The 57671-nt window shown below is 69.0% G+C and carries 50 protein-coding genes and 4 pseudogenes (1 of these 54 running past the window's edge); 34 read left to right on the forward strand and 20 right to left on the reverse strand.

What is annotated here, in order from left to right; translation table 11 throughout:
- From ACXMYJ_RS14250 to ACXMYJ_RS14260, 3 genes and pseudogenes are all read left to right on the forward strand, one after another.
- Positions 1–215: pseudogene (locus tag ACXMYJ_RS14250) on the forward strand (IS630 family transposase); the annotation flags it as partial.
- A 67-nt stretch (positions 216–282) separates the two neighbouring features.
- Entirely contained in the window at positions 283–972 is a 690-nt protein-coding gene (locus tag ACXMYJ_RS14255; RefSeq protein ID WP_460357022.1) for a TetR/AcrR family transcriptional regulator, read from the forward strand.
- A gap of 5 nt (positions 973–977) precedes the next feature.
- Complete coding sequence (locus ACXMYJ_RS14260; RefSeq protein ID WP_460357128.1) at positions 978–1916, forward strand: R2-like ligand-binding oxidase; 939 nt, start codon at positions 978–980, stop codon at positions 1914–1916.
- An 11-nt stretch (positions 1917–1927) separates the two neighbouring features.
- On the opposite strand, the gene ACXMYJ_RS14265 is transcribed toward ACXMYJ_RS14260, so the two are convergent.
- The 3 genes from ACXMYJ_RS14265 to ACXMYJ_RS14275 are packed head-to-tail and all read right to left on the reverse strand — an operon-like array spanning position 1928 to position 4137.
- On the reverse strand, positions 1928–2440 hold the full coding sequence (locus tag ACXMYJ_RS14265) for a DinB family protein (protein WP_460357024.1): 513 nt from the start codon (positions 2438–2440) through the stop codon (positions 1928–1930).
- 6 nt (positions 2441–2446) lie between these two features.
- A complete protein-coding gene (locus ACXMYJ_RS14270) occupies positions 2447–3256 on the reverse strand; it encodes a thioesterase family protein (protein ID WP_460357027.1) in 810 nt (269 codons plus the stop codon).
- Positions 3253–4137 (reverse strand): RecB family exonuclease, encoded by an 885-nt coding sequence (locus ACXMYJ_RS14275; RefSeq protein WP_260753397.1) that lies wholly within the window; start codon positions 4135–4137, stop codon positions 3253–3255. The genes ACXMYJ_RS14270 and ACXMYJ_RS14275 overlap by 4 nt, the downstream gene beginning before the upstream one ends.
- A gap of 84 nt (positions 4138–4221) precedes the next feature.
- Here ACXMYJ_RS14275 and ACXMYJ_RS14280 point away from each other — a divergent pair, with 84 nt between their 5' ends.
- A complete protein-coding gene (locus ACXMYJ_RS14280; RefSeq protein WP_460357029.1) occupies positions 4222–5049 on the forward strand; it encodes a tRNA (adenine-N1)-methyltransferase in 828 nt (275 codons plus the stop codon).
- Positions 5050–5072: 23 nt separating this feature from the next.
- Here ACXMYJ_RS14280 and ACXMYJ_RS14285 read toward each other — a convergent pair whose 3' ends face one another.
- The 3 genes from ACXMYJ_RS14285 to ACXMYJ_RS14295 are packed head-to-tail and all read right to left on the reverse strand — an operon-like array spanning position 5073 to position 6403.
- Positions 5073–5369, reverse strand: a complete 297-nt coding sequence (locus ACXMYJ_RS14285; RefSeq protein WP_260753394.1) for a DUF503 domain-containing protein — start codon at positions 5367–5369, stop codon at positions 5073–5075.
- A gap of 3 nt (positions 5370–5372) precedes the next feature.
- Positions 5373–5906: a hypothetical protein gene (locus tag ACXMYJ_RS14290; RefSeq protein ID WP_460357032.1), complete on the reverse strand. Its 534-nt coding sequence runs from the start codon at positions 5904–5906 to the stop codon at positions 5373–5375.
- Complete coding sequence (locus ACXMYJ_RS14295) at positions 5903–6403, reverse strand: MTB12 family secreted protein (protein ID WP_260753390.1); 501 nt, start codon at positions 6401–6403, stop codon at positions 5903–5905. Before ACXMYJ_RS14295 ends, ACXMYJ_RS14290 begins: the two co-directional genes overlap by 4 nt.
- A gap of 146 nt (positions 6404–6549) precedes the next feature.
- Between ACXMYJ_RS14295 and arc the strand changes: the two genes are divergently transcribed.
- Positions 6550–8388 carry a proteasome ATPase gene (gene arc, locus ACXMYJ_RS14300; RefSeq protein WP_460357034.1) on the forward strand — a complete coding sequence of 613 codons (1839 nt, stop codon included), beginning with the start codon at positions 6550–6552 and terminating at the stop codon, positions 8386–8388.
- A 37-nt stretch (positions 8389–8425) separates the two neighbouring features.
- Here the strand turns inward: arc and ACXMYJ_RS14305 are convergent, their stop codons facing one another.
- The 3 genes from ACXMYJ_RS14305 to ACXMYJ_RS14315 all read right to left on the reverse strand — a co-directional run bounded on the left by ACXMYJ_RS14305 (position 8426) and on the right by ACXMYJ_RS14315 (position 11435).
- A complete protein-coding gene (locus ACXMYJ_RS14305; protein WP_460357038.1) occupies positions 8426–9034 on the reverse strand; it encodes a hypothetical protein in 609 nt (202 codons plus the stop codon).
- 3 nt (positions 9035–9037) lie between these two features.
- Positions 9038–10180 (reverse strand): hypothetical protein, encoded by a 1143-nt coding sequence (locus ACXMYJ_RS14310; RefSeq protein ID WP_460357131.1) that lies wholly within the window; start codon positions 10178–10180, stop codon positions 9038–9040.
- Between the two features lie 109 nt (positions 10181–10289).
- Positions 10290–11435: a hypothetical protein gene (locus tag ACXMYJ_RS14315; protein WP_460357040.1), complete on the reverse strand. Its 1146-nt coding sequence runs from the start codon at positions 11433–11435 to the stop codon at positions 10290–10292.
- 93 nt (positions 11436–11528) lie between these two features.
- Here ACXMYJ_RS14315 and dop point away from each other — a divergent pair, with 93 nt between their 5' ends.
- The 4 genes from dop (at position 11529) to prcA (ending at position 15007) form a co-directional block, all read left to right on the forward strand.
- Positions 11529–13037, forward strand: a complete 1509-nt coding sequence (gene dop, locus ACXMYJ_RS14320) for a depupylase/deamidase Dop (RefSeq protein ID WP_260753386.1) — start codon at positions 11529–11531, stop codon at positions 13035–13037.
- Positions 13038–13131: 94 nt separating this feature from the next.
- On the forward strand, positions 13132–13326 hold the full coding sequence (locus ACXMYJ_RS14325; RefSeq protein ID WP_260753385.1) for a ubiquitin-like protein Pup: 195 nt from the start codon (positions 13132–13134) through the stop codon (positions 13324–13326).
- A complete protein-coding gene (gene prcB / locus ACXMYJ_RS14330; RefSeq protein WP_460357043.1) occupies positions 13323–14255 on the forward strand; it encodes a proteasome subunit beta in 933 nt (310 codons plus the stop codon). Before ACXMYJ_RS14325 ends, prcB begins: the two co-directional genes overlap by 4 nt.
- Positions 14252–15007 (forward strand): proteasome subunit alpha, encoded by a 756-nt coding sequence (prcA, locus tag ACXMYJ_RS14335; RefSeq protein ID WP_460357047.1) that lies wholly within the window; start codon positions 14252–14254, stop codon positions 15005–15007. The genes prcB and prcA overlap by 4 nt, the downstream gene beginning before the upstream one ends.
- Here the strand turns inward: prcA and ACXMYJ_RS14340 are convergent.
- The gene (locus ACXMYJ_RS14340) at positions 15004–15570 is read right to left on the reverse strand and encodes a hypothetical protein (RefSeq protein ID WP_460357050.1); all 567 of its coding nucleotides are present in this window, start codon (positions 15568–15570) and stop codon (positions 15004–15006) included. The two genes, prcA and ACXMYJ_RS14340, sit on opposite strands and share 4 nt — an antisense overlap.
- A gap of 187 nt (positions 15571–15757) precedes the next feature.
- On the opposite strand from ACXMYJ_RS14340, the gene ACXMYJ_RS14345 reads away from it, so the two are divergent.
- The 8 genes and pseudogenes from ACXMYJ_RS14345 (at position 15758) to ACXMYJ_RS14380 (ending at position 27648) form a co-directional block, all read left to right on the forward strand.
- On the forward strand, positions 15758–18202 hold the full coding sequence (locus ACXMYJ_RS14345) for a GcvT family protein (protein WP_460357052.1): 2445 nt from the start codon (positions 15758–15760) through the stop codon (positions 18200–18202).
- Between the two features lie 4 nt (positions 18203–18206).
- Positions 18207–19340, forward strand: coding sequence for an N-methyl-L-tryptophan oxidase (gene solA, locus ACXMYJ_RS14350; protein WP_460357055.1), 1134 nt, complete (start codon positions 18207–18209; stop codon positions 19338–19340).
- Positions 19337–20473, forward strand: a complete 1137-nt coding sequence (locus tag ACXMYJ_RS14355) for an aromatic ring-hydroxylating oxygenase subunit alpha (protein ID WP_260753374.1) — start codon at positions 19337–19339, stop codon at positions 20471–20473. The genes solA and ACXMYJ_RS14355 overlap by 4 nt, the downstream gene beginning before the upstream one ends.
- A 26-nt stretch (positions 20474–20499) precedes the next feature.
- A complete protein-coding gene (locus tag ACXMYJ_RS14360) occupies positions 20500–21960 on the forward strand; it encodes an aldehyde dehydrogenase family protein (protein ID WP_460357059.1) in 1461 nt (486 codons plus the stop codon).
- A gap of 29 nt (positions 21961–21989) precedes the next feature.
- Positions 21990–23519: pseudogene (locus ACXMYJ_RS14365) on the forward strand (APC family permease).
- On the forward strand, positions 23512–25035 hold the full coding sequence (locus ACXMYJ_RS14370) for a GMC family oxidoreductase (protein ID WP_460357133.1): 1524 nt from the start codon (positions 23512–23514) through the stop codon (positions 25033–25035). Before ACXMYJ_RS14365 ends, ACXMYJ_RS14370 begins: the two are co-directional and overlap by 8 nt.
- Positions 25010–26856, forward strand: a pseudogene (locus ACXMYJ_RS14375) (putative nucleotidyltransferase substrate binding domain-containing protein). Before ACXMYJ_RS14370 ends, ACXMYJ_RS14375 begins: the two are co-directional and overlap by 26 nt.
- 12 nt (positions 26857–26868) lie before the next feature.
- Positions 26869–27648, forward strand: coding sequence for an IclR family transcriptional regulator (locus ACXMYJ_RS14380; RefSeq protein ID WP_460357061.1), 780 nt, complete (start codon positions 26869–26871; stop codon positions 27646–27648).
- On the opposite strand, the gene ACXMYJ_RS14385 is transcribed toward ACXMYJ_RS14380, so the two are convergent.
- Positions 27614–29245, reverse strand: a complete 1632-nt coding sequence (locus ACXMYJ_RS14385) for an alpha/beta hydrolase (protein WP_460357064.1) — start codon at positions 29243–29245, stop codon at positions 27614–27616. The two genes, ACXMYJ_RS14380 and ACXMYJ_RS14385, sit on opposite strands and share 35 nt — an antisense overlap.
- Positions 29242–29514, reverse strand: a complete 273-nt coding sequence (locus tag ACXMYJ_RS14390; protein WP_260753357.1) for a DUF7162 family protein — start codon at positions 29512–29514, stop codon at positions 29242–29244. The genes ACXMYJ_RS14385 and ACXMYJ_RS14390 overlap by 4 nt, the downstream gene beginning before the upstream one ends.
- A gap of 104 nt (positions 29515–29618) precedes the next feature.
- On the opposite strand from ACXMYJ_RS14390, the gene pafA reads away from it, so the two are divergent.
- The 7 genes from pafA (at position 29619) to ACXMYJ_RS14425 (ending at position 37939) form a co-directional block, all read left to right on the forward strand.
- Positions 29619–30977, forward strand: coding sequence for a Pup--protein ligase (gene pafA / locus ACXMYJ_RS14395; protein ID WP_260753356.1), 1359 nt, complete (start codon positions 29619–29621; stop codon positions 30975–30977).
- 61 nt (positions 30978–31038) lie between these two features.
- Entirely contained in the window at positions 31039–32070 is a 1032-nt protein-coding gene (locus ACXMYJ_RS14400) for a helix-turn-helix transcriptional regulator (protein WP_460357065.1), read from the forward strand.
- Positions 32067–33062, forward strand: coding sequence for a helix-turn-helix transcriptional regulator (locus tag ACXMYJ_RS14405; protein WP_260753353.1), 996 nt, complete (start codon positions 32067–32069; stop codon positions 33060–33062). Before ACXMYJ_RS14400 ends, ACXMYJ_RS14405 begins: the two co-directional genes overlap by 4 nt.
- Positions 33063–33092: 30 nt before the next feature.
- Positions 33093–33338 (forward strand): Sec-independent protein translocase subunit TatA, encoded by a 246-nt coding sequence (gene tatA, locus ACXMYJ_RS14410; RefSeq protein WP_260753351.1) that lies wholly within the window; start codon positions 33093–33095, stop codon positions 33336–33338.
- 75 nt (positions 33339–33413) lie between these two features.
- Positions 33414–34364 carry a twin-arginine translocase subunit TatC gene (tatC, locus tag ACXMYJ_RS14415; protein ID WP_260753349.1) on the forward strand — a complete coding sequence of 317 codons (951 nt, stop codon included), beginning with the start codon at positions 33414–33416 and terminating at the stop codon, positions 34362–34364.
- Positions 34348–37122 (forward strand): DEAD/DEAH box helicase, encoded by a 2775-nt coding sequence (locus tag ACXMYJ_RS14420; protein ID WP_460357069.1) that lies wholly within the window; start codon positions 34348–34350, stop codon positions 37120–37122. Before tatC ends, ACXMYJ_RS14420 begins: the two co-directional genes overlap by 17 nt.
- 55 nt (positions 37123–37177) lie before the next feature.
- Complete coding sequence (locus ACXMYJ_RS14425; RefSeq protein WP_260753340.1) at positions 37178–37939, forward strand: DUF4333 domain-containing protein; 762 nt, start codon at positions 37178–37180, stop codon at positions 37937–37939.
- A 12-nt stretch (positions 37940–37951) separates the two neighbouring features.
- Here ACXMYJ_RS14425 and ACXMYJ_RS14430 read toward each other — a convergent pair whose 3' ends face one another.
- Positions 37952–38938, reverse strand: a complete 987-nt coding sequence (locus ACXMYJ_RS14430) for a 5'-3' exonuclease (protein ID WP_260753339.1) — start codon at positions 38936–38938, stop codon at positions 37952–37954.
- A 114-nt stretch (positions 38939–39052) separates the two neighbouring features.
- On the opposite strand from ACXMYJ_RS14430, the gene ACXMYJ_RS14435 reads away from it, so the two are divergent.
- Positions 39053–40183, forward strand: a complete 1131-nt coding sequence (locus ACXMYJ_RS14435; protein ID WP_460357071.1) for a M24 family metallopeptidase — start codon at positions 39053–39055, stop codon at positions 40181–40183.
- A 4-nt stretch (positions 40184–40187) separates the two neighbouring features.
- Here ACXMYJ_RS14435 and ACXMYJ_RS14440 read toward each other — a convergent pair whose 3' ends face one another.
- Positions 40188–40601 (reverse strand): F420-dependent biliverdin reductase, encoded by a 414-nt coding sequence (locus ACXMYJ_RS14440; RefSeq protein ID WP_260753336.1) that lies wholly within the window; start codon positions 40599–40601, stop codon positions 40188–40190.
- A 34-nt stretch (positions 40602–40635) separates the two neighbouring features.
- Here ACXMYJ_RS14440 and ACXMYJ_RS14445 point away from each other — a divergent pair, with 34 nt between their 5' ends.
- Positions 40636–41385, forward strand: coding sequence for an SDR family NAD(P)-dependent oxidoreductase (locus ACXMYJ_RS14445; protein WP_460357073.1), 750 nt, complete (start codon positions 40636–40638; stop codon positions 41383–41385).
- Positions 41382–42569: a precorrin-6y C5,15-methyltransferase (decarboxylating) subunit CbiE gene (gene cbiE / locus ACXMYJ_RS14450; RefSeq protein ID WP_443188567.1), complete on the forward strand. Its 1188-nt coding sequence runs from the start codon at positions 41382–41384 to the stop codon at positions 42567–42569. The genes ACXMYJ_RS14445 and cbiE overlap by 4 nt, the downstream gene beginning before the upstream one ends.
- Here cbiE and ACXMYJ_RS14455 read toward each other — a convergent pair.
- The 5 genes from ACXMYJ_RS14455 to cobG form a co-directional block, all read right to left on the reverse strand.
- Positions 42532–43620: a phosphotransferase family protein gene (locus tag ACXMYJ_RS14455; protein WP_460357076.1), complete on the reverse strand. Its 1089-nt coding sequence runs from the start codon at positions 43618–43620 to the stop codon at positions 42532–42534. The genes cbiE and ACXMYJ_RS14455 overlap by 38 nt on opposite strands.
- A 15-nt stretch (positions 43621–43635) precedes the next feature.
- Positions 43636–44250 (reverse strand): TetR/AcrR family transcriptional regulator, encoded by a 615-nt coding sequence (locus tag ACXMYJ_RS14460; protein WP_260758146.1) that lies wholly within the window; start codon positions 44248–44250, stop codon positions 43636–43638.
- A gap of 78 nt (positions 44251–44328) precedes the next feature.
- On the reverse strand, positions 44329–45813 hold the full coding sequence (locus ACXMYJ_RS14465; protein ID WP_460357080.1) for a precorrin-2 C(20)-methyltransferase: 1485 nt from the start codon (positions 45811–45813) through the stop codon (positions 44329–44331).
- The gene (locus ACXMYJ_RS14470; protein ID WP_260753323.1) at positions 45810–46436 is read right to left on the reverse strand and encodes a precorrin-8X methylmutase; all 627 of its coding nucleotides are present in this window, start codon (positions 46434–46436) and stop codon (positions 45810–45812) included. Before ACXMYJ_RS14470 ends, ACXMYJ_RS14465 begins: the two co-directional genes overlap by 4 nt.
- Positions 46437–46445: 9 nt before the next feature.
- Positions 46446–47570, reverse strand: a complete 1125-nt coding sequence (gene cobG / locus ACXMYJ_RS14475) for a precorrin-3B synthase (protein ID WP_443188564.1) — start codon at positions 47568–47570, stop codon at positions 46446–46448.
- 135 nt (positions 47571–47705) lie between these two features.
- Here cobG and ACXMYJ_RS14480 point away from each other — a divergent pair, with 135 nt between their 5' ends.
- The gene (locus ACXMYJ_RS14480) at positions 47706–47867 is read left to right on the forward strand and encodes a hypothetical protein (RefSeq protein WP_260753314.1); all 162 of its coding nucleotides are present in this window, start codon (positions 47706–47708) and stop codon (positions 47865–47867) included.
- Between the two features lie 3 nt (positions 47868–47870).
- Here ACXMYJ_RS14480 and ACXMYJ_RS14485 read toward each other — a convergent pair whose 3' ends face one another.
- Positions 47871–48797 carry a TauD/TfdA dioxygenase family protein gene (locus tag ACXMYJ_RS14485; protein WP_443188563.1) on the reverse strand — a complete coding sequence of 309 codons (927 nt, stop codon included), beginning with the start codon at positions 48795–48797 and terminating at the stop codon, positions 47871–47873.
- Between the two features lie 140 nt (positions 48798–48937).
- Here ACXMYJ_RS14485 and ACXMYJ_RS14490 point away from each other — a divergent pair.
- The 6 genes and pseudogenes from ACXMYJ_RS14490 to cobN form a co-directional block, all read left to right on the forward strand.
- Positions 48938–49585, forward strand: a pseudogene (locus ACXMYJ_RS14490) (ABC transporter permease).
- On the forward strand, positions 49582–50754 hold the full coding sequence (locus ACXMYJ_RS14495) for an ABC transporter ATP-binding protein (protein ID WP_460357085.1): 1173 nt from the start codon (positions 49582–49584) through the stop codon (positions 50752–50754). Before ACXMYJ_RS14490 ends, ACXMYJ_RS14495 begins: the two are co-directional and overlap by 4 nt.
- The gene (locus tag ACXMYJ_RS14500; protein WP_443188561.1) at positions 50751–51533 is read left to right on the forward strand and encodes an ABC transporter permease; all 783 of its coding nucleotides are present in this window, start codon (positions 50751–50753) and stop codon (positions 51531–51533) included. Before ACXMYJ_RS14495 ends, ACXMYJ_RS14500 begins: the two co-directional genes overlap by 4 nt.
- Entirely contained in the window at positions 51530–52504 is a 975-nt protein-coding gene (locus ACXMYJ_RS14505; protein ID WP_460357089.1) for a glycine betaine ABC transporter substrate-binding protein, read from the forward strand. The genes ACXMYJ_RS14500 and ACXMYJ_RS14505 overlap by 4 nt, the downstream gene beginning before the upstream one ends.
- 66 nt (positions 52505–52570) lie before the next feature.
- Positions 52571–54019, forward strand: a complete 1449-nt coding sequence (locus ACXMYJ_RS14510) for a flavin-containing monooxygenase (RefSeq protein ID WP_460357092.1) — start codon at positions 52571–52573, stop codon at positions 54017–54019.
- Between the two features lie 260 nt (positions 54020–54279).
- On the forward strand, positions 54280–57671 hold the 5' portion of the coding sequence (gene cobN / locus ACXMYJ_RS14515) for a cobaltochelatase subunit CobN (protein ID WP_460357095.1). The gene runs 229 nt beyond the window's last position; the window shows 3392 of its 3621 coding nt (coding positions 1–3392); the start codon lies at positions 54280–54282; its stop codon lies beyond the right edge, outside the window.

Here is a 57671-nt window from a genome sequence, read left to right on the forward strand (position 1 = left end):
GGCTCAATCTCGTCGAGCGCTGGTTTGCCGAGCTGACCACCAAGAAACTGCGCCGCTCCACTCACACCTCGGTGCGGCAACTCAACGCCGATATCCGTGCCTGGATCGACACCTGGAACGACAACCCCAAGCCTTACGTCTGGACTAAGACCGCCGACCAGATCCTGGCAAGCATCGCCAACTACTGCAACCGAATTAATGACTCAGGACACTAGCCCCACTTGACTGTGGCATGGGTCACAGTAATATGACCACTGGTCACATCTAGCCTTGGAGGGCGCGATGCCGACGGTGACGTGGTCTCGTCTGAATGCGGATCGCCGCGCAGCGGTGGTCGCCGCCGCGGAGGCGGAGTTCGCCGCGCACGGATTCTCCGGCGGCAGCCTGAATGTGATCGCGCGCCGAGCCGGGGTCGCCAAAGGCAGTCTCTTCCAATACTTCGCGGACAAGCGCGACCTCTACGCGCACATCACCGACGTGGGCAGCCAGCGGGTACGCCGCCACATGGAAGAGCAGATCCGCCTTCTGGACCCCGCCCGCCCGTTCTTCGAGTTCCTCACCGACCTGCTCGACGTCTGGGTCGCGTACTTCGCCGAACATCCGCGCGATCGGGCATTGCACGCCGCCGCGAGCTTCGAGGTCGACAGCGATGCGCGTGTCAGTGTGCGCTCCGTCGTGCACCGGCACTATCTGGAGGTGTTGCGGCCACTGGTGCACGACGCGCAGCGCCGCGGTGACCTACGCCCCGAGGCGGACACCGAGACCCTGCTGTCGCTGTTGCTGATGCTGCTGCCGCACCTCGCCCTGGCGCCGTACGTGCGCGGCATGGACCCGGTCCTCGGGCTCGACGAACTCTCGCCCGAGCAGCCGGCCCTGGTCGTGCGCCGCTACGTCACCGTGCTGACGGCGGCCTTCGCCGCCGTCCCTGTGCCCCTCCCGTTCGCAACCACCGAAGGAGAAGTAGTTCCATGACACACCTGACACGGACCCGGTCGGATTCCCTGGCCGCGGGCGGCCTCAACTGGAACAGCCTGCCGCTCAAGCTGTTCGCCGGTGGCAACGCCAAATTCTGGAATCCCGCCGACATCGACTTCTCCCGGGACCGGGCCGACTGGGAATCGCTGACAGATCTGGAACGCGAGTGGGCCACGCGACTGTGCGCGCAGTTCATCGCCGGCGAGGAGGCGGTCACCCAGGATATCCAGCCGTTCATGGCGGCGATGCGCGCCGAGGGTCGGCTCGGCGACGAGATGTACTTGACCCAATTCGCGTTCGAAGAGGCCAAACACACCCAGGTGTTCCGCCTGTGGCTCGATGCTGTCGGCGTGACCGACGACCTGCAGGGGCTTCTCGACGACCTGCCCACGTACCGCACGATCTTCTACGAGGAGCTGCCCCGATCGCTCGACGCGTTGATGTCCGATCCGTCCCCGGCTGCTCAGGTACGCGCCTCGGCGACCTACAACCACGTCATCGAAGGCATGATGGCGTTGACGGGATACTATGCGTGGCACCGTATTTGCGTGGACAACAACATTCTTCCCGGCATGCAGGAATTGGTGCGGCGTATCGGTGACGACGAACGGCGCCACATGGCGTGGGGTACCTTCACCTGCCGGCGGCACGTGGCCGCCGACGACGCCAACTGGGCGGTGTTCGAGTCACGGATGAACGAGCTGATCCCGTTGGCGCTGCGCAACACCGACGACGCCTACGACCTCTACGACGAGGTCCCGTTCAACCTCGACAAGGAGGACATGCAGCAGTACGCCACCGACAAGGGAATGCGCCGGTTCGGCACCATAAGCAGTGCCCGGGGGCGTCCGCTGGCCGAGATCGACGTGGACTACTCGCCACTGCATCTGGAGGACACCTTCGCCGACGAGGATCGGGCGGCCCTGGCGCGCTCGGCGTGACAGGCCGCGGATCAGTGGGTGGCGGCGCGCAACAGCCGTAGCTGGCCGATCTCCGCGGCGTTCTTGGCCAGTTCGACAGTGGCCCACAGTACGGTATCGCCGGCCGTGCGGCCCTCGGCAGGACTCCACGGGAACCGGGCGGGGGCTGCCATATCGTCAATCGTCAAGCCCGCCAACAGATTCCGCCACTGATCGGCGAGAGCGCGGATGCGCAGCGCGGCGGCGGCACCGCCTCCGGGCCAGAAGACGTCGGACGGTGCGGGCGGCGGGCGATGGTGCATGGCCGCGATCGCCGCGCTCCACCAGAAGTCGATGTGCCACGTCAACCACGCGATCGTCGGCACCGGTACCGGGTCGGGCTCGACCTCGGCGAAGTCCGCCCGCCACCGGCCGTGCTCGTCCTGACGGACTGTCCAACACGACTCGGCGGGCTCCCACAGAAAGTCGGTTTCGGTGAGCGCGCCCAGGTGCAAATCCGTCAGTGCCCAGGCGAGTTCGAACTGGCGGCGGACTTCCTCCATCACGGCCGATCAGCGCTGTCGCTGCACCAGCAGCGTCTGCGCGCACGTCCCGATGAAACCGGTGCGGTCGAAGATCTCGCCAGTGGTGACGCCGATGCCGTCCGGGCCGATGGAACCCCGCGCCCGCAGCGCGAAGTCGTCACCGGCGGGCAGCCGGTGCAGGTGCACCACCGTGTCGGTGTTCATGAACAGGTACCGACGCGGGTCCAGTGCGGCGCCGATGCCATTGGCCGAATCGACCACCATCGCCAGCCGCTGCAGCGGCGTGGTCGGCTCCGAATCGATCAGCGGCACAAGCGGAGACAGCCACGCCTCGGCCGCGGCGCCCTCCGGGGTGTGCTGCCTGCGCCAGGACACGGTCTGCAGATAGCCCGGTGCGCCCTCCCAGGCGTGGGCGACGTCGCTGGCCCGGCCTTCGACCAGCGGCGGGTAGCGGTCGGTGGCGGCTTCGGCGGTGTCACCGGTGGCCAGAAGCCAGGCGGTGACCCGGGCCACGGCCCGTCGGGTGCCGTCGGGCCGGTCGGCGAGCATCTCGGCGGCCATCAGCGAGATCCGGGTGCCGGGGCGTTCCACCCAGGCCCGCACGCGCACGGTGGTGACCGGGATGGCGCCGAGGATGTCGAGCGTGAGCCGGCCGACCCGCAGCCCTGTGCCCTCCGCGAGGTCCTCGATGGCGCGGGTCAGCAGCGCCAGCGGCGGCGAGCCGTGCTGGATCTGCGGATCCCAGTTGCTGCGGGTGCCGTCGGTGGACTCGAAGACCGCGTACTCGCCATCCTCGTGTGCCGAGCCGGGCAGCCGGCGGAACAGGCAGTCGATCATGCGGCGGGCTCCGCGCGCAGCACCGCGTCCGGGTCGCCGTCCTCGAGTGTCTCGTCGAGCACCTCGGGCCATCCCGGATACGGTGGGGGAGTGCCGCCGAACGCGGGACAGAGCGCGCGGTGCGCACACCAGTCGCACAGCCTGGACGGATTGGGCCGGAAATCGCCTGTGGCGCCGGCGTTCTGGATGGCCCGCCAGATCGCCATCAGGGTCTTCTCGAACCTCTCCAGCTCGTCGAGAGCCGGCGTGTAGTCCAGCACCTGGCTGTCGGCCAGGTACAGCAGCCGCAGCCGGGTCGGCAGCACACCGCGGGACCGCAACAGCGCCACGGCGTAGAACTTCATCTGGAACAGCGCCTTGAACTCGGCCAGTGCGCGGGCCTCCGGCGGCGCCTTGCCGGTCTTGTAGTCGACGACCCGCACCTCACCGGTGGCCGCCACGTCGATGCGGTCGACGAAGCCGCGCAACAAGGTGCCGTCGGCCAGTTCGACCTCGACGCGCTGCTCACAGCTCTGCGGGTCGAACCGGGTGGGATCCTCCAGCCGGTAGTAGCCCGACAACAGCGCCCGCGCCTGCTCCAGGAGCTCGGCCCGCAGGCCGGGTTCGATGTCGGCGGCCAGCGCCGGGTGCTCGGCGAGTACCCGCTCCCACGCCGGACCGACCAGGGACGCCGCCGTCTCCGGCACCCGGTCGGCCGCCGGCAGACGGTAGAGGTCTTCCAGCGCCGCGTGGACGACCGAACCGCGCACCTGGGCGGCGGACGACGGCTCGGCCAGCCGGTCGATGGCGCGGAACCGGTACAGCAGCGGGCACTGCTTGAAGTCACTGGCGCGCGACGGCGAGAGGGCGGGTCGGCGCACCGGTCTCGACGGCTCACTCATGGGATCGAGCCTAGGACGGCGGTCGGACATTTCCCGGCAACCCGGGCGTCGACCGCGGCGCGTCTACTGGCAGGCTGGTCAGCTGTGCGCAGAACCGGCCCATTCGACGTAGGTGATCGTGTCCAACTCACCGACGCCAAAGGCAGGCGCTACACGATGCTGCTCAAGCCGGGCGGCGAGTTCCACACCCACCGCGGGATCATCTCGCTCGACGAGGTGATCGGGCTGCCCGAGGGCAGCGTGGTGAAGTCCACCAACGGCGACCAGTTCCTGGTGCTGCGGCCGCTTTTGGTCGACTACGTGATGTCGATGCCGCGCGGGGCACAGGTGGTTTACCCCAAGGACGCGGCGCAGATCGTGCACGAGGGCGACATCTTCCCGGGCGCGCGGGTGCTCGAAGCCGGCGCCGGCTCCGGCGCACTGACGTGCTCGTTGCTGCGGGCGGTCGGGCCGGAGGGGCGCGTGACGTCCTACGAGATGCGCGAGGACCACGCGGAACACGCCGCACGCAATGTCGAGACGTTTTTCGGTGCCACACCGCCCAACTGGGACCTGGTGATCGCCGACGTCGCCGATTACGAGGGTCCCGAGGTGGACCGGGTCGTGCTGGACATGCTCGCACCCTGGGAGGTGCTCGGTGCGGTCGGCACCGCGCTCGTCCCCGGCGGGGTACTGATGATCTATGTCGCGACGGTCACCCAGCTGTCGAAGACCGTCGAGGCGCTGCGGGAGCAGCAGTGCTGGACCGAGCCGAGGGCGTGGGAGAGCATGCAGCGCGGCTGGCACGTGGTGGGGCTGGCGGTGCGGCCGGAGCACTCGATGCGTGGGCACACGGCGTTCCTGATCAGCGCCCGCAAGCTCGCGCCCGGGACGATCGCGCCGACCCCGCTGCGCAAGAAGCGGCTGACCTGAGCCGACCGGCGAACCGACTCGGCCTACTCGTCGTCGCCGGTGCGCAGTCCGCGCCGGGCCGACAGCAGCTCCAGCTCGGGCCGGGCGGCCACCAGCCGCTCGGCGGCGTCGAGCACCTCCACGACACGAGCCCGGTCGGCCGCGACCATGCCGATCCCGATACCTGCGCGCCGGTGCAGATCCTGCGCACCGGTCTCGGCGGCCGAGACGGGGAATCTGCGTGACAGTTCGGCGATCACCGGCCGGATGACCGACCGCTTCTGTTTGAGGGAGCGCACATCACCGAGCAGGACGTCGAACTCGATCCAGCCGATCCACATCGCTCAGCCCGGCGGATTGTCGAGCGCCAGCAGCAGATCGGCGGTCTGCCGGGTGAGTTGCCAGGAGCCGTCCGACGGGGCGAACTCCATGGGGAAAGTGAACTGCCCGCTCGGCGGGTTGGCCGGGGTGATCACCACGGTGGCAACGACGTTGCCGGGCTCCGCTGACGACCAGGCGAGGTCACGGGCCTCGAACGCCAGCGGCAGGGATCCGTTGTCGCGCAGCGCGGCGGTGAACCGGTCCAGCCCCGCGGCTTCGCCGGGGGTGGCGTTCTCGATCAGCGTGATCTTCTGATCTCCGGGCACCGCGGGGTCCGACAGCCGGGCCATCACATCGGTCAGCGCGGACGGCGGGGGAAGCGGTGGACCGCCGGGGGCGTCCGGGATCGGCGTGGCCGGCACCGACGACGACTCGACCGCGGAAGGGGCCGGCGGGGGTGCGGTGGTCGCCGGGTGCTCGGTGTGGGTGCACCCACAAAGCCCGAGCGCCGCCACGAATGTGGCGGCGCTGCGAACCAGGAACGTGCGAGAGATCAACCCACCGCGGACATCAGGGCCAGCGCCGACTGCTTGGACAGCTGCCAGCCGGTGGGGCTGGGCCCGGCGATGAAGGTCAACGGCTGGGTCGCCACGGCGCCCGTCGGTGCGGCCGCGGTGACGTTGGCGGTCACCACCGGGCCGTTCCGGTCGATGTCGGCGATGGTGAAACTCAGCGGGAAGTAGCCCTTGGCCGCGGCGTTGCTGTATCCGCTGTCGGCCACCCGAGCCTCGATGCGGCCCAGGCCACCCTGGACGTAGCTGGCCTTGGCGCCGGTGAACGAACCCGGCCCGGACAGTGCACTCAGCGTCGACACCAGGGCGCCCTGCAGCTCGGGTGCCGGTGCGGCGGGCATCGGGGCGTTCAGCACGCCGGGTGACGCCGCGGCCATTCCCGCTCCGGCAGCAATCGAGGTCACACCCACAGCGGCAGCGCCGAGGGTCGCGGCGGCTGCTGCTCCAGCGGTCACGCTGGTGACGAGGGTTTTCAGGGTCACGGCTGTCCTTCCGTTCGGCCGACTGATCTAGAAAGGCTAACAGTGGTGCTGGTGTGTCGAATTCCTACACCGCACACAATGTCTGAATCGCCGGTAGCTTTGAAGTTGTTACTGCACCAACATCCGGTGTGGGAAGGGAGCGCAACATGAGTGAGTCCGAGCGTTCTGAGGCCTCTGAAGTCTTTGGGACATCCCCCGACAGCCGTTTGTCTCGCGAAGATGCGGCAGAACTCGAACAACTGCGCCGCGAGGCGGCGATCCTGCGTGAACAGCTCGAGAGCGCGGCGGGCGCGTCCGGGAGCGCGCGCAGCGCGCGTGACGTGCATCAGCTGGAGGCCCGCCTCGACTCGCTCGCCGCCCGCAACGCGAAATTGATGGACACGCTCAAGGAAGCGCGCCAGCAGCTGTTGGCCCTGCGCGAAGAGGTGGACCGCCTCGGACAGCCGCCCAGCGGCTACGGTGTGCTGCTCTCCGTTCAGGACGACGACACCGTCGACGTGTTCACCTCCGGCCGCAAGATGCGGCTGACGTGCTCGCCGAACATCGACACCAAGGAGCTCAAGCAGGGCCAAACCGTCCGGCTGAACGAGGCTCTGACGGTCGTCGAGGCCGGGCACTTCGAGGCCGTTGGGGAGATCAGCACCCTGCGCGAGATCCTCGCCGACGGTCATCGCGCCCTCGTCGTCGGCCACGCCGACGAAGAGCGCATCGTGTGGCTGGCCGAGCCGCTGGTCGCCGCGGAGGACCTGCCCGACGGGTACGACGACGACCTGGGCGACGACCGGCCGCGCAAGCTGCGCCCGGGTGACTCGCTGCTCGTCGACACCAAGGCCGGGTATGCCTTCGAGCGGATCCCCAAGGCCGAGGTCGAAGATCTCGTGCTGGAGGAGGTCCCGGACGTCAGCTACAACGACATCGGCGGACTGGGCCGCCAGATCGAGCAGATCCGCGACGCCGTCGAGCTGCCGTTCCTGCACAAGGAGCTGTACCGGGAGTACTCGTTGCGACCGCCCAAGGGGGTGCTGCTCTATGGTCCGCCCGGCTGCGGCAAGACGCTGATCGCCAAGGCGGTCGCGAACTCGCTGGCCAAGAAGATGGCCGAAGTCCGCGGCGACGACGCCCGCGAGGCCAAGAGCTACTTCCTCAACATCAAGGGCCCCGAGCTGCTGAACAAGTTCGTCGGTGAGACCGAACGTCACATCCGGCTGATCTTCCAGCGGGCCCGCGAGAAGGCCTCCGAGGGCACGCCGGTGATCGTGTTCTTCGACGAGATGGACTCGATCTTCCGCACCCGCGGCACCGGTGTCTCATCGGATGTGGAGACGACGGTGGTGCCCCAGCTGCTCAGCGAGATCGACGGCGTCGAGGGGCTGGAGAACGTCATCGTGATCGGCGCCTCCAACCGCGAGGACATGATCGACCCGGCGATCCTGCGGCCCGGCCGTCTGGACGTCAAGATCAAGATCGAGCGGCCGGACGCCGAGTCGGCGCAGGACATCTTCAGCAAGTACCTCACCGAGGAGTTGCCGGTCCACGCCGACGATCTCGCGGAGTTCGGCGGCGACCGCGCGGCGTGCATCAAGGGCATGATCGAGAAGGTCGTGGAGCGGATGTACGCCGAGATCGACGACAACCGCTTCCTGGAGGTGACCTACGCCAACGGCGACAAAGAGGTCATGTACTTCAAGGACTTCAACTCGGGTGCGATGATCCAGAACGTCGTCGACCGGGCCAAGAAGTACGCCATCAAGTCGGTGCTCGAGACGGGGCAGAGGGGTCTGCGCATCCAGCACCTGCTCGACTCGATCGTCGACGAGTTCGCCGAGAACGAGGATCTGCCCAACACCACGAATCCGGACGACTGGGCCCGGATCTCGGGTAAGAAGGGCGAGCGGATCGTCTACATCCGCACGCTGGTCACCGGTAAGTCGTCGAGCGCCAGCCGGGCGATCGACACCGAGAGCAACCTCGGCCAGTACCTGTAGCGGATCCGGCTGGGAAGGCCAGCCGGGTCGGGGCGGCTCAGGACACCAGCGAGTAGCTGTTGGTCAGATCGTCCTGGAGCACCTGGGCGGGCCGGGAACTGGTGTCGACGCGCAGCTGTTCGTCGAGGGTGCGCGCACGATAGGACCATCCGTCGGGCAGCCGAAGGCGGGTGGCCAGGCCGGGCAGGTCGTCGTAGGACAGCGTCGGATCGACCACCTGGCTCCAGGTCTGCATCACCCAGCGCCGCCCATCGGGGTCGACGAGCTCGAAAATCGGTTTGTCCCGGTCGAATACGAAGACGGCGTGGCGTGCGACGGTGTTGGGCAGGTAGGGCGCGGGGTTCATCGACGTCAGGCTGACGGTGGCTTGGCGGACCATGTCGATGCCGCCGAACGTCGCGATCTCGGGCTGCTCGCCCATGTCCTTTTCAATGTGATCCATCAGCCAATAGCGCGGCCCGTTGAGCAGCGCGGCGGTCGCGCCGTGCCGGCCGGCCAGTGCGGCGGGGTCGAGCCGCGACCACAGCTCGGCCGGGCAGTCGTTGAGCGGATACGTGTTGTACACCGTCGCCGTCGGACCGTCGGGCCCGGCGCTCACCAGGAGCACCTCGCCGTACCGTTTGCCGCGCAACTGCGATGACGACATCTGCTAGCTCCTCGCTTCCATCATGAGGTAGGCGTCGCGGCCCGCCAGGCTGACGGCGACGTCGGCGATCAGCGGTTCGAAGAAGCGCTGCCGGTAGAGCGGGTCGACGCTGGTGCTGACCGTGAAGTACAGCCCGGACAGCACCGCGACGAACAGCGACGTGTGCACCACCGTCTGCGGGATCGGGATGTGCACCCCGAACCACGTTCCCGCACAGGGTGGTTCGCCCACAGTGCAGGTCTGTTCACCGGACCACACGACGGTCACGTCGTAGGGTATCGCGATGACCCCGAGGGCGAGGAAGAACGCGAACAACCCGGCGGTGAACAACACCACCTGGATCGCCTGCGCGACAACCATCACCGCGACCACGTTGACTTGTTCGGCCGCCGACAGTGGGCTGCGGTCGGCGGGGTCGGCACGCACCGATGCCAGCGGGGTACCGGCCAGCAGCGCTGCGGGATCCTGCTGCGCCGAACGGTCCTGGCGCAGTGCCCTCACCTCGTCGCGGATGGTCGCCACCATGAACACCAGCGCCACCACGCTGAAGAATCCGATTGTCTGCCATAGTCGTTCGCGAGTCATCCGCGCCGAGAGCTGCCACAGCTCGCCGGTGAAGTACACCACGACCGTCAGCATCAACAGCGGCAGCGCACGGCTCATCAGCGTGCCCAGCGCCCCTAGCTGAACCCAGGCGAACCGGAAGGCCCACAACGCGATCGACCCAAAACCCAGGTAGGTCAACCAGATCGCGCCCAGCGAGATCAGCACGAACACCGGCGCTTCGGCTGCCGCTGCGCCCGACCAGCCGCTGACGGTCAACGGCATCACCACGATGAAGATCGTCATCACCAGGACGGCGGCCCAGCGGCGCAGCGCCTCCCCGACGCGGGTGCCGAGCCGGTGCAGGACCTCCAGCGCGAACGGGGCGGCCACGAGCACCACGGCGATCCCACTGAGCCGCAACGCGTATCCGTAATCGGGGGTGGCGCCGGTGACGTCGGCCAACAGCATCGTGACCGCCGTCAGCGCACCGACCGCGCTGACCATCGGTGCGGAGCGCTGCACGAGCTTGCGCGCACGGACCCGCCGGGTCAGCACCAGCGGCAAGCCGCGGTGCAGGAACCAGTCGTGGACCTGCCGCATGTCCGACACCGGCACATTGTGCGTGATCGGCGTCCCGAACCGGGGTCAGCGCGCCGGAATCTCCGGCGGCGCCAGTGGAATGAGGCTTCAGCGACAGACCGCCCACCGTTCAGGTGTCCGCGGTCACCGTGCGGTATCGGTCCCTTGCGACCAGGGTGAACCGCAGTTCCTCGAGCAGCGGATCGAGGAACTGCGCGCGGTACTGTTTGTCGGCCACCGCCCGGGCGGCGAGGTACATGAACGTCAGCGCGATCAGGAACATCGTGATCTGGATCAGGGCCTGGGGCACGGGCAGGGTCATGCCCAGCAGTTGACCGTCGGGAGAGCCGCCGTCGGTCAGGGCGGCCAGCAGTTCCGGGCTGATCAGGATCAGGCCGAGAACGAAGAACAGCAGCCCGGTCACCACCGACACCGTCAGCACCTGCACGATCTGCGACATCGCCAGCACGAACCCGACGTTGAGCCGCTCGGCCTTCGACAGCGGCACCCGGCGCGGCCGGTCCGGCATGGTCTCGAACGGCGTCCCGGCCAGGTGCGCGGCGTCCTCGGGCCGCTTGGCGTCCGGGCTAAGGATGGGCTGGATCCGGCTCAGCGTGCTCGACAGCAGGAACGCCACGGCGATCAGCATCAGAAACGACAGTCCGAGCCACAGCCGGGGCCGGCTGATCGTGGACGCCATCGTCCACACCGGGCCATTGAAGAACACCAGCACCGTCAGCAGCATCACCGGCAGCGCGCCGAGCAGCAGGTTGCCCACCGATGCCAGGTTCGCCAGCATCATGCGCACCGCCCAGCCCACAATGGCCCCGGTTCCGGTCGCGGTGCACACGAAGATCAGCACCACGATCACGATCTCGCTGACCAGGTCCACCAGGACGCGGGCACTGAGGCCGCCGTAGAAACCGCCGACCGCGGCGATGCCCAGCGACGCGGCGGACACGACGGCGCGCAGGCGCACGTCCTCCGAGCGCGATACCAGCCAGCCCACCAGCGCCGCGGCCGGCAGCACCAGCAGGATGACCCCGAGCACGAACCACTCGGTGCGGGTCGGGGTGCCGTCGATGTCGATGGTGTGCTTGCCCGTCGCGGCGACGATCAACATCGAGAACGTCATCACCACGGCCAATCCCGCCAACGCGGGCGCCGAGCGGGTCCACACCCGCTGTACGAGCACGCCGGGGCGCAGCACCGCGGGCAGGCCGCGCTGAAGAAACCAGCGTTCCGCCGCGAGACGTCGATCAATCGTGGGAGCCATCGGGGATCGATCTCACCACGAGCCGCACGTCTACGGAGCTGATCGCCACAGGCTCCTGAGCTCGCCGGTGACCCGACCTCTACCCTTGTCGGTATGCAACGGATCATCGGAACAGAGGTCGAATACGGCATTTCGTCGCCGTCGGATCCGACCGCGAATCCGATCCTGACGTCCACCCAAGCAGTGCTCGCCTACGCGGCCGCCGCGGGTATCCAGCGGGCCAAGCGCACACGCTGGGACTACGAGGTGGAATCTCCGCTGCGCGACGCCCGCGGATTCGACCTGAGCCGCGCGTCGGGGCCGCCGCCGATCGTCGACGCCGACGAGGTCGGCGCGGCCAACATGATCCTGACCAACGGCGCCCGGCTGTACGTCGACCATGCCCACCCCGAGTACTCGGCACCGGAGTGCACCGATCCGATGGACGCCGTGATCTGGGACAAGGCCGGTGAGCGGGTGATGGAGGCCGCCGCCCGGCACGTGGCCAGCGTGCCCGGCGCGGCCAAATTGCAGCTGTACAAGAACAACGTCGACGGCAAGGGCGCGTCCTACGGTTCCCACGAGAACTACCTGATGAGCCGCCAGACGCCGTTCTCGGCGGTGATCGCGGGTCTGACGCCGTTCCTGGTGTCGAGGCAGGTGGTCACCGGGTCCGGCCGGGTCGGCATCGGACCGTCCGGGGACGAGCCCGGCTTCCAGCTTTCCCAGCGCGCCGACTACATCGAGGTCGAGGTCGGTCTGGAGACCACGCTCAAACGCGGCATCATCAACACCCGCGACGAGCCGCACGCCGACGCCGACAAGTACCGCAGGCTGCACGTCATCATCGGTGACGCCAACCTCGCCGAGACGTCGACCTACCTCAAGCTCGGCGCCACCTCGCTGGTCCTCGACCTGATCGAGGACGGTCACCAGATCGGGATCGATCTGTCCGACCTGGCGCTGGCCCGCCCGGTGCACGCCGTGCACGTGCTGTCCCGGGATCCGTCGCTGCGCGCCACCGTGGCGCTGGCCGACGGCCGCGAACTGACGGGTCTGGCGCTGCAACGCATCTATCTCGACCGGGTCGCCAAGCTCGTCGACAGCCGCGACCCCGATCCGCGCGCCGACCACGTGCTGGAGACCTGGGCGCATGTGCTCGATCTTCTCGAGCGGGACCCGATGGAGTGCGCCGACCTGCTGGACTGGCCGGCCAAGCTGCGCCTGCTCGAAGGGTTCCGTAACCGGGAGAACCTCGGCTGGAGCGCGCCGCGGCTACATCTGGTCGACCTGCAGTACTCGGATGTGCGGTTGGACAAGGGTCTGTACAACCGGCTGGTGGCGCGCGGTTCGATGAAGCGTCTGGTCACCGAACAGCAGGTGCTCGACGCCGTCGACAACCCGCCCACCGACACCCGCGCCTACTTCCGCGGCGAGTGCCTGCGGCGGTTCGGTGCCGACATCGCCGCGGCGAGCTGGGATTCGGTGATCTTCGATCTGGGGGGTGATTCGCTGGTGCGGATTCCCACCCTGGAGCCGCTGCGGGGCAGCAAGGCCCACGTCGGGGCGCTGCTGGATTCCGTCGACAGCGCCGTCGAACTGGTCGAACAGCTCACCACCTGATCGGGCTATCCCGGGCAAACCGAGATCCGACCGGTAGGGTAGAGAAACCGACGGGCGTGTGGTTGGGTGCCCGCAACTTACGCAGGAGGCAGCGATGGCTCAGGAGCAGACCAAGCGTGGCGGCGGAGGCGGCGAAGACGACGACCTCCCCGGCAGCACGGCCGCCGGGCAGGAGCGCCGCGAGAAGCTGACCGACGAGACCGACGACCTGCTGGACGAGATCGACGACGTCCTGGAGGAGAACGCCGAGGACTTCGTGCGAGCGTACGTGCAGAAGGGTGGACAGTGACCTGGCCGGAGCGCGATAACTCGGCCTCCCCGTCGTCCCCACTGTCCGGCGCATACCCTGCTTTTTCTGCCATGCCGATCAGTCGGTCCCACGGCGGGGTGAACCTGTCGTCGTTCTCGGACTTTCTGCGCCATCAGGCGCCGCATCTGCTGCCCGGCAGTGGTGGACCGGGACTGAGCGGACGGCCGACCGAATCCGTGCCGCACGGCACCACGATTGTCGCGCTGAAGTACCCCGGCGGTGTGGTGATGGCCGGGGACCGGCGCGCCACCCAGGGCAACATGATCGCCAGCCGGGACGTGCAGAAGGTCTACATCACCGACGACTACACCGTCACCGGCATCGCGGGCACCGCCGCGATCGCGGTCGAGTTCGCCCGGCTGTACGCGGTGGAACTTGAGCACTACGAGAAGCTCGAAGGCGTCCCGCTGACGTTCCCGGGCAAGGTGAACCGGCTCGCGACCATGGTGCGCGGCAACCTCGGTGCCGCCCTGCAGGGTTTCGTGGCACTGCCGCTACTGGCCGGCTACGACCTCGACGACCCGAATTCCGAAGCCGCAGGTCGAATCGTGTCCTTCGACGCCGCAGGTGGATGGAACTTCGAGGAGGAGGGTTACCAGTCGGTGGGCTCGGGGTCGATCTTCGCGAAGTCCTCGATGAAAAAGCTGTACTCGCAGGTCTCCGATGCCGACTCGGCACTGCGGGTCGCCGTCGAGGCGCTCTACGACGCCGCCGACGATGATTCGGCGACCGGCGGGCCGGACCTGGTGCGGGGCATCTACCCGACCGCGGTGATCATCGGTGCCGACGGTGCCCACGAGGTGCCGGAGGAGAGGATTGCCGGGGTGTGCCGCGAGATCATCGAGAATCGTTCGCGGACAGATACTTTCGGCCACGACGCCCGGCCCACTCGAGGTGACGAGCTGTGAGCTTCCCGTACTTCATCTCGCCCGAGCAGGCGATGCGCGAGCGGTCCGAGCTCGCACGCAAGGGCATCGCCCGCGGCCGCAGCGTGATCGCGCTCGCCTACGCCGACGGGGTGTTGTTCGTGGCGGAAAACCCGTCGCGGTCCCTGCAGAAGGTCAGCGAACTCTACGACCGGGTCGGTTTCGCCGCCGTGGGCCGGTTCAACGAGTTCAACAACCTGCGCAGCGGCGGGATTCGCTTCGCCGACACCCAGGGATACGCCTACTCACGCCGCGACGTCACCGGCCGCCAGTTGGCCAACGTGTACGCCCAGACCCTCGGCACGATCTTCACCGAGCAGGCCAAGCCCTACGAGGTGGAGTTGTGTGTGGCCGAGGTCGCCCACTACGGCGAGACGAAAGCGCCTGAGCTGTACCGCATCACCTACGACGGCTCGATCGCCGACGAACCACACTTCGTGGTGATGGGCGGGACCACCGAGCCAATCTCGGCCGCGCTCAACGAGTCCTACTCGGAGAACATGAGCCTGGCCGACGCGGTCTCGATCGCGGTCAAGGCTCTCGGCGCCGGCGGCAACGGTGCCGAACCGCGTACTCTCGGGCCCGCCACGCTGGAGGTCGCGATCCTGGATGCCAACCGGCCGCGCCGGGCCTTCCGCCGAATCACCGGCTCGGCGCTGGAAGCGCTGCTGCCGCAGCCTGATTCGGGCAGCGGCGACGAGAGCGCGGCAGAAGCGGGCGACGCCGAGGGTTAGTCCGCGGCGTCGCGGTACCGCCGGTGCAGCTGCTGGCGGGAGACACCCAGGACCGCACCGATCTTCCCCCACGACAGGCAGAGTCGGCGCGCGGTGAGCACCGCGTCGTCGTAGCGGCTTTTGGCTCGGGCGAGATCGTCACGCGCATCCCGCAGTTCGCGAATGCTTTGGCCGGTGAAGACGTCTTCCAGGACGGGGTCGGGATAGTCGATGGGGGGCCGGTCGGGCAGGCTGTCGATTTCGGCGAGGGTCTGGGCGACGATGGCCTTGAGTTCGGGATGGTCCTGCCACCACGGTTTGGGGCGAGCGCCTGTCGAATTTTGCACGTCATCATCTGTTGACGCGTCGTCATCTGTTGACGGTTCGCCGAAGTACTCATCGAGGATCCGGCGCTCCGCGGCGGTGCGTGGGGTGGTCCGTTCGGGCAGGCTTTCCAGTTCGGCAAGGGTCTGGGCGACGATGGCCTTGAGTTCGGGATGGTCCTGCCACCACGGCTTGGGGCGAGCGCCTGTCGAATTTGCCCGCCCGAGTTTGTCGGCGCCCACGTCTGCATCGTCCGTCATCCCGGCCCCCTGGTCGCGCTGTCCTGTGTCGCGCTGAGTATGTCCCGCGGTCCCGACAAGGCGGCTTCACAGGAATCCCGAAGGTGTGTCCGTCTTGCGTCAGCTCCGATCAGGATGGATGATCTGTTGCGTATAACGCATCGGGTTGCATAATACGCAACTAATTTCGAGTGGAAGCGGTCTGCGTATGCCCAAAGTCGTCGTGATCGGGGCCGGCATCGTGGGCACGTCATTGGCCGATGAACTGACCGGGCGGGGATGGACCGCTGTCACCGTCGTCGACCGCGGACCGTTGTTCGCCACCGGCGGTTCCACCTCGCACGCGCCCGGCCTGGTGTTCCAGACCAACCCGTCCAAGACCATGACCGAATTCGCGCGGTACACCGTCGAGAAGTTCCGCACGCTACAGCACCCCGAGGGCTGGGCCTTCAACCCGGTCGGCGGGCTGGAGGTGGCCACCACCGCACAACGCTGGTCCGACCTGCACCGCAAGGCCGGCTGGGCCCGGTCTTGGGGCATCGAAGGCCACCTGCTGACCCCGTCCGACTGCGTGCGACTGCACCCGCTCATCGACCGCGATCGCATCCTCGGCGGCTTCCACACCCCCGCAGACGGGCTGGCCAAGGCCCTGCGAGCGGCCGAGGCCCAGGCCCGTCGCGCCGAATCCCGCGGCGCCACCTTTCGCCCCCACACCGAGGTGCTCGGCATCGTCGACGACGGGCGCCGGGTGACCGGAGTGCGCACCGCCGACGGCGTGCTCGCCGCCGACATCGTGGTGTGTGCCGCCGGCTTCTGGGGCGCCCAGCTGGCCCGTCAGGTCGGGCTGGTACTGCCGCTGGTGCCGATGGCCCACCAGTACGCCCGCACCGGCCAGATCGCCCAACTCGTCGGCCGCAACAGCGAACTCGCCGAGGCCGGCCTTCCGATTCTGCGGCACCAGGATCAGGACCTCTACTTCCGCGAACACGTCGACCGGCTCGGGATCGGGTCCTACCGCCACAAGCCGATGCCGGTGGACATGTCCACCCTGCTCGCCGACACCGCGGGCGAGCCGATGCTATCGATGATGCCGTTCACTGAGGAGGACTTCGCGCCCGCCTGGCGCGCTGCCGCCGATTTGATTCCGGCACTGCAGGATTCGAAGGTCGAAGAGGCCTTCAACGGGATCTTCTCGTTCACCCCCGACGGATTCTCCCTGATGGGCGAACACCGCGAACTCCCCGGATTCTGGGTGGCCGAAGCGGTGTGGGTGACCCATTCGGCCGGGGTGGCCAAGGCGACGGCCGAATGGATCATCGACGGCGTTCCGTCGATCGACACCCACGAATGCGACCTGTACCGGTTCGAAGAGGTCGCCCGCAGCCCGAAGTTCGTCATGCAGACCAGTTCGCAGGCGTTCGTCGAGGTCTACGACGTCATCCACCCGCACCAGTACCGCACCGCGCTGCGCGGCCTGCGCACCAGCCCGTTCCACGCCCGGCACAGCGGGCTCGGCGCGTACTTCTACGAGGGTGGCGGCTGGGAGCGGCCGGCCTGGTTCGAGGCCAATGCCGCACTGGCACAGCGTCTGTTCGACGACGGCCTGCCGGTGCCGCGCCGCGACGAGTGGGCCGCGAAGTTCTGGTCACCGATCTCGATCGCCGAGGCGCACTGGACCCGTGAACACGTCGCGATGTACGACATGACCCCGCTGACCCGCTATGAGGTGTCCGGCCCCGGAGCCGCCGAATTCCTGCAGCGGATGACCACCAACAACGTCGACAAGAGCGTCGGATCGGTCACCTACACCCTGATGCTCGACGACAACGGCGGCGTCCGGAGCGATCTCACGGTCACCCGGCTGGCCCGGGACACCTTCCAGGTCGGCGCGAACTCCCCGATGGACTTCGACTGGCTCTCACGTCACCGACCGTCCGACGTCGTGTTGCGTGACATCACCGGCGGCACATGCTGTGTCGGCGTGTGGGGGCCCGCTGCCCGAAACGTCATCGCCCCGCTGTGCCCCGACGACGTGTCCCACGAAGCGTTCAAGTACTTTCGCGCCTTACACACCCACCTCGACGCGATCCCGGTCACCATGCTGCGCGTCTCCTATGTCGGCGAGCTGGGCTGGGAGATCTACACCAGCGCCGAATACGGTGCCGCGCTGTGGGATCTGCTCGCCACGGCCGGCGCGCCGCACGGCATCATCGCGGCCGGGCGGATCGCGTTCAACAGCCTGCGCATCGAGAAGGGCTACCGCAGCTGGGGCACCGACATGACCGCCGAACACCTGCCCGCCGCGGCGGGGCTGGACTTCGCGGTGCGGATGGACAAGCCCGGCGGCTTCGTCGGCAGGGTTGCCCTTGAGCAGGCGTCCGTACCACAGAAGGTGTTGCGCACCATCGTGTTCGATGATCCCGACGCAGCCGTGCTAGGCAAGGAACCGGTATTCGTCGACGACATCCCCGCGGGCTATGTGACCAGCGCAGGCTACTCCGCGACCGTCGGTCGCACCCTGGCCTACGCGTGGCTGCCCGCCCACGCCGGTGTCGGCACCGCCGTCACCGTCGACTACCACGGCACCAGGCATGCTGCCGCCGTCTGCGCCGAACCCGTCGTGGACCCGACGATGGCTCGGATCAGAAGGTAAAGCAATGGCTTTCGACGTCATCGTGATCGGTCTGGGTGGGATGGGCAGTGCCGCGGCCTACCATCTGGCGGCGCGTGGACAGCGGGTCCTCGGACTGGAGAAGTTCGGGCCCGCCCACGACCGGGGCTCCAGCCACGGCGGGTCGCGCATCATCCGGCAGTCCTATTTCGAGGATCCGGCCTATGTCCCACTGCTGCTGCGCGCCTATGAACTGTGGGAGCAGCTGGCCCGCGACAGCGGTCGCGATGTGTTCCGCCTCACCGGTGGGCTGTTCATCGGTCCCCCGGACAGCCTGACAGTCGCAGGCAGCTTACGGGCGAGCCGACAGTGGGGCCTGCCTCACGAGCTTCTGGACGAACACGAGATCCGTTCGCGGTTTCCGAACTTCACCCCCGACGCGGGCGACATCGCGCTCTACGAGGCGAAGGCCGGTTTCGCCCGCCCTGAGCTGACCGTGCAGGCTCACCTCGATCTGGCCGGCAACGCGGGCGCCACCCTGCGTTTCGGCGAGGAGGTGGCCGACTGGAGCGCGACCCCGGACGGGGTCACGGTGCGCACCGCCGCCGGTGTGTACACCGCGGGTCAACTGGTGATCTGTCCCGGCGCGTGGGCCCCGCAACTGCTCGCCCAGTTCGGCATTCCGATCACCGTGGAACGCCAAGTGCTCTACTGGCTTGACCCCATCGGCGGCACCGCCGCGTTCGAAGATCATCCGATCTTCATCGACGAGGACAGCGCCGGCATGCAGAGCTACGGCTTTCCGGCCATCGACGGACCGCGCGGCGGGGTCAAGGTCGCGTTCTTCCGCAAGGGTGTGGAGTGCACACCGGAGACCATCGACCGCACCGTGGGTGAACGCGAGATTCGCGAGATGCGCACCCGCGCAGCAGAACTGATCCCCAAGCTGGACGGCCCGTGCCTGCATTCGGCCACTTGCATGTACTCCAACACCCCCGACCAGCACTTTGTGATCGCCCGCCATCCCGACACCGTGAACGTGACGGTGGCGTGCGGCTTCTCCGGGCACGGCTTCAAGTTCGTGCCCGTGGTGGGGGAGATCCTGGCCGACCTCGCCCTCTCCGGTGCGACGGCGCACCCGATCTCGCTGTTCGACCCCCGCAGATTGGTGACCGCATGACCGCAAAACTGGCGCCCGCACTGCTGTCCACCCTCGGCGGCCGCTACTACACCAGTGCCGAGGTGTTCGCCGCCGAGCAGGAGCACATCTTCGAGGCCATGTGGTTCTGCGCCGCCCGGTCGGCCGACCTCGCGGACCCCGGCCGGTTCAAGAAGATCCAGGTCGGGCGCGAGAGCGTGTTGCTGGTGCGCGGCCGCGACGGGCTGTTGCGGGCGTTCCTGAACGTGTGCCGTCACCGCGGCGCACAGTTGTGCGTCGAGGCCGAGGGCGAGGTGAAACGCACCCTGCGCTGCCCGTACCACTCGTGGACCTACGCGCTGGACGGCAAGCTCGTCGCCGCGCCCAACATCGGCACCCTGACCGACGACGAGGGCGCACCGATCGACCGGTACCGCTACGGCCTGGTGCCGGTGGCGCTGACCGAGTGGCTCGGCTACGCCTGGGTGTGCCTGGCCGACACCCCGCCACCGTTCGAGGACGTGATGGCCGAGGCCGCCAGGACTCTCGGAGATCCCGACGCGGTCAACCGCTACGGCATCGGCGGACTGGACGTGGGGCACCGCGTCGTCTATGACGTGGCCGCCAACTGGAAGCTCATCGTCGAGAACTTCATGGAGTGCTATCACTGCAGCACCATCCATCCCGAACTGGTCGGGGTGCTGCCGGAGTTCGCCCGCGGCGTCGCGGCACAGGCGAACATCGGCCTCGGCGCGCAGTTCGGCTCCGGGGTGGCCGGGTTCACCGTCGACGGTGGGGCGGGCTTCGACCGGCTGCCCGGCATCAGCGACGAGCAGGACCGGCGCTATTTCGCGATCACCGTCAAACCCACGGTGTTCCTCAACCTGGTGCCAGACCACGTCATCTTCCACCGCATGTACCCGGTCGCACCCGACCGCACGGTGGTGGAGTGCGACTGGCTCTACACCGGTGACGTCGTGGGCTCGGCGCGCGACGTGTCGAACTCCGTGGAACTGTTCCACCGGGTCAACCTCCAGGACTTCGAGGCCTGCGAGCGGACCCAACCGGCGATGTCCTCGCGTGCCTACCGCGACGGCGGGGTACTCGTTCCCGCCGAACACCACCTCGCGGAGTTCCATTCGTGGGTAGTGTCCCGGCTGGCGGCTGCGTTGTAGACACGACGAGAGGGCTCCGGTAGGTCATGGACGGCGAACCCGACCTGTACATCGGCGGCACGCGCGAGATCATCAACCCCGCCCGCGGCAAGGTCGCCGCGGTCGTCGACGAAGCCACCCCCGAGGACGCCTGCGCCGCGGTCGAGGCCGCCAGGACGGCGTTCGACGACGGCCGCTGGCCGGGCACCCCGGTGACCGAACGTGCCGCACTGCTCGACCGTGTGGCCGACCTGCTGCAGCGTGACAAGGAGAAACTGGCCGCGCTGGAGACCGTCGACACCGGCAAGACGCTGGCCGAGAGCCGCATCGACATCGACGACGTGACCTCGGTTTTCCGGTACTACGCCAAGCTGATCGGCGTCGAATCCGACCGCGTCGTCGACGTCGGCGACCCTGCAGTGGTCAGTCGCGTGGTGCGTGAACCGATCGGGGTGTGCGTGCTCATCGCCCCGTGGAACTATCCGCTGCTGCAGATGTCGTGGAAGGTGGCCCCGGCCCTGGCGGCGGGCGCCACAATGGTCGCCAAACCGAGCGAGGTCACGCCGCTGACCACGATCGCGTTCGTCCGGCTGCTCGTCGAGGCCGGGGTGCCGCCCGGGGTGGTGAACCTGGTGCAGGGCAGCGGCGCCAGGCTCGGCGCGGCGCTCACCGACAACCCGGCCGTCGACTTCATTTCGTTCACTGGGGGACTGGCCACCGGACGCGCCATCGCCAGGGCCGCCGCCGAGCACGTGACCAAAGTCGCTCTTGAGCTCGGCGGCAAGAACCCGCACATCGTGTTCGCCGACATCGGGGATTCGGGATGGGACGCAGCGGTCGACCACGTCCTGACCGGGGTGTTCCTGCATTCGGGTCAGGACTGCTCGGCGGGCACACGGTTGATCGTCGAAGAGTCCATCGCCGACGACTTCGTCGCCGCAGTCGCCGCGCGGGCCGGGAAGGTCCGGATGGGGGACGGGCTGGACCCGGCCAGCGAGACCGGACCATTGGTGTCCGAACAGCACCGTACGAAGGTGGAATCCTATGTGCAACTGGGAATTTCCGAAGGTGCCCGACTGGTGTGCGGTGGGCGTCGGCCGGACGAACCCGCGCTGGCCGACGGGTATTTCTTCCTGCCCACCATCTTCGACGGCTGTGAGCGGTCGATGCGGATCGTGGCCGAGGAGACGTTCGGCCCGATACTGACGGTCGAGCGGTTCACCACCGAGGACGAGGCGATCGCTCTCGGCAACGACACGGAGTACGGTCTTGCCGCCGGCGTCCGGACCTCGGACCCGGCGCGGGGCGAACGTGTGGTGCGGGCACTGCGGCACGGCACGGTGTGGCTCAACGACTTCGGCTACTACACCGCCGCGGCGGAATGGGGCGGATTCGGCAGGTCGGGCAACGGTCGCGAGCTAGGGCCCACCGGGCTCGCGGAATACCAGGAACTCAAACACATCTGGCACAACACCGCTCCCACTGCTGCGGGCTGGTTCAAAGGTTAGTCCGTCCGGGGAAGGGGCAGGCTCGCAAAATGGTGATCAAACAGATCCATGCCGACAGTGGCATGGAGGATTTCGGCTACAAGGAGTCACTGGACCGCAGCATCGGGAAGTTCGCCAGCTTCGCCGCAGGCGTCAGCTACATCTCGATCCTGACCGGCACATTCCAGCTCTTCTACTTCGGTTACGGCACCGCCGGACCGGCCTATCTGTGGTCGTGGCCGATGGTGTTCGTCGGTCAGATGGCCGTCGCGCTGTGCTTCATGGAACTGGCCGCGAAATACCCGGTGGCGGGCTCGGTTTACAACTGGAGCAAGAAGCTGGCCAGCAGGCTGGTCGGCTGGACCTCGGGCTGGCTGATGCTGACGGCCTCGATCGTGACCATCTCGGCGGTCGCGCTGGCCTACCAGCTGAACCTGCCCCGGCTCTGGAGCGGCTTCCAGGTCATCGGCGACGGCAGCGGCACCTACGACTACGCCGCCAATGCGGTACTGCTCGGCACCGTGCTGATCGTGTTCACCACGTCGGTCAACGCGCTCGGTGTGCGCCTGATGGCGCGCATCAACTCCAGCGGCGTGTTCATCGAGTTGATCGCCGCGGTACTCATCGTGTTCCTGCTGGCGATCAATGTACAGAACAGCCCGGATATCTTCTTCTCCACCAACGGCTACGGCGCGGGGGAGAGCATGGGCTTTCTCGGCGCGTTCCTGATCGCGTCGCTGGCGTCGGGTTATGTGATGTACGGATTCGACACCGCGAGCTCGCTCGGCGAGGAGACGGTGGAACCGCGCCGCACCGCGCCCAAGGCGATCGCCCGCGCCATCCTGGCCTCATTCGTGATCGGCGGCGGCATCCTGGTGTTCGCGGTGATGGCCGCGCCCAACCTTGCGGACCCGCAGCTCGGCGAGAGCAGCGGCGGTCTGCAGTACATCGTCGAGCAGGTGATGTGGGGCCCGCTGGGTAAGATCTTCCTGGCGTGCATCGTGATCGCGGTGACGGTGTGCTGTCTGGCGGTACACACCGCCGCGATCCGGCTGACGTTCGCGATGGCCCGGGACAACGCGCTGCCGTTCGGCGAGAAACTGGCCACGGTGAACCCGCGGACCCAGACCCCGATCGTCCCCGCCGAGACCATCGGGATCATCGCGGTGATCATCCTGGTCGTCAACATCGCCAATCCGCAGATCTTCACGGTGCTGACCTCGATCGCCATCATCATGATCTACCTGGCCTACCTGATGGTCACCGGCCCCTTGCTCAAAAAGCGGCTGCAAGGGCGTTGGCCGCCGGCGGATCTCAAGGAGGGCGGCTACTTCACCATGGGCCGCTGGGGGCTGCCGGTCAACATCGTTGCCGTGGTGTGGGGGATCGGGATGGCGGTAAACCTCGCCTGGCCGCGCGCCGCGGTCTACGGTGAACCCTGGTACAACACCTGGGGCGCGTTCGTCTAAATCGGCATCATCGTCGGCGCCGGGCTGCTCTGGTACTTCCTCAAGGGGCGCAAGCACATCGGCACGTTGAAGTCCCATGCCGCCGAGACCCTGGCGGACGTTGATGGCTGAGGGCGCGACCTTCGACTACGTCATCGCCGGCGGCGGTACTGCCGGATGTGTGCTGGCGGCAAGGCTTTCCGAGGATCCGGACGTGACGGTCTGCCTGGTCGAGGCGGGCCCATCCGATGTCGGCGACGACGCGATCCTGGTGCTGTCGGACTGGATGCACCTGCTCGACTCCGGCTACGACTGGGACTACCCGATCGAACCCCAGGAGCGGGGAAACTCCTTCATGCGCCACGCCAGGGCCAAGGTGCTCGGCGGGTGCTCGTCGCACAATTCGTGCATCGCGTTCCATCCGCCCGCCGAGGCGCTCGACGAATGGGTGGCGATGGGCGCCACCGGTTGGGGGGCCGGGGACGTGCTGCCGCTGGTCCGGCGGCTCACCGAGACCGTGGTGCTGCGCGACGTGCCGCCCGAGGATCCCTGCGGCACAGCGGTTCTCGACGCCGCGGCGCAGGTCGGCATACCCACGGTGAAATTCAACCGCGGCGAGACGGTGCGCAACGGCGCGGGCTGGTTCCAGATCAATGCGACCGCGGATGGCACCCGGCTCTCGACCAGCCACGCGTTCCTGCACCCGATCCTGGGCATCCGCCGGAATCTGGAGGTCCGCACCGATTGCTGGGTGTCGGAGATCCTGTTCGACGAGCGGTCGCGCGCCGCCGGGGTGCGCTACCAGCGACCCGACCTCACCGGCTATGACACGGTGTCCGCGCGGCGCGAAGTGATCGTCACCGCGGGTGCGATCGACACCCCGAAGTTGTTGATGCTCTCCGGCATCGGGCCCACCGCTCACCTACGGGAGATCGGCGTCGAGGTGCGGGTTGACTCACCCGGCGTCGGGGCCAACCTCGACGACCACGTTGAGGGGCTGGTGTTCTGGGAGGCCGCCCAGCCCATGGTGCGCACGTCGACCCAGTGGTGGGAGATCGGCGTGTTCACCACCGTCGACGACGGCCCGCGCCAGCCGGACCTGATGATGCACTACGGCAGTGTCCCCTTCGACATGAACACCCTGCGCCACGGCTACCCGACCACCGACAACGGTTTCTGCTTGACGCCCAACGTGACCCAGGGCCGATCCCGGGGCACGGTGCCGTTGCGCTCCCGCGATTTCCGCGACCGGCCCAGGGTGGACCCGCGCTACTTCACCGACCCCGACGGCTACGACGAACGCATCATGCTCGCCGGCGTCAGGCTGGCCCGTCGCATCGCCGAACAGGCGCCGTTGACGCCGTGGGTGGGTGCAGAACTGGCGCCCGGCCCCGACGCGACCACCGACGACGAATTGCTCGACTACATCCACCGCTGCCACAACACCGTCTACCACCCGGCAGCGACCGCGCGGATGGGTGCGGTGTCGGACCCGATGGCGGTGCTCGATCCGCAACTGCGGGTCAAGGGGGTTACCGGCCTGCGGGTGGTGGACGCCTCGGCCATGCCGAAGTTGCCGTCGGTGAACCCGAACATCACCGTGATGACGATGGCGGAGAAGTGTGCCGACCTCATCAGAGCCACCTGAGACGGCCGGCCTGGCCGCGTTCCTGGCCGCTCACACACCGTTTCAGGGATCGACGCAGGACGAACTCGACGCACTCGCGGGCGGGGCGTCGCTGACGCAATTTTCTGCCGGGGTGGTGGTCGCTGACTACACGGGCCGGGTGCCCGACGAGGTGTGGATGGTGCGCGACGGCGCCGTCGCGTTGCGGACCACCGGCGACGGCGCGCTCATCGACATCGTGACCCCGGGCGGGATATTCGGGTACATGCCGTTGCTGGCAGGCGCCGGAATGGATTTCGAGGCCAGAACCACTGCGCCCAGCACGCTGGTGCGGCTTCCGGGAGCGTTGGTGCGCGCGCAGTTCGCCAAACCCTCGGGCCTGGCGTTCCTGGCATCCTCGGGCTGGAACCACGCCGCCGAGCGGTCGACCCTGATGCCCGCCCCCGACAGCACGCCGGTCAGCGAGCTGGTGCGTGGCGAGGTGCTCGTCGTCGAACCCGGCGACGCGGTGCGCGACGTCGTCGTGAAGATGACCGAACGCCACGTGTCCTACGCACTGGTGCGGCTGCCCGACGGCGCGCTCGGCATCTTCACCGACCGCGATCTGCGCGCCCGCGTCGTCGCCGCGGGTGTGCCGGTCGACGTCGCGATCGAACGGGTGATGAGTGCGCCGGCCCGCACGGTCACCATCGATCTGACCGCCGACAGCGTGCTGATGGAGATGCTGGAATGCGGGCTGCGGCACATGCCGGTGCTGACGCCGCGCGGCGAGGTCGTCGGCGTGCTCGAAGACGCCGATCTGCTGGCCGCGACCGCCCGGCAGAACTTCACGCTGCGCCGCGCCATCGCCCAGGCGGGCACCGCCGCCGAACTGCAGGCCGCAGGCAAACGCGTGACCGGCACCGCCGTCGACCTGTTCCGCAGCGGCACGAAGGACACCGCCACCAGCGCGATCCTGTCGGTCGTCGTCGACAGCCTGGTCCGTCGCGCCCTGGAACTGGTTGTGGCCCAACCGCAGTACCGCAACCTCGACGGATTCGCCTGGCTGACCCTGGGCAGCGTGGCCCGGCGCGAGGCGATGCCGTCCTCGGACGTGGACAGCGCGCTGTCCTGGCGCGACGAACTCGGCGGGCAGGCGCCGCGGCTGCGTGCCCTCGCCGCCGAGGTGCACGGAATGGTGGACGCGTCCGGCCTGCCGTCGGACCGTAACGGCGCGGTCGCGTCCAAGACGATGTTCTCGCGATCGCAGTCGGACTGGCTGCACACCGCGCAGGCTGGCTGAGTGACCCGCTGCGCGACCGCGGGCTGGTCCTGTCGTCGTTGCTGATCGACGGCCGCGTGGTGTGGGGCGACCCGGGCCTGCACACCGTGCCCGCCGCCTACCAACGCATCCGTGAACAGCATCCGAACGCCTTGCGGCTGCAGCTGCTCGACGCGCTGTCGGGCAAGATGCGCACCCGCTCACTGCGCGATGTGTTGTCGCGCCGCGGGGGCACCTTCGACCTGAAGAACCACGCCGTGACCCCGGTGGTGAACCTGGCCCGGTGGGCCGGGCTGACCGCGGGCGTCACCTCGGCGAGCACCCCGACGCGGTTGCAGGCCGGCGCCGAGGCCGGGGCGCTCAGCGAGCGCGATGCCCGCACCCTGTGCGACGTGTTCGCGATGCTGCAACGGCTGCGGATGACCCATCAGGTCGAGCTGGTCGCCGCCGGGCACACCCCCGGGGACACCATCACGATGTCGGAGCTGTCCCCGCTGAACCGCAGCCTGCTCGGCGACGGTCTGCGTGAGATCGCCGCGGTCCGGCGGCGGGTCGGCAACCTCGGGCTCACCGGCGTATAGGCTCACTGCGCAATGGCCACCGACGACCGAGCACCGGCTGCCGTGCAGTCGGTGGACCGCGCGCTGACAGTGCTGGAGATCGTCGCCGGCCTCGGTGCGGCCGGGGTCACCGAGATCGCCGCCGAGCTGGGTGTGCACAAGTCCACGGTGTCCCGGCTGATCGCGGTGCTGGAGGCGCGCGGCTACGTCGAACAGGTCTCCGAACGCGGCAAATACCGCCTGGGTTTCGCGATCCCGCGGCTGGCGCACGTCGCCGGAGGCCAGATCGATTTGGTCAAGCTCGGGCAGGAGGCATGCGATGCGCTGAGCGCCGAGGTGGGGGAGACCGCCAACCTCGCGGTGCTCGACCAGGACCGCATCGTCAACATCGTGGAGACGATCGGCCCCGCCGAGATCACGTTGCGGACCTGGGTGGGGCAGACCTGCCCGGCGTATGCGACATCCAGCGGCAAGGTGCTGCTGGCCGGGCTGGACCCCGCCGAACTGCGGTCCCGGGTGCGGCCGCCGCTGACGGCGTTCACCGACGCCACCGTGACCGGCATGGTCGAACTGCAGGACCAGTTGGCGGCGGTGCGTGACCGTGGCTGGGCGAGCGTGTGCGAGGAGCTCGAGGTCGGGCTGAACGCCGTCGCCGCGCCGGTGTTCGACGTGCACGCGCAAGTGATTGCGGCGCTGAGTGTTTCGGGTCCGTCCTATCGACTCGCGGTGGACCGGTTCGACGAGGTGGCCAAGCAGACCGTCGCGGCCGCTGACCGTGTCAGCCGCCGGCTGGGCTGGACGGCCCGCGGCTGACGCCCACCGGGCGGTCCCCGGTGATGACCGCCAGGATCGTCCGCCACGCGTCCGAGGGCCGGTTCAGCATCCCGCTGTGCGCGCCCCACCCGGCCACCGGGCTGCCGTCGTCGTAAACCCCTGTGCGCAAACGGATCACGCCGGTGATCTCGTCCGGGTCGACGCCGTGGGGTCCGCCGGGGATGCCCTGCACCAGCTCGATGAAATCGCCGGGCGCGGTCATCGAATACCGCTGCACGCCCGGATTGCGGTTGTGCCAGTCGCCGGCGTCGTCGACGCCGACTCCGGCGCCCGCGGCGGCCAGGAACACGGTGCGGTCCGACGTCAGCCCGAGTGTCTCGGCGGTCCCGACGATGGACCCGCCGTACGAGTGGCCCAGTACCGTCACCGGCACGCCGTCGGGCACCCGCCGGTCGAGGTCCTCGGTGAATGCCACCAGTCGCGGCGCCATCTCCAGCGCGTAGTGCGGGTCGGCCGCATCGAACAGCACGTCGGCGGGGTTGTGCACCTGCGGGAACGGTCCGCCCAGGTAGGTGATCACCGCGACGTCCCCGCCGGTTGCTGCGACGAACCGCTGCGCGGTCGCGGTGTTGGCCGCCGAGCCTTCGATCGTGGTGTTGACCCCCGGCACCAGCACCGCGACGCTGCGCGCGGCGGCGAGGTCGCCGTTGAGTTCGACCAACGAGGCCCGGCCGGGATCGAAAGCCACGATGGTGCGCTGGAGCCGGCCCGCGCCGGCCGGGTCGTCGATCTCGCCGAGCAGGCTGCGGTAGAAGCCGATGCGCCGCTGCGAGGGTTCGTCCGCACCGGCCTCGGCCAGGATCGCGGTCGCGATGTTGAGCCGGTTGGCGGCGGCCCGCATGTCCCAGGGCACCCCGTCGGTGTTGCCCACCTGCTGCGGGAACTCCGCCACCAGCTGCGCTCGCTGATCCGGCGTCATCGCCGCGATCTGGGTGGCGATCCGGTCCTGACTCATCCGCGGCCAGCCGTCCACGACATCGCCGCCGCGCACCGGCCACGCGCCGGCCGGCACCGTCGCCGCCGGCCGTTCCGTCGGCGGCGCAGCGGAGCTGCCCAGCGCGGCGGTGATGTCGGCGGCGGCGTCGGTGTCGGCGTCGCCCAGACGCTGCAGCGCTGCCCCGATCCGCGCGGTCAGCTCGGTCGCGCGCAGCTCCAGCAGATCGGTGGCGAGGGCACGCTGCCCGCCCGAGAGCAGCACCAGCAGCGCAGCCGGGTCCGACGCGACCGTCACCGAACCGTCGTCGGCGACGGCCAGACCGGCACCGTGCGCCTGCTCGACCGCGCCGAGCACCTCGGCGCGCGCTGCGCTGATCTGGTCGGCGCCGTCGCCGGCGGCCACCGCGGCCGTCACCAGACGCCGTGCCGCCGCGGCGCCCAGCGCGGCGATATGACGCGCGCGCTCGCGGGCGGCGTCGGCCGCGGCGCCCGTCCAGTACTCCACGCTGCGCTCCGCCTCCGCGAGGGATTCGCTCACCAGCGCGGTCAGGGTGCGTGCGGCATCCTCCCAGCCGGTGCTCAGCGCCAGCAGCGCCTCGGGGCGCCACCGCTGCGCCATCGTGACGGTCGGGGTGGTCACCGGAACCGGTCGCCGTTGGCGGCGTCGGCGTCTTTGAACGCGTCGACCGTGGTGCGGGCGGCCTCGGCCCACCCGGTCAGCCCGGTGACGACGCCGTCGAGGTGAGGCGCCAGCAGTTCGCCGGTCCTGACCTCCGTCACCGCCGACCCCGGCATCGCGGCGGGCTCCAACGCGGGCCGGCGCAGGTCGTCGATGTCGGCCGCCGTGCGGTCGAAGCGGCCCGCCAGCTCATGGACGCGGTCGGAGTCAACGTGCGCGATTTCCCCCATGGCTCATGCTGACAGACCGGCCGGACCCGCCCACCGGGTTATCCACAGGCCCTCATCGAGTGTCCGGCCGACCTGTGAGCCGAGCAACAAGTAGTCTCGATGAGGTGCAGCGACGAATCATGGGCATCGAGACCGAATTCGGTGTGACCTGCACGTTCCACGGCCATCGCCGGTTGAGTCCCGACGAGGTCGCCCGCTATCTGTTCCGGCGGGTGGTGTCGTGGGGCCGCAGCAGCAACGTCTTCCTCCGCAACGGCGCGCGTCTGTATCTCGACGTCGGCAGCCACCCCGAGTACGCGACCGCCGAATGTGACAGCCTGACCCAGCTGGTCACGCACGACCGCGCCGGTGAACGGGTGCTCGAAGACCTCCTTATCGACGCCGAACAGCGACTGGCCGACGAGGGTATCGGCGGCGACATCTACCTGTTCAAGAACAACACCGACTCGGCGGGCAACTCCTACGGCTGCCACGAGAACTACCTGATCGTGCGTGCCGGCGAGTTCTCCCGGATCTCCGATGTGCTGCTGCCGTTCCTGGTCACCCGCCAGCTCATCTGTGGGGCCGGCAAGGTGCTGCAGACCCCGAAGGCGGCGACGTTCTGCCTGAGCCAGCGCGCCGAGCACATCTGGGAGGGCGTGTCGTCGGCGACCACCCGGTCACGTCCCATCATCAACACCCGCGACGAGCCCCACGCCGACGCGGAGAAATACCGCCGGCTGCACGTCATCGTCGGTGACTCGAACATGAGCGAATCCACCACGATGCTCAAGGTCGGTTCGGCCTCGCTGGTGCTGGAGATGATCGAGGCCGGGGTGGCCTTTCGGGATTTCTCCCTGGACAACCCGATTCGCGCGATCCGGGAGGTCAGCCACGACCTGACCGGCCGGCGGCCGGTGCGGCTGGCCGGCGGCAGGCAGGCCAGCGCCCTGGACATCCAGCGCGAGTACTACGCCCGTGCCGTCGAATATCTGCAGACCCGCGAACCCAACACCGAGATCCAGCAGGTCGTCGACCTGTGGGGGCGCCAGCTCGACGCCGTCGAGAGCCAGGATTTCGCCAAAGTCGACACCGAGATCGACTGGGTGATCAAGCGCAAGCTGTTCCAGCGCTACCAGGACCGCTACGACATGGAGCTGTCCGACCCGAAGATCAGCCAGCTGGACCTGGCCTACCACGACATCAAACGTGGCCGGGGAGTGTTCGATCTGCTGCAGCGCAAGGGCCTGGCCGCGCGCATCACCACCGATGAGGAGATCGAGGCCGCGGTCAACACCCCGCCGCAGACCACGCGGGCCAAGCTGCGCGGCGAGTTCATCAGCGCCGCGCAGGAAGCCGGCCGGGACTTCACCGTCGACTGGGTGCACCTCAAGCTCAACGACCAGGCGCAGCGCACCGTGCTGTGCAAGGACCCGTTCCGGTCCGTCGACGAGAGGGTGAAGCGGCTCATCGCGTCGATGTGAGTCGGTGTCCCCACGCGCCTCGTGCCGGGGATCGCGCCCGGCGCGCTCTAAGCTCTAACCCGTGGGGATCTCGAAAGTCGAACGCCTGATGAATCTGGTCATCGCGTTGCTGTCCACGCGGTCCTTCATCACCGCCGAACGGATACGCGAGACGGTGTACGGCTACTCCGACGATGCCAGCGATGAAGCATTCTCCCGAATGTTCGAGCGCGACAAGAACGAGCTGCGCGATCTCGGTATCCCGCTGGAGACCGGACGGGTGTCGCCGAGCGACCCGACCGAGGGGTATCGGATCAATCGGGACGCCTACGCGCTGCCCGCGGTGGAGCTGACCCCTGACGAGGCCGCAGCGGTGGCGGTGGCGACCCAGTTGTGGGAGTCGCCCGAGCTGATCACCGCGACGCAGAGCGCGCTGCTGAAGTTGCGGGCCGCCGGCGTCGACATCGAGGCCGACGACGATGTCGCGATCACCTCGACCGCTGCGCTTCCTGGGCTACGGGGGTCGGAGGAGGTGCTCGGAATCCTGTTGGCGGCCATCGACTCCGGGCGGGCCGTCCAGTTCCGGCACCGGCCGTCACGCAGCGAGCCGTACGTCACCCGCACGGTCGAACCGTGGGGGGTGGTCACCGACCGGGGACGGTGGTACCTGGTCGGTCACGACCGCGACCGCGACGCCGTGCGGACGTTTCGGCTGTCCCGCATCGGAGCCGACGTGACCCCGATCGGGCCGTCGGGTGCAGTCAGCAGACCCGAGGACACCGATCTGCGCGAGATCGTCAAACGGGTCGTGGGGGACTGGCCGGCGACAGGGCAGGCCCGGGTGTGGGTCGCCGCGGGACGCGCCACCGCGCTGCGGCGGCGCGGCACCGTGACCGGACCCATGACGATCGGCGGCCGGGCAGGCGATGAGATCACCCTCGACATCGGGATGTTCGACCGGCTGGCCCGTGAGGTCGCCAGCTACGGGGCCGACGCGCTCGCGCTGGAGCCGCAGTCCCTGCGCGACGACGTGATCGCGCGGCTGCAGGCCCAGCTGTCGCCGATCGGCGGCGTCGGCGAGGCGCAGGCACTCCGAGAGACACAGGCACGATGACGGCGGTCAGCGCACGGCTGGTGCGGCTGCTGAACATGGTGCCGTACTTCCAGGCCAACCCGCGCATCACCTACACCGAGGCCGCCACCGATCTCGGCGTCAGCGTCGATCAGCTCCGGGAGGACCTCAACCAGCTGTGGATGTGCGGGCTGCCCGGCTACGGCCCCGGCGATCTGATCGATTTCGAGTTCTCCGGCGACACCATCGAGGTCACGTTCTCGGCCGGCATCGACCATCCGCTTCGGTTGACGTCCCCCGAGGCCACCGGGGTGCTGGTCGCGCTGCGGGCACTGGTCGACGTGCCCGGCATGGTCGACCCGGAGGCCGCGCGCAGCGCCATCGCCAAGATCGAGTCCGCCGCCGGCAAGGTCGGCCACGGCGTGGAGGGCGCCGCGGTCGAGGAGCCGGCCCCGGTGGAGAGCGAGGCTGCCGCGGCCGTGCGCACCGCCGTGCGGGACGACCGGGCGCTGGCGATCGAGTACTACGCCGCCTCCCACGACACCCTGTCGAGCCGGGTCGTCGATCCGATCCGGGTGGTGCTGGTCGCCGACCACAGTTATCTGGAGGCGTGGTGCCGCTCCGCCGAGGCGGTGCGGCTGTTCCGCTTCGACCGCATCGTCGACGCCCGGGTGCTCGACGAGCCGTCGGTGCCGCCGCCGCCGGCGGTGCAGGCCGGCCCTGACACGTCGCTGTTCGATCCTGACACCGCCGATCCGTCGCTGCCGACGGCGACCCTGCTCATCGACCGGTCGGCGGGCTGGATGTTCGACTACTACCCGTTGCGGGTGCTGCGGGAATTTGACGACGGGTCCTGCGAGGCGACCATGACCTACGCCTCCGATCAGTGGATGGCGCGCTTCGTGCTCGGGTTCGGCTCGGCGGTGCGGGTGCTCGGGCCGCCGGCACTGGCCGACCGGGTGCGGGAGTCCGCGGCCGAAGCCCTGAGGGCCTACCGCGCCGGTCGGGTCGGCATCGACCCCGCGGGCGAGTAAACTCGGCGCAGACGTCTGGAGGTAATCAAATTGGGTGGTCTACAACCCTGGCACTGGGTCATCGTCATCGCCGTGTTCGTGCTGCTCTTCGGTGCCAAGAAGCTCCCGGACGCAGCGCGCTCGCTGGGCAAGTCGATGCGCATCTTCAAGTCCGAGATCAAGGAGATGCAGGCGGATTCGCAGTCGCCCAAGTCGGATCGGTCGGACACGCCGACGCAGATCACGTCGGAGCGCGTCCCGGAATCCGAGCCGTCGCCGGACAAGCGCTCAGCCTGACCGGCCGGCCTGTGACACGCGGCGCAAGCCGCGTGTGTGACTTCGCGCCTGCGCGCAGCATCTAGGCGACCACCCGTGCAGATTTCCGTACTCTTCAAAAAGCTCGATCCGCGGCAGCGGCGTTCCCGGGTGAACCCGGACGGCACGATGTCGCTGGTCGACCACCTCGTCGAGCTGCGCACCCGGTTGCTGATCGCAGTGCTCGCCGTGCTGGCGACCACCGTCCTCGGATTCCTCTGGTACAGCCACGGCGTGTTCGGACTGCCCAGCCTCGGTGACTGGCTGCGTGGACCGTACTGTGCCCTGCCGGATTCGGCGCGCGCGTCGATCACTCCCGACGGGGAGTGCCGGCTGCTGGCAACCGCGCCGTTCGACCAGTTCATGCTGCGCCTGAAGGTCGGCATGACCGCCGGGATCGTGCTGGCGTGCCCGGTCTGGCTCTACCAGTTGTGGGCCTTCATCACCCCCGGGCTTTACGCCAAGGAACGCCGATTCGCGGTGGCCTTCGTGACTTTGGGCGCGGCGCTGTTCATCGCCGGCGCGATCCTGGCCTACGTGGTGCTGTCCAAGGCCTTGGCGTTCCTGTTGACCGTCGGCAGCGACGTGCAGGTGACCGCCCTCTCAGGTGACCAGTACTTCGGCTTCCTGATCAACCTGCTGCTGGTGTTCGGGATCAGCTTCGAGTTCCCGCTGCTGATCATCATGCTCAACCTCGTCGGCATCCTGACCTATGAGCGGCTCAAGGCATGGCGCCGCGGCCTCATCATGGGCGTGTTCGTGTTCTGCGCGTTCGTCACGCCGGGCTCGGATCCCTTCTCGATGCTGGCGCTCGCGGTGGCGATGACGCTGCTGATGGAGATGGCGATCCAGGTCGCACGGATCAGTGATCGCCGCAAGGCGCGCCGCGCGGCCGCGGCAGCGATCGACGACGACGAGGCCGCACCCATCGGCCCGGTCGAGCCGGTCGAGGCGCCGACGGCGGTGCCTGCCCCGTCCCGCCTCGTGGTCGATGACGACGCAACCTGAGTCACCCCCGCCGCCGGACAGCGTGGCCGCGTTCGCCGCGCTGCTGCCCTTCGAGCTGGACCCGTTCCAGCGCCGCGCCTGCGCGGCGTTGGCCCAGGGCCACGGAGTGCTGGTCTGCGCACCCACCGGCGCGGGCAAGACCGTCGTCGGCGAGTTCGCGGTGCACCTGGCCCTGGCCGCGGGCCGGAAGTGCTTCTACACCACCCCGATCAAGGCGCTGAGCAACCAGAAGCACAGCGATCTGGTGCGCCGTTACGGTCCCGAACGGATCGGCCTGCTGACCGGAGACCAGTCCATCAACGGTGACGCCGACGTCGTCGTGATGACCACCGAGGTGCTGCGGAACATGCTGTACGCAGATTCGCCTGCGCTGCAAGGACTCTCATATGTGGTGATGGACGAGGTGCACTTCCTGGCCGATCGGATGCGCGGTGCGGTGTGGGAAGAGGTGATCCTGCACCTGCCCGAGGACGTCCGGCTGGTCAGCCTGTCGGCCACGGTGAGCAATGCCGAGGAGTTCGGCGGATGGATCACCGAAGTCCGCGGTGACACCACCGTGGTCGTCGACGAACACCGTCCGGTACCGCTGTGGCAGCACGTGATGGTCGGCAAGCGGCTGATGGATCTGTTCGACTACCGCGCCTCCTCCGCCGCCGGGCGCGATCTGCTCGTCGACCCGGAACTGCTGCGCCACATCGCGCATCGCCGGGAAGCCGAACGCCTCGCCGACTGGCAGCCGCGGGGCCGCGGCCGCGGCGGCCGCCCGCCGAGCCTGTACCGCACGCCGAGCAGGGTGGATGTGATCGGCGTTCTCCAGCACGCCGAACTGTTGCCGGCGATCACGTTCATCTTCTCCCGCGCCGGCTGCGACGCCGCGGTCAAACAGTGCCTGCGGTCGTCGCTGCGCCTGACCACCAACGAGGAGCGGGCGCGCATCGCCGAGATCGTCGACCGGCGCACTGCCGACCTCAACGACTCCGACCTGATCGTGCTCGACTTCCACGAGTGGCGTGAGGGCCTTCTACGCGGGATCGCCGCCCACCACGCCGGGATGCTGCCGACATTCCGGCACACCGTCGAGGAACTGTTCACCGCCGGCCTGGTCAAGGCCGTGTTCGCCACGGAGACACTGGCATTGGGCATCAACATGCCCGCCCGCACGGTGGTGCTGGAGAAGCTGGTCAAGTACAACGGTGAGCAGCACGTGCCGCTGACCCCGGGCGAGTACACGCAGCTGACCGGACGCGCGGGCCGGCGCGGTATCGACGTGGAGGGCCACGCGGTGGTGCTGTGGAATCCGGACGTCGACCCCGCCGAGGTCGCCGGACTGGCGTCGACCCGGACGTTCCCGCTGCGCAGCTCGTTCGCGCCGACCTACAACATGACGATCAACCTGGTGCATCAGATGGGACCGGCCCAAGCCCATCAGCTGCTGGAACGGTCCTTCGCGCAGTATCAGGCCGACCGGTCCGTCGTCGGACTCGTCCGCGGCGTCGAGCGGGGTGAACGCATGCTCGGTGAGCTCGCCGCCGAGATGGGCGGTCCGAACGCCGCGATCCTCGACTACGTCCGGTTGCGGGCGCAGATCACCGAACGGGAACGCGCCCAGTCGCGGGCGTCGCGGCTGCAGCGCCGGCAGGCCACCAACGACGCACTGGCCACCTTGCGTCGCGGCGACATCATCATGATCACCCAGGGGCGCCGCGGTGGGCTGGCCGTGGTGCTCGAACCCGCACGCGACGACGAGGATCCACGCCCGCTGGTGCTTTCCGAGCATCGCTGGGCGGGCCGCATCTCGTCGGCCGACTACAACGGCGCCGCCGGCCCGATCGGCAGGATGTCGCTGCCTAAGCGCGTCGAGCACCGCAATCCGCGGGCCCGCCGCGACCTGGCCTCGGCGCTGCGGTCGGCGGCGGCCGGTCTGGACGTCCCGTCGGTGCGCGTCCGCAGGAGTGGGTCCCCGCAGGACGGCGACGTGGATCCGGAGCTGATAGCGCTGCGGGACCGGGTCCGGGCGCACCGGGCGCACGGCTTGGCGGACCGGGAAGAGAAGGCCCGGCTGGCCGAGCGCTATCTGCGGATCGAGCGGGACAACGAGGCGCTGCGCAAGAAGATCGCCTCGGCGACGAACTCGCTGGCCGTCACGTTCGACCGAATCGTGGTGCTCCTCACCGAACGGGGATTCATCGCCGCGGCCGAAGACGGCGGCGAGGGCACGGCTCCGGTCGTCACCGACGCCGGCAGACTCCTGGCCCGGATCTACAGCGAGAGCGACCTGCTGGTCGCGGAATGTCTGCGCGCCGGGGTGTGGGAAGGCCTGGACGCGCCCGAGCTGGCCGCCGCGTTGTCGGTGGTGCTCTACGAATCCCGCCGGGACGGCCCCGGAACTGGCGACGGCTCCGACATTCCGACTGCAAAGCTGCGCCGCGCGCTGAACCAGACCCGTCGGTTGTGGTCGGAGTTGAGGGCCGACGAGCAGCGGCACCGGCTCGCGCCGAGCCGCGAACCCGACCACGGTTTCGTCGCGGCGATACACCGCTGGGCGAGCACCGGCGATCTGGCCTCGGCACTAGCCGCGTCGGACACCGCGGGCACCGGCGCGTCGATGTCGGCGGGCGATTTCGTCCGCTGGTGCCGGCAGGTGCTGGATCTGGCCGACCAGGTCCGCGGCGCGGCGCCGTCGGCGGCTTTGCGGGCAACCGCAAAACGCGCCATCAACGACGTTCGGCGCGGCGTCGTAGCTGTTGATGCCGGGTAGTGTGTGGTGCCAGCAGGGCCCCCGGCACACCAGCCCCGGATGACCAAGGAGAGAAATGAGCGGACCGCAGGGATCCGACCCGACGCAGCCGTGGCCGGGTCAGCAGCCTGAACAGGGCACGGATCAGCCGGCGGGCGAATCGGCGGCCAACCAGGGCTGGCAGCCCCCGACTCCGGGCGCCGGCCAGCAGCCCGAGCAGCAGGGGTGGCAGCCGCCGGCGTACACGCCGCAGCAGTACCCGCAGTACCAGCAACCAACGCAGCCGCCGACGTATACGCCGGCGCAGTACCCGGCCGACCAGTACGGCCAGCAGCCCGCCGAGTACAACCCGGCCGGCTACCCGCCGCCCGGACAGTACAGCCAGCCGGGCGGATACGGCCAGCAGTACGGGCAGCCCAACGCCTACGGTCAACCGGGCCCCTACGGCCAGTACCCCGGTGCGCCCGGGTATCCGGCGCCAGGCCAGGAGGAAGGCTCGAAGCGTTCGCTGGCTGTGATCGGCGGAGTGGTCGGTGTGCTGGCCGCGGTCGTCATCGCCGCCGTGCTGGTGCTGGGCTTCTGGAAGCCGGGCTTCTTCGTCACCACCAAGCTCGACATCAATGCGGCCCAAGCCGGTGTGGAGCAGATCCTCACCGACGAGACCAACGGCTACGGCGCGAGAAACGTCAACGACGTGAAGTGCAACAACGGTGTGAGCCCGACGGTCAAGAAGGGCGACTCGTTCAACTGCGAGGTCAGCATCGACGGCACCAAGCGCCAGGTCACCGTCACCTTCCAGGACGACGACGGCACCTACGAGGTCGGCCGCCCGAAGTAACCGTAGAGCTTGTCAGAGCTTGTCTAAGGCGGACTGGAGTCGTCCGATCGACGACGACACGCCGTAGCGGTCGGCGAGTTCGGCGACTTTGCCGGGATGGCGGGCCGCCAGTGGCAGTTCATCACCATCGGTGGAGAACGAGATGTCGGCGTCGGTGGCCACCCGCACCACCGGTCCGGCCCTTTGGATGTAGTCGGCCGCGGCCAGCAGCTTGTTCCGGTGCGCCTTGGGCAGCCGCGACTTCGGGTCGTGTGCGGCGGCAACGATCCGCTCCAGCGACCCGTGCTGAGCCAGCAGCGCGGCCGCTGTCTTCTCCCCGATACCCGGGACGCCCGGCAGCCCGTCGGATGGGTCGCCCCGCAGCAGCGCCAGCTCTGCGTAGGCCGGCCCGGCCCGGTCGACGGGCACGTTGTAGGTCTCGGCTACCTCGCGTGGGCCGTACTTGACCGCCTTGGACAGCCCGCGGCCCAGATAAAGCACCCGGACCGGGACCGGCTCGTCGCGTACCAGCTGCAGCAGGTCGCGGTCGCCGCTGACCACCACCACGGGGTCGCGGCGCTCGCGTTCGGCGAGCGTGCCCAGCACGTCGTCGGCCTCGCACTGCTCGGCCCCGGCCGTCGGGATGCCGAACGCGTCGAGCATCTCCATGATCATGTCGACCTGCGGGGTCAACTCGTCGGGCACCTGCTCGATGTCGACGTCGGTGGCCGGGTTCGCTTCCTCGGCAGGGACAGCTACCCGGTGCGCCTTGTACGACGGGATCAGGTCGACGCGCCACTGCGGCCGCCAGTCGTCGTCCCGGCAGACCACCAGCCGGCGCGGCCGTTCGCGGGCGATCACTGTGGCGACCGCGTCGAAGAACCCGCGCAGCGCATTGACCGGCCGACCGTCCGGCGCGGTGATCGACGACGGGACACCGAAGAACGAGCGGAACCACATACTCGCACCGTCGAGCAGGACCAGTGGGGCTTCATTGGACGTGCGGGCCATGCCGGCCATCCTGCCAGGTCACCTTTCCCCGCGAGCAGACACAAACTCGCATACTTTCGCGGCGATTCGTGCGAGTTTGTGTCTGCTCGCGGGGAGATCGCCGCGCGCACTAGCCTGAAAGACATGACAGGCGCTCGATTCGACACCGACGTGTACGCACAGCGACTGCGCGCGGCGGCGGCTGCCGCGGCCGACGCCGGGCTGGCCGGCCTGGTGATCACACCGGGATACGACCTGCGCTACCTTGTCGGCTCCCGGGCCCAGACCTTCGAACGGCTGACCGCGCTGGTGCTGCCGGCAAACGGTGAGCCGACGATCGTGGTGCCGCGGCTGGAGCTCGCCGCGCTGAAGGACTCGGCCGTGCCTGAACTCGGTGTGGCAGTACGGGATTGGGTTGACGGTGACGATCCGTACCGCCTCGTCGCCGACGCGTTGCCCGGTCAGGTTCCACACCATGTCGCGGTCACCGATTCGATGCCGGCGCTGCATCTGCTGCCGCTGGCCGACGTGCTCGCCGCGGTGCCGGTGCTGGCCACCGACGTGCTGCGCAGGCTGCGGATGGTCAAGGATCCGGCCGAAATCGACGCACTGCGCAAGGCCGGTGCCGCGATCGACCGCGTACACGCGCGGGTCCCCGAGTTCCTGGTCCCGGGCCGGACGGAAGCCGACGTCGCGGCGGACATCGCCGAAGCCATTGTGGCCGAAGGACATTCAGAAGTGGCGTTCATCATCGTGGGCTCCGGTCCGCACGGGGCCGATCCGCACCACGAGTGTTCGGACCGGGAACTGCGCGTCGGCGACATCGTCGTCGTGGACATCGGCGGCCCCTTCGACCCGGGCTACAACTCCGATTCCACCCGGACCTACAGCATCGGTGAACCCGACCCGCAGGTGGCACGCCGGTATGCGGTGCTGCAGCGGGCCCAGCGCGCCGCGGTCGAGTCCGTCCGGCCGGGCGTGACGGCCGAACAGGTCGACGCCGCGGCCCGTGACGTGCTGGCCGCCGCGGGACTGGCGGAGGCGTTCGTGCACCGCACCGGGCACGGTATCGGGTTGTCGGTGCACGAGGAGCCCTACATCGTGGCGGGAAACACGCTGCCGCTGCAGGAGGGGATGGCGTTCTCGGTCGAGCCGGGAATCTACTTCCCGGGCCAGTGGGGTGCGCGCATCGAGGACATTGTGGTCGTCACCGCCGACGGAGCGGAGTCGGTGAACAACCGGCCGCACGACCTCGTCGTGGTCCCGGTGCCCTGACCGGTCAGGCCTCGCCGCGGTCGAGCAGCGCCGACGACCCGAGCACCCGCGCGATGCGCACCTCGATCACGACGCGCTTCGGGTTCGGCCGGGGCGTGCGGTAGCGCTGGGCGTACCGCAGTTCGGCGTCGCGTACCGCGTCGGCGTCGGTGTGCACCGCCGACTTGCCCTCCAGCGACAACCAGCGGGCGCCGTCGACCTGGCTGAGGACCGCGACCCCGCGATGCTCGGCGTTGACGGCCTTCTGGGAGCCGCCCGAGGTGATCACCCGGGCGATGTGGGTGGCGGGGTCGAACGTAAAACCGACGGCCACCACATGCGGGGACCCGTCGGCCCGCAGCGTGGTCAGCATCGCGAGGTGGCGCTCGGACAGGAACGCGAGCGCGTCGTCGGTCAGTCGGGTCGTCGCCTTGGCCATCGGCCCCACGCTAGCGCAGGCGATAATCAGCGCCGTGGAGGACACGAACGCGGGACCGGTGGTGGTTTTCGGCGGTCGCAGCGAGATCGGCGTGGAACTGGCGTGCCGGCTGGCGCCGGGGGCGGCGGTGGTGTTGGCCGCCCGCAGACCCGACGCGCTGCGCGAGCAGATCACCGCGGTGCAGCGGGCCGGGGCCGCGTCGGTGCACACGGTCGCGTTCGACGCCGACGATCTCGCCGCGCACCGCGGGCTGGTCGATGCGATCGAGGCCGAGCACGGCCGGATCGGCACCGCGGTGCTGGCGTTCGGGATCCTCGGCGACCAGGCCCGCGCCGAGGAGGATCCCGCGCACGCGGCCGCGATCACGCACACCGACTACGTGGCCCAGGTCAGCCTGCTGACCGAACTGACCGCCAGGATGCGCCGGGCCGGGGCGGGGACGCTGGTGGTGTTCTCGTCGGTGGCCGGCGTGCGGGTGCGTCGCGCGAACTACGTCTACGGGTCGGCCAAGGCGGGCCTGGACGGCTTCTGCAGCGGTCTGACCGATGCGCTGCACGGCACCGGTGTGCGGTTGCTGCTCGTGCGGCCCGGCTTCGTGATCGGCAGGATGACGCAGGGAATGACCCCGGCGCCGCTGTCGAGCACGCCGGCGCAGGTGGCCGACGCGACGGCGCGGGCGCTGCGCAAGCGGCGCGACACGGTGTGGGTTCCCGCTCCGCTGGCGTTGTTGGCGCTGGTGTTCCGGCTCCTGCCGCGGCCGGTGTGGCGTAGGCTGCCGCGGTGATCGTCGTGGTGGGCATCGGCGCCGACGGAATGGCCGGGCTGCCGCCGCCTTCGCGCGCTGAACTGGCAAGGGCCACCGTTGTTTACGGTTCCCGTAGGCAGCTTGATCTGCTGGACGCGACGGTGACCGCGGCGCGGCGGACGTGGCCGAGCCCGCTGCTGCCGGCGCTGGACACACTGCTCGACGGTGGTGATGTCGACGTGCACGTGGTGGCCAGCGGAGACCCGCTGCTGCACGGCATCGGCAGCACGCTGATCCGCAGGTTCGGTCCGGACAGGGTGGCGGTGCTGCCGCACGTGTCGTCGGTGACGCTGGCCTGCTCGCGGGTCGGCTGGTCGGTGCAGGACACCGAGATCATCAGCGTGGTGTGGCGCGAACCGCACACCGCGGTGCGCCGTGGCGGGCAGGCCGTGGTGTTGTCGCGGGACGGTTCCACGCCGGCGGAACTGGCACGGCTGCTCACCGCCACCGGACGGGGTGACTCGGAGCTGACGGTCCTCGAACAGTTGGGCGGCCCAAAAGAGTTGCGGCGCACCTCGACAGCGCGGGAGTGGGCGGCCCGGCCACCGGCGGACGTCGACGACCTCAACGTGATGGCGGTGCGGTATCTGCCCGACGAGCGCCGGTTCGGCGCGCTGCCGGACGACGCGTTCGCCCATGACGGGCAGATCACCAAGCAGATGATCCGTGCCGCGACACTGGCCGCGCTCGCGCCGCGGCCGGGGGAGTTGCTCTGGGACGTGGGTGCGGGGTCGGGCAGTGTCTCGATCGAGTGGTGCCGCAGCGGACCGGGTTGCCGCGCGATCGCGTTCGAACGCGACGACGCCCGCCGCGCCAGAGTCGGCGAGAACGCGGTCGCCTACGGTGTGCCGGTCGAGACCGCACGCGGCGCGCCGGAGTCCTTCGCCGATGCGGCGCCGCCCGCGGCGGTCTTCGTCGGCGGCGGCGTCAGTCAGCCCGGCCTGATCGAGGCCTGCTGGGAGAAACTGCCCGCCGGTGGCCGACTGGTCGCCAACGCGGTCACCGTGGAATCGGAAGTGACACTGGCGCAATGGTATTCACGTGTCGACGGGCGACTGCGACGGTTCCAGCACTACCAGGGCGACGCGGTCGGCGCGTTCACCGGATGGCGGCCGGCGATGCCGGTCACACAGTGGTCGGTGACGAAGCCTGATACGACCTGACCAGTGCGATCGACTCGAGTTCGCGGATGGCGCGGCAGCCGCGGCGCAGCATGGTCAGCATCATCTCGTCGCCGCGGTCGGTCGACGACGCGAACGCGGTGCCCAGCGCGGTGATCAGCGGCGCCTGCAGCACCCCGAGTCGGTAGTCGTGCCAGCAGGTCTGGAGGTCGTAGCCGGTGACACCGTGGCCCAGCAGTGCCGCGTGGTACCGCTCGACCAGACCACGCTCGACCTCGGCCCGGGTCTCCGGCAGCAGACTGGTGGCGGTGTAATACGCCAGATCCCGGCTGGGTAACCCGAGCCCGAGAGTCTGCCAGTCGACGACGGTGACGCGGGTGCGGTCCGGGTCGTAGAGCAGGTTGTCGAGCCGGTAATCGCCGTGCATCAGCGAGAACCGGTCCGGCACCGCGAGCAGCCACGGGGTGATAAGGCCCATCGAGGTGAGCAGTGTGTCGCGGTCTTGGTCGCTGATGGACGCCCCCAGCTTGTCCAGTGTGATGTCAGCCGCCACCTTGGCCACCTCGCCCATGCCGGTGGCGGCCGCTTCGTCGCCGGGCTTGGGCATCACGATCGACGGCAGGTCGAAGTATCGCCGGTCGTTCCAGGTCGGCCCGTGCAGCCCGGCCAGCGCCTCGACGGCCAGTTCCGCTTCGCCGGGGGTGCACCCGGCGATCTGATCGCCCTGTTCGGCGGGCGCCATGTCGGCCAATACGAGCACGAAATCCTTGCCGTCAGCGGAAATCTCGCTGTGAAAGCAGCCGGGCGCCGGGATGGCGACGTCGCTGGCGATGGCGGTGTAGAAGTCCACCTCGGACACGTAGCCCAGGGCGACTCGTTCTCGGACTTCGTCGTCCTGTGCGGGCAGCTTGACCGCGAAAGTGGTGGGTAGAGAAGGTGATCGGGAGTCAGTGGAGTAAGCGGCGGTGACCCGGTAGGTGGCGCCGGTCTGCCCCGTGCCGATGGCGACCACATCGGCCGTGTCGACGTCGGTGCCCAGGACCCCGGTCAGCCACGCGGGCGTGATGTCCTCAGGACTACGCGGAATCGTCACTCGGACCGCCTTTCGTCAGTCGCCGTCGCCGGCGTAGATCGTGCGCAACCAGATGGTCTCGGCGCCGGACAGCAGTTCGGCGCGGGTGAGCCGGCCGCCGACGGTGTAGCGCTCCATCAGCCGGTCGTTGAACTCCAGCAGCAGGCTCGCGAGCACCTCGGCAGGAGCGCCGGCCGGGGCCCGTCCGCTCTCGCGTTCACCGGCGATCATCGACGCGACCGGGCCCACGAAGGATTCCCGCGCGTCGTCCCACACACCGCGGACCGCGGAGCTGGATGCGCGGGCTTCCAGCATGGCCGCCAGCAGATAGCGGTGTTCGTCGACGGTGCCCAGCAGCGCCTCCAGCATTCCCCGGATGCGGGCGCGGGGCGGCTGGGAGGTGTCGCTGAGCAGGTCGCTGGCCAGGAAACCGTCCTCGTACATCGGCTCCAGCAGCGCGGCCACTGCGGCGGCCTTGTTCTCGAAGTAGAAGTAGAACGCCGACCGGGTGACACCGGCCCGGCGGGTGACGTCGGCGATGTTGAGGTCGTCGAAGCCGGATGCGCGCAGGTGGTGGTCCAGTGACTCCAGGATCGCGCTGCGCCGCAGGTCGCTCTTCTGTGGCTGCCGCCGGTCGGTCGGCGAACGCACCGGGAGGCCTCGCTGCACGCGCGACCTTAACCCGCAGTTCTGACAACTGTCAACGATGCGCGACAGATGTCAGATGGCTCAGGATTGCGGGTACCGGCGCGGGGTGAAGACGCGGTCGGCGCCCCCGGCGCCCCCGGCGGCCCAGCGCGTCTGTGACGAGCCGACGATGAGCAGGCAACGCATGTCGACCTCACCGGGATCCAGATCGCCCAGCGCGACCACCCGGACCGATTCGCTCGGCCCGGACACGTCGCGGCCGATGACGACCGGCGTCGCCGGATCACGGTGTTCCAGCAGCAGGGCCCGCATCGCGGCGACCTGCCAGGTGCGGGTCTTGGAGGCCGGGTTGTAGATCGCGAGCACCATGTCGGCGGCCGCGGCGGCGGAAAGTCGGCGGGCGATGACGTCCCACGGCTTGAGCCGGTCGGACAGCGAGATCACCGCGTAGTCGTGCCCCAGCGGCGCGCCGACCCGGCTGGCCACCGCCTGGGCCGCCGTCATCGCCGGGATCACCCGGACCTGCACCCCGGGCCACTGCTCGGCCTCCTCGAGCACGGCGGTCGCCATCGCGAACACCCCCGGATCGCCCGACGACACCACCGCCACGGTGCGTCCCTGTTCGGCCAACTCGCAGGCCAGCCGCGCACGGGCGGGTTCGTCGGTGTTATCGCTGGGATGCAGGCGCTGCCCACCGCGGACCGGCACGCGGTCCAGGTAGGGGCCATAGCCGATCAGGTCGGTGGCCGCGGCCAGCTCCCGCCGGCTCTGTGGCGTCATCCACCCCATGTCACCGGGCCCGAGCCCGACCACCGCCACCGAGCCGGCGCCGGACGGCTCGGGATCGCGGCCGGGCAGCATGGCCAGCGCGAAGTAGGGCACCGACGCGTCGTCGACGTCGCTCGCGGGCAGGACCCGCTGCCTCTCGGTGCTGGCGCGTTCGACGTAGAACGCGTCGGTCATCCGGCCTGACGCGCAAAGCGCTTGCCGCACAGCGGGGTAGGACCGTCCCAGCTTGAGGATCACCGCCGCGTCGGTGTCGGCCAGGCGGCGTTGGAGTTCGTCGGCGGGCAGCGTGCCCGGCAGGATGGTGAGCACCTGGTCGCCCTGCACCAGTGGCGTCGACACCGCGGCCGACGCGGCGCTGACCGAGGTCACCCCGGGCACGATCACGGCGTCGAACCGCTCGGTGAGGCGGGTGTGCATGTGCATGTAGGAGCTGTAGAACAGCGGATCGCCCTCGGCCAGCAGAGCGACGTCGCGCCCCGCGTCCAGGTGGGCGGCGATGCGGTCGGCGGATTCGCGGTAGAAGTCCTCCATCGCTGCGGCGTATCCGCCGGGGTGGTCGGAGGTCTCGGTGGTGACCGGGTAGACGAGGTGCTCCTCGACCTGCCCGTTGCGCAGATAGGGCTCGGCGATCGAACGGGCGATGCTGCGACCGTGCCGCGCACTGTGATAGGCGACGACGTCGGCGGCGCCGATCACCCTGGCCGCCTTGACGGTCACCAGCTCGGGGTCGCCCGGGCCCAGTCCGACTCCGTACAGCGTTCCCTGCGGGTTGCTCATTCTTCCTCTGCCGCAATCGAGTTCACGGCGGCAGCGGCCATCGCGCTACCGCCGCGCCTGCCTGTCACGACCAGATACGACACGCCCCTGGGGTTGTCGATGAGCTCCTGCTTGGACTGCGCGGATCCGACGAACCCGACCGGTCCGCCCAGCACCGAGACCGGCGGCGCCAGGCCCTCGTCGACGAGTTCGAGCAGCCGGAACAACGCGGTGGGGGCGTTGCCGATCGCCACGACCGCCCCGGGGATCCGGTCGCTCCACAGGTCCACCGCGGCCGCCGAGCGGGTGGTGCCCAGTTGAGCTGCCCGTTCAGGCGCACGCGGATCGGCGACCAACGACACCACCTCGTTGTCGGCGGGCAGGCGGCTGCGGGTGATTCCGGCGGCCACCATGGACGAGTCGCACAGGATCGGAGCGCCGGCGGCGAGGGCGGCGTGGGTGCGGGCAGTGACATCCGGGGTGAATGCGACGTGCTCGGCGACATCGACCTGTCCGCACGTGTGAATCAGGCGGACCACCACCCGGGCCACGTCGGCGGGGAACCGGGCCAGGTCCGCCTCGGCGCGGATCGTCGCGAACGACTGACGGTAGATCTCAGTGGCGTCGCGGATGTAGTCGAGCACCCGATCACCCTACGGGTGGGGTTCGCGGGCCCGGTAGCCGTCTCCGGTCGCGATCAGCACCCGGGCGTCGGCGGGGCTGCCGCAGGCCCGCTCACAGCCGACGAAGTGCCGGTGAACTGTGATGTCGGGATCGTCGACCGCTGCCGCTGCGGCGTCGGTGCGCACATCGGCGACCGAGCGCGCGCAGCCCGGGCTGCCCGTGCACGCCGACACCGACAACCACGGCGAGTTCTCGTCGAAGATCAGCCCGAGCGGCGCCAGCACCCGCAGTGCGGCGTCCGCGACGCCCTCGTCGAGGTCGAACACCAGCACCGAACGCCACGGGGTCACCGCCAGCGGCGCCTCGACGGCGGCGAGGTAGCGGGCGACCTGTGCGTCGAGGACCCCGAGCGGCACCGCGGCGCCGAGCGCGATCCGCCCGTCGTCCTGCGGGATCCAGCCGACCGGCGGGCGGGAGGTCGGCGGCCACGTCGCACCCGGCGGGGCGGTCGGGGTGAGGTTGCCGAGCAGTTCCGCGGGATCTGCGAGTTCGGTGACGCGCCAAGCCGTTCCGCGTATCTCGGTGAAGCGCCGCGCAAGACGCAGCAGTTCGGGCACCGCCTGGTCCAGCGGGATCCGCACCCCGGTGTCGCGGCCGGCGAGAAGCACTGCCGCGGTGTGCCTGTCGAGCACGTGAACCCCGGCGTCGGCGCCCAGGCCGGAGATGTCGCCGCGTCCGTCGTCGATGCCGAACAAGAACCGGCCCGGCAGATTCGCCAGGTCGGGATCGTGCTGCATCGCCATGTCGAGGGCGCGGACCAGCGCTCGTGTGTCGCGCACACCGCCACGTCGGCCCGACAGCGGGGAGGCCAGGATGTTGCGCACCCGCTCGTGGGTGGGTGACGGCAGCAGCCCGGCATCGGCGAGTGGCCCGGCAACCGCGGCGGCGTCCTGGATTGCGCGGATCTGCAGGTTGGCCCGCGAGGTCAGTTCGAGGGTCGCGCTGCCGAAGTCGATGGCGACCTGGGCCAGGGTTTCCAGCTGGGCGGCCGTGAGCGCGCCACCGGGAAGCCGCACCCGGACCAGCTCCCCGTCGGCGGCCTGATGGGTCTGCAATGCGCCGGGGCACGCGTCGTCGTCCCGGACCCTGGCCATGGATCCACCGTAGTCGACGGTGCGAGAGCCCGTCGATTCGCGTAGTCGAGTACCTGCGGCCGCGTGGTCCGGTGCTTCTACGTTGGCCAGACAGGGTCCGGTGGACCGCCGACACGCAACCGCGGAGTGATCGAAATGACCTATCTGACAACGACACACGTCCCGCAGAGCGCGCGACAGACGCCGGCCGCGGCAGCCGCGGCGCTGGACGGGTCGAAGGCTCGCCGCCGGCACCGTGCGGAGCGCGCCGGCTACCTGGAGGACGCGCTGTTGGCGCGGATGATGTACCGGCTGTGAACCTCAGCTCACCAGACGGGCCGCGGGCGCGGCCACCGGCGAATAGGTCGAGGCGTCCCCGGCGATGACGCGGCTCCGATCGCCGCGGACGTCGACGGGGACGTCGCCGGCGAGGGTGACCCTGCTCAGGCGGCGGTACTGGTCGTCGTAATCGGCGACGGCGTAGTGCTGGGTGGCCCGATTGTCCCAGACGGCGAGGTCACCAGGCTCCCAGTTCCAGCGAATTGTGTGCTCCAACTTGGTGATCCGATTCTGTAGCAGCTGGAACAGGGTCGCCGACTCAGCCTGGCCCAGACCGACGAAACGCTTGACGAAGTGGCCGAGCAGCAGCACCTTTCGGCCGGTCTCCGGATGCACCCGGACCACGGGATGCTCGACCTCGTAGTAGTCCGAGGCGAACTCCTCGCGATACTGGAGTTCGGTGTCGGCGAGTCGCTCGGAGCGGGGGTCGACGTCACCGGCGTAGTCGTAGGCGTTGGTGTGCACCGCCCACAGGTTCTCCACCAACGCGCGTAACGGTGTCGGTAACCGGTCGTATGCCGCCTCGGTAGAGGCCCAGGTGGTGGTGCCGCCGTACCGCGGCAGGGTGATCGCCCGCAGCAGCGAGGCCTTCGGGATGCGGTCGACGAACGTCACGTCGGTGTGCCAGCTGTTGGCCTTGTCGTAGCGCGAGTCGATCGGCAGAACCCTGTTGCCGCGCGAGGTGACCGTCGGATGCGCTGTGGTCGGGGTGCCCAGCGCGCGGGCGAACGCCAACTGGCCGTCGTCGTCCAGTTCGTGCTGGCCGCGGAAGAAGATCACCTTGTGCTCCAGCAGCGCGTCGTTGATCCGCGCGGCCGTGACCGCGTCCACGCCGTCGCGCAGCCGTATCCCGTCGATACGTGCCCCGATGACGGCTCCGAGCTTGACCACCTGTAGTGACGACGACATCCGTACACCTCCCTAACGTCTACGAAGCACTCTGACCGTCGGTGGCGCCGCCGCCCAGCGTTTGAGTCAGGCGGAGTCGAATCGGTGCCGTTTCGCAAGGGTCAAGATCGGGTACGGGGGGTCGCTGTGAGGCCGTCGCCGTGAATGCGCTGTGGGAGTACATCAGTGCGCACCACACGCAGTTGATCTTCGACTCCTACCAGCACGTCAGCGCGGTGGTGCAGAGCGTGCTGCTCGCGACGGTGCTCGGGGTGGCCATCGGGGTGCTCACCTACCGCAACACGTTCGCCGCCGATCTGGCCACCGCGACGTCGAGCGTCATCCTGACCATCCCGTCCTTCGCTTTGCTGGGTCTGCTGATCCCGCTGTTCGGCCTCGGCGTGATCCCCAGTGTGGCGGCGTTGGTGCTGTACTCGCTGCTGCCGATCATCCGGAACACCATCGTCGGCCTGACCGCGATCGACCCGGCGTTGACCGACGCCGCCCGTGGCCTCGGAATGAGCCGGCTGCAGACGCTGGGCCGGGTGGAACTGCGCCTGGTGTGGCCCGCCGTGCTGTAGGCGATGCGCCTGAGCACCCAGATGTCGATGGGGGTGCTCGCGATCGCCGCCTACGTGAAGGGGCCCGGGCTGGGCAATCTGATCTTCGCCGGCCTGGCCCGGGTGGGCAGCCCGACTGCGTTGCCGATGGCGGTGAGCGCAACCCTGCTCATCGTGGTTCTCGCGCTGGTGCTCGACGGGCTCCTGGTCCTGCTCGGACGCCTCACTACGTCGAAAGGCATTCGTTGACAGACCAATCAGAGCCCACCGGCGTGCGCATCGAACTCGACCACGTCTCCAAGACGTACCCGGGCGCCAAAACCGCTGCCGTGCATGACGTCTCGTTGGAGATCCCAGCCGGGGAGATCGTGGTCTTCGTCGGCCCGTCCGGCTGCGGGAAGACGACCACCATGCGAATGATCAACCGGCTCAGCGAACCGACGTCGGGCCGGATCCTGATCGGGGACAGAGACGCGCTGTCGATCAAACCGAACGAGCTGCGCCGCTCGATCGGCTACGCGATCCAGCAGGCCGGCCTGTTCCCGCACATGACGATCAGGCAGAACGTGGGACTGGTGCCGGGCCTGCTCAAGTGGGACCGCACACGTATCGAGAACAGGGTCGACGAGCTACTCGACATGGTCGGGCTGGAACCCGCCCTGTACGCCGACCGCTATCCGCGACAGCTCTCCGGCGGCCAGCAGCAACGTGTCGGCGTGGCCAGGGCGCTGGCCGCCGACCCGCCCGTGCTGCTGATGGACGAGCCGTTCGGGGCCGTCGATCCCATCACCCGCAGCACCCTGCAGGACGAACTTCTCGGGCTGCAGAGCGAACTCCGCAAGACGATCGTGTTCGTGACCCACGACTTCGGCGAGGCGGTCAAGCTCGGTGACCGCATCGCGGTGCTCGGACAGCAGTCCAAAGTGCTGCAGTACGACACCCCGCAGAACATCCTGGCCAGCCCGGCCGACGACACCGTGGCCGGCTTCGTCGGTTCCGGTGCGTCGCTGCGCCAGCTCGGGCTGCTGCGCATCAAGGAGGTCGCGCTGGAGTCGCGTCCGGTGGTGCACCGCGGAGACAGCGTCGAACACGTGCGGTCGGTGGTCGCCGCCAGCGACCACGACTGGGCGGTGGTGCTCGACGACCGTGACCGGCCGGTGAGCTGGGTGCGCGAGCGCATGCTCAGGCACGCGCGCTCGCTGGCCGACGCGGTCGAACAGCTCGGCGTGGTCAGTACGCACTCGACCCTGGAGGACGCGTTGGAGGCGATCCTGGCCGAGCAGCACACGTCCGCGGTCGTGGTGGGCGCCGGGGGCCGCTACGCCGGTGTGGTCACCCTCGACACGCTGATCGACACGATCACCCGGCTGCGCACCGAGGCCGATGCGGCCACGGGTGGGGGAGACGGCCCGCCGTGACCACCGCCGTCGATACCAGGTCGGACACCTCCGGCTCCCCGGCCCCCTCGGCCGCGGAGCGGATCCGGTTGCTGCTGCAGCCTGTGCTCGTGCTCGTCGTCGGCGCCGCGGTGGTGTTCTGGGCGTTCCACCGCGAACTCACCGCCACCCAGCAGGAGAACATCAACCCCGGCAACGTCGCCACCCTGATCTGGCAGCACCTGCTGATCACCGGCGCGGTCACCGCGATCGTGCTGCTGATCGGAGTGCCGTTGGGCGTACTGGTCACCCGTCCGGGAGCAAAGGTGTTGCGGCCCCTGTTCGTCGGGATCGCCAACGTGGGCCAGGCGGCACCTGCCATCGGTCTGCTGGTGTTGCTGTTCCTGTGGACGGCGCAGACGGGCTTCTGGATCGGCGTGCTGCCGATCGCGCTGTACTCGCTGCTGCCGGTGCTGTCGAGCACGATCCTCGGCATCGATCAGGTGGATCGGTCGTTGCTCGACGCCGGGCTCGGCCAGGGGATGTCGCGGGGCTCACTGCTGCTGCGGGTGGAGCTGCCGTTGGCGGTGCCGTTCATCCTCGCCGGTCTGCGCACCTCCCTGGTGCTGGCCGTCGGCACCGCGACGCTGTCATTCCTCGTCAACGCCGGCGGGCTGGGCATCCTGATCGACACCGGATACAAGCTGCAGGACAACGTGACGCTGGTCCTGGGCAGTGTGCTCGCGGTCTGCCTGGCGCTGCTGGTGGACTGGCTGGGAGGACTCGCCGAGTTCTTCCTCAATCCCAAGGGGCTGCGGTGACCGCGCGCCGGATCGCCGCGCTCATAGCGGTGCTCACGACGGTGCTGACGGCCTGCGGACTCGGCTCGGGCAGCGCGGTGCCGCTGCCGGTGGGGCCGGGCTCGGTACGGCCCCACCCCGGTCTGGAGGGGGTGCCGATCACGGTGGGCTCCAAGGAGTACACCGAGCAGGTCATCATGGGCTACATCCTGGAGTACACCCTCTCTGCCGCCGGTGCCGACGTCCGCGATCTCACCGGCATCGTCGGATCCCGAAGCACAAGGGGGGCACAGCTTTCCGGTCAGGTTGACGTGGCCTACGAGTTCACCGGCAACGCGTGGATCAACTACCTCGGCCACGAGAAGCCGATCCCGGACAGCCGCGCACAGTACGAGGCGGTGCGCGACGAGGACCTGGCGCGCAACGACATGGTGTGGCTGGAACCCGGGCCGATGGACGACACTTATGCACTGGCCGCCAGCCCGCAGACCGTCGAGAAGACCGGGGTGCGCACGCTGTCCGACTACGCGGCACTGGTCCGGCGTGACCCGGCGGCCGCGCGCACCTGCGTGGACACCGAGTTCCGGGCCCGCCAGGACGGCTTCCCCGGGATGGCGGCGGCCTACGGGTTCGACCCGGCCCGGGCACAAACGCCGATCCTGCAGGTCGGGATCATCTATCAGGCGACCGCCGACGGCACCGAATGCGACTTCGGCGAGGTGTTCACCACCGACGGCCGCATCGCAGCGTTGAACCTCACCGTGCTGACCGATGACAAGCAGTTCTTCGCCCACTACAACCCGTCGGTGACGATGAAGCGGGAGTTCTTCGAGGCGCACCCCGAGATCGCCGAGGTGACCGCACCCGTGACCGCGGCGCTGACCAACGAGGCGATCACCGAACTCAACCGGCAGGTCGACGTCGACGGCCGCGACCCAAGCGTGGTGGCGCGCGACTGGATGGTGGCGCAGGGATTCGTCACCACCGGATAGTCGGGCGATTCCGCCGTGGCAGACGGGCGTCGGGAGTAACGTCGGCCCTGCTCAAGGGGGTTCGGCATGCGGGTCACGGTGGCGGTCGTCGGCGCAGGCATGTCGGGCCTGTGCATGGCCGCGAAATTGCAGGACGCCGGCATCGAGGACTTCACGATCTTCGAGAAGGCCCACGAGGTCGGCGGCACGTGGCGCGACAACACCTATCCAGGGCTGACGTGCGATGTCCCGTCCCGTTACTACTCCTACTCGTTCCGGCCCAACCCGGAGTGGTCGCACATGCTGCCTCCCGGGCGCGAGATCCAGCAGTACTTTTGCCGGGTCGCCGACGAGCGCGGCATCCGGCGGCACATCCGCTTCGGAGCCGAGGTCACCGAGGCCGTCGTGCGCGACGGAAAGTGGTGGCTCACCACCGCTGCCGGTGTCGAGGACTTCGACGTACTGGTTACCGCGACCGGTTTCCTGCGCGTTCCCCACTACCCCGATATTCCGGGCTTGGAAACCTTCGCCGGACCGATGTTCCACTCGTCGCGCTGGGATCACTCGGTCTGTCTGCCCGACAAGCGGATCGGGCTCATCGGCACCGGTTCCACCGGCGTGCAGCTCACCGCCGAACTCGGCGGTAACGTCAAACACCTCAAAGTCTTTCAGCGCACGGCGCAGTGGATCTGCCCCTGGCCTAACCTCAGGGTGTCCGAACGCACGAAAGCCGCAATGCGCCGCTGGACGTGGCTCAACAGCTTCGGCTACTGGTTCTGGGGCGGCTTTGTCCGGTCCGTGTTCGGTGTCGCGCCCGTGCGGCCGGGGTGGCAGCGCCGGCTTTACCAGACTCAGTGCCGGTGGAATCTGCGGCTGTCGGTGCGGGACAAGCAGCTCAAGAAGAAGCTCACCCCCAAGGACCAGCCGATGTGCAAGCGGATGATCTTCGCGAGCCGCTACTACAGGGCCGTCCAGAATCCGGGCGTGGAGATCGTGACCGAGCCGATCGTGGAGGTGCAACCCCGGGGAGTGGTCACCGGCGACGGCACACTGCACGAGATCGATCTGCTGGTGCTGGCCACCGGGTTCGACTTCCACGCTTACGTTCGTCCACTCACGATCACCGGCGAGCACGGTCGCACGCTCGACGACGTGTGGGCCGACGGGCCGATGGCCTACCGAGCGGTGGCGGTGCCGGGCTTCCCCAACATGTTCATGCTCATGGGTCCCCACGCCCCGGTCGGCAACAACTCGTTGGTCCCGGTCGCCGAGGATCAGGCCGACTACGTGATCTGGTGGATCGACCAACTGCGCGCGGACCGGATCGTGTCGGCCTCGCCGACCGAGGAGGCGACCAAGCTCTACAACGACGCCATGAAAGCGGCGATGCCGAACACGGTGTGGACCACCGGCTGCCACAGTTGGTATCTCGGCAAGGACGGACTGCCGGAGCTGTTCCCCTGGGAGGCCTCCCGATACACCGAGCTGTTGCGTACACCGCAGGTGAGCGATTTCGAGGTGCGGACGGCCCCGTGAGGAAGCCCGCTGTGATGCTCGTCACTTCGCTGCGCGGATAGTTCCGTCACGCACAGGCTGGCTCTTTTGACCGGTACCGGCAGTACCGTTTCGCTACCGGACCCGCGGTGAAGACGCGGGAAGCCTGAGAGGAATGGCAATGCTGGCATTCATCGTTTTTACCGCAGTGATCGTCGCGTTCGTCGCCGCCATCGGCACGCCGTACCGGCAGACCTGGTACGGCCGCTGGCACGGCTGAGTCGGTCGGGTACGAATAGGGGGTGACTGCGCCCGCCCCCGCCCAGGCTCCGCCGACCGTTCTGCTTCTGTCGACCTCGGACACCGACCTGATCACGGCCCGTGCCAGCGGCGCCTCCTACCGCTGGGCCAACCCGTCACGGCTGGTCGAGGGCGAACTCGACGACCTGCTCGGCGACGCCGACATCGTCGTCGTGCGGATCCTCGGCGGCTACCGGGCCTGGGAGGACGGAATCGACGCAGTGGTCGCCAGCGGTGTGCCGGCGATCGTGGTCAGCGGTGAACAGACGCCCGACGCGGACCTGATGAACCACTCGACCACGCCGGCCGGGGTGGCCCTGCAGGCCCACATCTACCTCGCACAGGGCGGCACCGACAACCTGGCGAATCTGCACGCGTTCCTATCGGACACGCTGCTGATGACCGGTTTCGGGTTCGCCGAACCGAGCTCGACGCCAAGCTGGGGTGTGCTCGAACGTCCGTCTGCCGGCCCGGGTGGCCCGACCGTGGCGGTGCTTTACTACCGCGCCCAGCACCTGGCCGGCAACACCGGTTACGTCGAGGCGCTCTGTGACGCCATTGAAAACGCCGGGGGAGTGGCACTTCCGGTGTTCTGTGCGTCGCTGCGCACCGCCGACGACGCGCTGATCGAGTTGCTCGGCACTGCCGATGCGCTCGTCACCACTGTGCTGGCCGCGGGCGGAGCCACCCCGGCCGCCGTCGGAGCGGGCGGCGCCGACGATGCGTGGAACGTGGCACACCTTGCCGCACTGGACATTCCGATCTTGCAGGGCCTGTGCCTGACGAGTTCGCGTACGCAGTGGGAGTCCAACGACGACGGGTTGTCGCCGCTGGACGTCGCCACCCAGGTGGCGGTGCCCGAGTTCGACGGCCGCATCATCACGGTTCCGTTCTCGTTCAAGGAGATCGACGACGAGGGACTGATCTCCTATGTCGCCGACCCTGAACGCTGTGCCCGGGTGGCAGGCCTGGCCGTCCGGCACGCGCGACTGCGGTCCATTGCGCCCGCCGACAAGCGAGTCGCGCTGGTGTTCTCGGCTTACCCGACCAAGCACGCCCGCATCGGCAACGCGGTCGGGCTGGACACCCCAGCCAGTGCCATCGCGCTTCTGAACGCGATGAAGGACGCCGGTTACGACGTCGGCGGCGACTACGGCCTTGAGGCCGGTGCGCTGAGCACCATCATCGCATCCGGCGACGGTGACGCGCTGATGCACGCACTGATCGAACGCGGGGGCCAAGACGCCGACTGGCTCACCGAGGGACAGCTGTCCGGCAACCCGATCAGGGTGTCCGCCAAGGATTATCGGGTCTGGTTCGAGACGTTGCCCGCCGAGTTCGCCGACGCCGTGGTCGAACATTGGGGTCCGCCGCCGGGTGAGTTGTTCGTCGACCGAAGCGCCGACCCCGAGGGCGAGATCGTGATCGCGGCCCTGCAGGCCGGCAACATCGTGCTGATGGTTCAGCCGCCCCGGGGGTTCGGCGAGAACCCCGTCGCGATCTACCACGACCCCGATCTGCCGCCCAGCCACCATTATCTGGCCGCCTACCGCTGGATCGACACCACGTTCCGGGCTGACGCGGTCGTGCACCTCGGCAAGCACGGAAACCTGGAGTGGCTGCCCGGCAAGACACTTGGCATGTCCGCGGCGTGCGGCACGGACGCAGCGCTGGGGGACCTGCCGCTGATCTACCCGTTCCTGGTCAACGATCCCGGCGAAGGCACCCAGGCCAAACGGCGCGCACACGCCACGCTGGTCGACCACCTGATCCCGCCGATGGCCCGGGCCGAAACCTACGGCGACATCGCACGTCTGGAGCAGCTCCTCGACGAGCACGCCAACATCTCCGCGCTGGACCCTGGCAAGCTGCCCGCGATCCGTCAGCAGATCTGGACGCTGATGCGGGCGGCGAAGATGGACCATGACCTGGGCCTGGAAGACCGGCCCGACGAGGACACCTTCGACGACATGCTGCTGCACGTCGACGGCTGGCTGTGCGAGATCAAAGACGTCCAGATCCGCGACGGCCTGCACATCCTCGGTCAAACTCCAGCGGGGGAAGCGGAACTCGACCTGGTGCTGGCGATCCTGCGGGCCCGCCAGCTGTTCGGCGGTGAACAGACGGTGCCGGGTCTACGGCAGGCGCTCGGCCTGGCCGAGGACGGACACGATGAACGCACGGCCGTCGACGCCGCCGAGGCCCGCGCCCGCGAACTGGTTGCGGCGCTGCAGGACAGCGGCTGGGACGCCGACGTCGTCGACACCCTCACCGATGACGCGGACGTCGCGGCGATCCTGAAGTTCGCCGCGACCGAGGTGGTGCCCCGGCTGGCCGGGACCGCCGGCGAGGTCGAGCAGATCCTGCGCGCGCTCGAGGGCCGTTTCATCGCATCGGGTCCGTCTGGCTCCCCACTGCGCGGCCTGGTCAACGTGCTGCCCACCGGGCGCAACTTCTACTCGGTGGACCCCAAAGCGGTGCCATCGCGGCTGGCCTGGGAAACCGGTGTGGCCATGGCGGATTCACTGCTGGAGCGGTACCGCACCGACTACGGCCGCTGGCCGGAATCGGTGGGTCTGTCGGTGTGGGGCACTTCGGCGATGCGCACCGCCGGCGACGACATCGCCGAAGTACTCGCGCTGTTGGGGGTGCGGCCCATCTGGGACGACGCGTCGCGCCGGGTCGTCGATCTGGAGGCGATCCCGACGGCCGAGCTGGGCCGCCCGCGCATCGACGTCACTGTGCGTATCTCGGGGTTCTTCCGCGACGCGTTCCCGCACGTGGTGTCGATGCTCGACGACGCGGTACAGCTCGTCGCCGGTCTCGACGAACCCGCGGAGGACAACTACGTGCGGGCGCACGCCCAGGCCGACCTCTCCGATCACGGTGACCAACGCCGTGCCACCACAAGGATTTTCGGATCCAAACCGGGCACTTACGGCGCGGGTCTGCTGCAGTTGATCGACAGCCGCAACTGGCGCGACGACGCAGATCTGGCGGCGGTGTACACCGCGTGGGGTGGATTCGCCTACGGCCGTGGGCTCGACGGCGCCCCGGCCACCGACGAGATGAACCGGGCGTACAAGCGAATTGCGGTGGCGGCCAAGAACACCGACACCCGGGAGCACGACATCGCCGACTCGGACGACTATTTCCAGTACCACGGCGGCATGGTGGCCACGGTGCGCGCGCTGACCGGAAAAGACCCGGCCGCCTACATCGGCGACAACACCCGTCCCGACGCGGTGCGCACCCGCACGCTGTCCGAGGAGACCACGCGCGTGTTCCGCGCCCGGGTGGTCAACCCGCGGTGGATCAACGCCATGCGGCGCCACGGGTACAAGGGGGCGTTCGAGATGGCCGCCACGGTGGACTACCTGTTCGGCTACGACGC

The sequence above is a fragment of the Mycobacterium sp. ZZG genome, from assembly GCF_054786995.1.

Excerpts from the sequence above, each read along its gene's own strand:
- ACXMYJ_RS14255 (WP_460357022.1), top strand. The coding sequence starts at position 283 with ATGCCGACGGTGACGTGGTCTCGTCTGAATGCGGATCGCCGCGCAGCG.
- ACXMYJ_RS14270 (WP_460357027.1), bottom strand. The coding sequence starts at position 3,256 with ATGATCGACTGCCTGTTCCGCCGGCTGCCCGGCTCGGCACACGAGGAT.
- ACXMYJ_RS14275 (WP_260753397.1), bottom strand. The coding sequence starts at position 4,137 with ATGAGTGAGCCGTCGAGACCGGTGCGCCGACCCGCCCTCTCGCCGTCG.
- ACXMYJ_RS14285 (WP_260753394.1), bottom strand. The coding sequence starts at position 5,369 with ATGTGGATCGGCTGGATCGAGTTCGACGTCCTGCTCGGTGATGTGCGC.
- arc (WP_460357034.1), top strand. The coding sequence starts at position 6,550 with ATGAGTGAGTCCGAGCGTTCTGAGGCCTCTGAAGTCTTTGGGACATCC.
- ACXMYJ_RS14305 (WP_460357038.1), bottom strand. The coding sequence starts at position 9,034 with ATGTCGTCATCGCAGTTGCGCGGCAAACGGTACGGCGAGGTGCTCCTG.
- ACXMYJ_RS14310 (WP_460357131.1), bottom strand. The coding sequence starts at position 10,180 with ATGCGGCAGGTCCACGACTGGTTCCTGCACCGCGGCTTGCCGCTGGTG.
- ACXMYJ_RS14315 (WP_460357040.1), bottom strand. The coding sequence starts at position 11,435 with ATGGCTCCCACGATTGATCGACGTCTCGCGGCGGAACGCTGGTTTCTT.
- dop (WP_260753386.1), top strand. The coding sequence starts at position 11,529 with ATGCAACGGATCATCGGAACAGAGGTCGAATACGGCATTTCGTCGCCG.
- ACXMYJ_RS14325 (WP_260753385.1), top strand. The coding sequence starts at position 13,132 with ATGGCTCAGGAGCAGACCAAGCGTGGCGGCGGAGGCGGCGAAGACGAC.
- ACXMYJ_RS14340 (WP_460357050.1), bottom strand. The coding sequence starts at position 15,570 with ATGACGGACGATGCAGACGTGGGCGCCGACAAACTCGGGCGGGCAAAT.
- ACXMYJ_RS14345 (WP_460357052.1), top strand. The coding sequence starts at position 15,758 with ATGCCCAAAGTCGTCGTGATCGGGGCCGGCATCGTGGGCACGTCATTG.
- solA (WP_460357055.1), top strand. The coding sequence starts at position 18,207 with ATGGCTTTCGACGTCATCGTGATCGGTCTGGGTGGGATGGGCAGTGCC.
- ACXMYJ_RS14355 (WP_260753374.1), top strand. The coding sequence starts at position 19,337 with ATGACCGCAAAACTGGCGCCCGCACTGCTGTCCACCCTCGGCGGCCGC.
- ACXMYJ_RS14360 (WP_460357059.1), top strand. The coding sequence starts at position 20,500 with ATGGACGGCGAACCCGACCTGTACATCGGCGGCACGCGCGAGATCATC.
- ACXMYJ_RS14370 (WP_460357133.1), top strand. The coding sequence starts at position 23,512 with ATGGCTGAGGGCGCGACCTTCGACTACGTCATCGCCGGCGGCGGTACT.
- ACXMYJ_RS14380 (WP_460357061.1), top strand. The coding sequence starts at position 26,869 with ATGGCCACCGACGACCGAGCACCGGCTGCCGTGCAGTCGGTGGACCGC.
- ACXMYJ_RS14390 (WP_260753357.1), bottom strand. The coding sequence starts at position 29,514 with ATGGGGGAAATCGCGCACGTTGACTCCGACCGCGTCCATGAGCTGGCG.
- ACXMYJ_RS14405 (WP_260753353.1), top strand. The coding sequence starts at position 32,067 with ATGACGGCGGTCAGCGCACGGCTGGTGCGGCTGCTGAACATGGTGCCG.
- ACXMYJ_RS14420 (WP_460357069.1), top strand. The coding sequence starts at position 34,348 with ATGACGACGCAACCTGAGTCACCCCCGCCGCCGGACAGCGTGGCCGCG.
- ACXMYJ_RS14425 (WP_260753340.1), top strand. The coding sequence starts at position 37,178 with ATGAGCGGACCGCAGGGATCCGACCCGACGCAGCCGTGGCCGGGTCAG.
- ACXMYJ_RS14430 (WP_260753339.1), bottom strand. The coding sequence starts at position 38,938 with ATGGCCGGCATGGCCCGCACGTCCAATGAAGCCCCACTGGTCCTGCTC.
- ACXMYJ_RS14435 (WP_460357071.1), top strand. The coding sequence starts at position 39,053 with ATGACAGGCGCTCGATTCGACACCGACGTGTACGCACAGCGACTGCGC.
- ACXMYJ_RS14440 (WP_260753336.1), bottom strand. The coding sequence starts at position 40,601 with ATGGCCAAGGCGACGACCCGACTGACCGACGACGCGCTCGCGTTCCTG.
- ACXMYJ_RS14465 (WP_460357080.1), bottom strand. The coding sequence starts at position 45,813 with ATGAGCAACCCGCAGGGAACGCTGTACGGAGTCGGACTGGGCCCGGGC.
- cobG (WP_443188564.1), bottom strand. The coding sequence starts at position 47,570 with ATGGCCAGGGTCCGGGACGACGACGCGTGCCCCGGCGCATTGCAGACC.
- ACXMYJ_RS14480 (WP_260753314.1), top strand. The coding sequence starts at position 47,706 with ATGACCTATCTGACAACGACACACGTCCCGCAGAGCGCGCGACAGACG.
- ACXMYJ_RS14485 (WP_443188563.1), bottom strand. The coding sequence starts at position 48,797 with ATGTCGTCGTCACTACAGGTGGTCAAGCTCGGAGCCGTCATCGGGGCA.
- ACXMYJ_RS14510 (WP_460357092.1), top strand. The coding sequence starts at position 52,571 with ATGCGGGTCACGGTGGCGGTCGTCGGCGCAGGCATGTCGGGCCTGTGC.